This is a genomic window from Odoribacter sp. (assembly GCF_985060555.1).
In genome coordinates this window covers 1-57,671 of record NZ_CFKYFN010000003.1, presented here as the reverse complement: position 1 = coordinate 57,671, position 57,671 = coordinate 1, and the positions used below count along the sequence as shown (strand labels likewise).

The 57,671-nt window shown below is 43.3% G+C and carries 49 protein-coding genes, 2 tRNA genes and 2 pseudogenes (1 of these 53 running past the window's edge); 34 read left to right on the top strand and 19 right to left on the bottom strand.

All coding sequences use genetic code 11. From position 1 onward, the window contains the following. Positions 1-483: the 5' portion of a 4'-phosphopantetheinyl transferase family protein gene (locus AC5RDS_RS00690; RefSeq protein WP_147347633.1), read on the bottom strand. 198 nt of this gene lie to the left of the window's left edge; only the first 483 of its 681 coding nucleotides appear in the window; it begins with the start codon at positions 481-483; its stop codon lies off the left edge, out of view. Between the two features lie 207 nt (positions 484-690). Here AC5RDS_RS00690 and AC5RDS_RS00685 point away from each other — a divergent pair, with 207 nt between their 5' ends. From AC5RDS_RS00685 to AC5RDS_RS00675, 3 genes are all read left to right on the top strand, one after another. After that, complete coding sequence (locus AC5RDS_RS00685; protein ID WP_013613032.1) at positions 691-1,383, top strand: energy transducer TonB; 693 nt, start codon at positions 691-693, stop codon at positions 1,381-1,383. Between the two features lie 134 nt (positions 1,384-1,517). Next, entirely contained in the window at positions 1,518-2,747 is a 1,230-nt protein-coding gene (gene hflX, locus AC5RDS_RS00680; protein ID WP_041557471.1) for a GTPase HflX, read from the top strand. Between the two features lie 157 nt (positions 2,748-2,904). Beyond that, entirely contained in the window at positions 2,905-3,591 is a 687-nt protein-coding gene (locus tag AC5RDS_RS00675; protein WP_013613030.1) for an energy transducer TonB, read from the top strand. 192 nt (positions 3,592-3,783) lie between these two features. Here AC5RDS_RS00675 and tyrS read toward each other — a convergent pair whose 3' ends face one another. Then, positions 3,784-5,076 carry a tyrosine--tRNA ligase gene (gene tyrS / locus AC5RDS_RS00670; RefSeq protein WP_013613029.1) on the bottom strand — a complete coding sequence of 431 codons (1,293 nt, stop codon included), beginning with the start codon at positions 5,074-5,076 and terminating at the stop codon, positions 3,784-3,786. A 21-nt stretch (positions 5,077-5,097) separates the two neighbouring features. After that, positions 5,098-5,577 (bottom strand): CvpA family protein, encoded by a 480-nt coding sequence (locus tag AC5RDS_RS00665; RefSeq protein ID WP_013613028.1) that lies wholly within the window; start codon positions 5,575-5,577, stop codon positions 5,098-5,100. 160 nt (positions 5,578-5,737) lie between these two features. On the opposite strand from AC5RDS_RS00665, the gene aspS reads away from it, so the two are divergent. The 11 genes from aspS (at position 5,738) to AC5RDS_RS00610 (ending at position 17,691) form a co-directional block, all read left to right on the top strand. After that, entirely contained in the window at positions 5,738-7,483 is a 1,746-nt protein-coding gene (gene aspS / locus AC5RDS_RS00660; RefSeq protein WP_022160436.1) for an aspartate--tRNA ligase, read from the top strand. A gap of 21 nt (positions 7,484-7,504) precedes the next feature. Beyond that, the gene (locus AC5RDS_RS00655; protein WP_046403872.1) at positions 7,505-8,626 is read left to right on the top strand and encodes a DNA polymerase III subunit; all 1,122 of its coding nucleotides are present in this window, start codon (positions 7,505-7,507) and stop codon (positions 8,624-8,626) included. A 43-nt stretch (positions 8,627-8,669) separates the two neighbouring features. Further along, complete coding sequence (locus AC5RDS_RS00650; RefSeq protein ID WP_013613025.1) at positions 8,670-10,190, top strand: PSP1 domain-containing protein; 1,521 nt, start codon at positions 8,670-8,672, stop codon at positions 10,188-10,190. Continuing rightward, positions 10,187-11,008: a rhomboid family intramembrane serine protease gene (locus AC5RDS_RS00645; protein ID WP_013613024.1), complete on the top strand. Its 822-nt coding sequence runs from the start codon at positions 10,187-10,189 to the stop codon at positions 11,006-11,008. Before AC5RDS_RS00650 ends, AC5RDS_RS00645 begins: the two co-directional genes overlap by 4 nt. Before the next feature lie 6 nt (positions 11,009-11,014). Then, entirely contained in the window at positions 11,015-11,968 is a 954-nt protein-coding gene (locus tag AC5RDS_RS00640) for a rhomboid family intramembrane serine protease (RefSeq protein WP_013613023.1), read from the top strand. A gap of 62 nt (positions 11,969-12,030) precedes the next feature. Next, entirely contained in the window at positions 12,031-13,092 is a 1,062-nt protein-coding gene (locus AC5RDS_RS00635; RefSeq protein WP_118102547.1) for an endonuclease/exonuclease/phosphatase family protein, read from the top strand. A 75-nt stretch (positions 13,093-13,167) separates the two neighbouring features. Next, a tRNA-Ala gene (locus AC5RDS_RS00630) sits at positions 13,168-13,241 on the top strand. Positions 13,242-13,362: 121 nt separating this feature from the next. Further along, positions 13,363-14,490, top strand: coding sequence for a lysylphosphatidylglycerol synthase transmembrane domain-containing protein (locus AC5RDS_RS00625; RefSeq protein WP_046404353.1), 1,128 nt, complete (start codon positions 13,363-13,365; stop codon positions 14,488-14,490). Positions 14,491-14,495: 5 nt separating this feature from the next. Beyond that, on the top strand, positions 14,496-14,813 hold the full coding sequence (locus AC5RDS_RS00620) for a hypothetical protein (protein ID WP_013613021.1): 318 nt from the start codon (positions 14,496-14,498) through the stop codon (positions 14,811-14,813). Positions 14,814-14,875: 62 nt separating this feature from the next. Further along, positions 14,876-16,729, top strand: coding sequence for a DNA mismatch repair endonuclease MutL (gene mutL, locus AC5RDS_RS00615; protein WP_013613020.1), 1,854 nt, complete (start codon positions 14,876-14,878; stop codon positions 16,727-16,729). A gap of 29 nt (positions 16,730-16,758) precedes the next feature. Then, on the top strand, positions 16,759-17,691 hold the full coding sequence (locus AC5RDS_RS00610; RefSeq protein ID WP_013613019.1) for an ATP-binding cassette domain-containing protein: 933 nt from the start codon (positions 16,759-16,761) through the stop codon (positions 17,689-17,691). A gap of 363 nt (positions 17,692-18,054) precedes the next feature. On the opposite strand, the gene AC5RDS_RS00605 is transcribed toward AC5RDS_RS00610, so the two are convergent. The 8 genes from AC5RDS_RS00605 to AC5RDS_RS00570 all read right to left on the bottom strand — a co-directional run bounded on the left by AC5RDS_RS00605 (position 18,055) and on the right by AC5RDS_RS00570 (position 26,213). Continuing rightward, positions 18,055-19,398, bottom strand: a complete 1,344-nt coding sequence (locus tag AC5RDS_RS00605; protein WP_229041786.1) for a TlpA family protein disulfide reductase — start codon at positions 19,396-19,398, stop codon at positions 18,055-18,057. Between the two features lie 348 nt (positions 19,399-19,746). Then, positions 19,747-20,178, bottom strand: coding sequence for a ribose 5-phosphate isomerase B (gene rpiB, locus AC5RDS_RS00600; RefSeq protein ID WP_013613016.1), 432 nt, complete (start codon positions 20,176-20,178; stop codon positions 19,747-19,749). A gap of 147 nt (positions 20,179-20,325) precedes the next feature. Beyond that, the gene (gene rprY / locus AC5RDS_RS00595; protein ID WP_013613015.1) at positions 20,326-21,015 is read right to left on the bottom strand and encodes a response regulator transcription factor RprY; all 690 of its coding nucleotides are present in this window, start codon (positions 21,013-21,015) and stop codon (positions 20,326-20,328) included. Between the two features lie 43 nt (positions 21,016-21,058). Then, positions 21,059-22,609, bottom strand: a complete 1,551-nt coding sequence (locus AC5RDS_RS00590) for a sensor histidine kinase (RefSeq protein WP_013613014.1) — start codon at positions 22,607-22,609, stop codon at positions 21,059-21,061. A 195-nt stretch (positions 22,610-22,804) separates the two neighbouring features. After that, positions 22,805-23,833, bottom strand: coding sequence for a Holliday junction branch migration DNA helicase RuvB (gene ruvB / locus AC5RDS_RS00585; RefSeq protein WP_013613013.1), 1,029 nt, complete (start codon positions 23,831-23,833; stop codon positions 22,805-22,807). Positions 23,834-23,895: 62 nt separating this feature from the next. Beyond that, a complete protein-coding gene (locus AC5RDS_RS00580; protein ID WP_013613012.1) occupies positions 23,896-24,870 on the bottom strand; it encodes a DUF4435 domain-containing protein in 975 nt (324 codons plus the stop codon). 82 nt (positions 24,871-24,952) lie between these two features. After that, positions 24,953-25,318 carry a four helix bundle protein gene (locus AC5RDS_RS00575; RefSeq protein ID WP_013613011.1) on the bottom strand — a complete coding sequence of 122 codons (366 nt, stop codon included), beginning with the start codon at positions 25,316-25,318 and terminating at the stop codon, positions 24,953-24,955. A gap of 55 nt (positions 25,319-25,373) precedes the next feature. Beyond that, positions 25,374-26,213: an AAA family ATPase gene (locus AC5RDS_RS00570; RefSeq protein ID WP_013613010.1), complete on the bottom strand. Its 840-nt coding sequence runs from the start codon at positions 26,211-26,213 to the stop codon at positions 25,374-25,376. Between the two features lie 195 nt (positions 26,214-26,408). Here AC5RDS_RS00570 and AC5RDS_RS00565 point away from each other — a divergent pair, with 195 nt between their 5' ends. Continuing rightward, complete coding sequence (locus AC5RDS_RS00565) at positions 26,409-26,777, top strand: DMT family protein (protein WP_013613009.1); 369 nt, start codon at positions 26,409-26,411, stop codon at positions 26,775-26,777. Here AC5RDS_RS00565 and AC5RDS_RS00560 read toward each other — a convergent pair. Beyond that, entirely contained in the window at positions 26,767-26,946 is a 180-nt protein-coding gene (locus AC5RDS_RS00560) for a hypothetical protein (RefSeq protein WP_041556887.1), read from the bottom strand. The two genes, AC5RDS_RS00565 and AC5RDS_RS00560, sit on opposite strands and share 11 nt — an antisense overlap. Positions 26,947-27,285: 339 nt before the next feature. Here AC5RDS_RS00560 and AC5RDS_RS00555 point away from each other — a divergent pair, with 339 nt between their 5' ends. The 3 genes from AC5RDS_RS00555 (at position 27,286) to AC5RDS_RS00545 (ending at position 30,623) form a co-directional block, all read left to right on the top strand. After that, positions 27,286-29,094 carry a TrkH family potassium uptake protein gene (locus AC5RDS_RS00555; protein WP_013613008.1) on the top strand — a complete coding sequence of 603 codons (1,809 nt, stop codon included), beginning with the start codon at positions 27,286-27,288 and terminating at the stop codon, positions 29,092-29,094. Positions 29,095-29,394: 300 nt separating this feature from the next. Beyond that, positions 29,395-30,069, top strand: coding sequence for a potassium channel family protein (locus AC5RDS_RS00550; RefSeq protein ID WP_013613007.1), 675 nt, complete (start codon positions 29,395-29,397; stop codon positions 30,067-30,069). A gap of 134 nt (positions 30,070-30,203) precedes the next feature. Further along, positions 30,204-30,623, top strand: coding sequence for a MarR family winged helix-turn-helix transcriptional regulator (locus AC5RDS_RS00545; protein WP_041556885.1), 420 nt, complete (start codon positions 30,204-30,206; stop codon positions 30,621-30,623). Between the two features lie 187 nt (positions 30,624-30,810). Here the strand turns inward: AC5RDS_RS00545 and AC5RDS_RS00540 are convergent, their stop codons facing one another. The 4 genes from AC5RDS_RS00540 to AC5RDS_RS00525 all read right to left on the bottom strand — a co-directional run bounded on the left by AC5RDS_RS00540 (position 30,811) and on the right by AC5RDS_RS00525 (position 36,314). Then, complete coding sequence (locus AC5RDS_RS00540; protein WP_013613005.1) at positions 30,811-33,147, bottom strand: beta-glucosidase; 2,337 nt, start codon at positions 33,145-33,147, stop codon at positions 30,811-30,813. Between the two features lie 100 nt (positions 33,148-33,247). Beyond that, positions 33,248-33,829: a Crp/Fnr family transcriptional regulator gene (locus AC5RDS_RS00535; RefSeq protein ID WP_013613004.1), complete on the bottom strand. Its 582-nt coding sequence runs from the start codon at positions 33,827-33,829 to the stop codon at positions 33,248-33,250. 6 nt (positions 33,830-33,835) lie between these two features. Beyond that, positions 33,836-34,936, bottom strand: coding sequence for an alanine racemase (locus AC5RDS_RS00530; protein WP_013613003.1), 1,101 nt, complete (start codon positions 34,934-34,936; stop codon positions 33,836-33,838). A 118-nt stretch (positions 34,937-35,054) separates the two neighbouring features. Beyond that, complete coding sequence (locus tag AC5RDS_RS00525) at positions 35,055-36,314, bottom strand: phosphoglycerate kinase (protein WP_013613002.1); 1,260 nt, start codon at positions 36,312-36,314, stop codon at positions 35,055-35,057. Positions 36,315-36,556: 242 nt separating this feature from the next. On the opposite strand from AC5RDS_RS00525, the gene AC5RDS_RS00520 reads away from it, so the two are divergent. Beyond that, a complete protein-coding gene (locus tag AC5RDS_RS00520) occupies positions 36,557-36,994 on the top strand; it encodes a nucleoside deaminase (protein WP_013613001.1) in 438 nt (145 codons plus the stop codon). Here the strand turns inward: AC5RDS_RS00520 and AC5RDS_RS00515 are convergent. After that, positions 36,991-38,226 carry a 3-phosphoshikimate 1-carboxyvinyltransferase gene (locus tag AC5RDS_RS00515; protein ID WP_013613000.1) on the bottom strand — a complete coding sequence of 412 codons (1,236 nt, stop codon included), beginning with the start codon at positions 38,224-38,226 and terminating at the stop codon, positions 36,991-36,993. The genes AC5RDS_RS00520 and AC5RDS_RS00515 overlap by 4 nt on opposite strands. 11 nt (positions 38,227-38,237) lie before the next feature. Continuing rightward, entirely contained in the window at positions 38,238-39,269 is a 1,032-nt protein-coding gene (gene aroB, locus AC5RDS_RS00510; RefSeq protein ID WP_013612999.1) for a 3-dehydroquinate synthase, read from the bottom strand. Between the two features lie 193 nt (positions 39,270-39,462). Between aroB and dprA the strand changes: the two genes are divergently transcribed. From dprA to AC5RDS_RS00450, 12 genes and pseudogenes are all read left to right on the top strand, one after another. Further along, the gene (gene dprA, locus AC5RDS_RS00505) at positions 39,463-40,578 is read left to right on the top strand and encodes a DNA-processing protein DprA (protein ID WP_071823579.1); all 1,116 of its coding nucleotides are present in this window, start codon (positions 39,463-39,465) and stop codon (positions 40,576-40,578) included. Between the two features lie 208 nt (positions 40,579-40,786). Next, entirely contained in the window at positions 40,787-42,121 is a 1,335-nt protein-coding gene (gene gdhA / locus AC5RDS_RS00500) for an NADP-specific glutamate dehydrogenase (protein ID WP_013612997.1), read from the top strand. A 142-nt stretch (positions 42,122-42,263) separates the two neighbouring features. Next, the gene (locus AC5RDS_RS00495; RefSeq protein ID WP_041557462.1) at positions 42,264-43,037 is read left to right on the top strand and encodes a TatD family hydrolase; all 774 of its coding nucleotides are present in this window, start codon (positions 42,264-42,266) and stop codon (positions 43,035-43,037) included. 28 nt (positions 43,038-43,065) lie between these two features. Continuing rightward, complete coding sequence (locus tag AC5RDS_RS00490; RefSeq protein WP_118102553.1) at positions 43,066-44,106, top strand: asparaginase; 1,041 nt, start codon at positions 43,066-43,068, stop codon at positions 44,104-44,106. A gap of 127 nt (positions 44,107-44,233) precedes the next feature. Continuing rightward, positions 44,234-45,016 carry a MotA/TolQ/ExbB proton channel family protein gene (locus AC5RDS_RS00485; RefSeq protein WP_013612994.1) on the top strand — a complete coding sequence of 261 codons (783 nt, stop codon included), beginning with the start codon at positions 44,234-44,236 and terminating at the stop codon, positions 45,014-45,016. 3 nt (positions 45,017-45,019) lie between these two features. Continuing rightward, complete coding sequence (locus AC5RDS_RS00480; RefSeq protein ID WP_013612993.1) at positions 45,020-45,463, top strand: hypothetical protein; 444 nt, start codon at positions 45,020-45,022, stop codon at positions 45,461-45,463. 39 nt (positions 45,464-45,502) lie between these two features. Beyond that, positions 45,503-46,075, top strand: coding sequence for an ExbD/TolR family protein (locus AC5RDS_RS00475; RefSeq protein WP_013612992.1), 573 nt, complete (start codon positions 45,503-45,505; stop codon positions 46,073-46,075). Further along, entirely contained in the window at positions 46,075-46,542 is a 468-nt protein-coding gene (locus tag AC5RDS_RS00470; RefSeq protein ID WP_013612991.1) for an ExbD/TolR family protein, read from the top strand. The genes AC5RDS_RS00475 and AC5RDS_RS00470 overlap by 1 nt, the downstream gene beginning before the upstream one ends. Positions 46,543-46,610: 68 nt before the next feature. Beyond that, a tRNA-Arg gene (locus tag AC5RDS_RS00465) sits at positions 46,611-46,682 on the top strand. Positions 46,683-46,827: 145 nt separating this feature from the next. Beyond that, positions 46,828-49,329 (top strand): hybrid sensor histidine kinase/response regulator, encoded by a 2,502-nt coding sequence (locus tag AC5RDS_RS00460; RefSeq protein WP_118102555.1) that lies wholly within the window; start codon positions 46,828-46,830, stop codon positions 49,327-49,329. Between the two features lie 182 nt (positions 49,330-49,511). After that, positions 49,512-51,908, top strand: a pseudogene (locus AC5RDS_RS00455) (glycoside hydrolase family 2 TIM barrel-domain containing protein); the annotation flags it as partial. A gap of 90 nt (positions 51,909-51,998) precedes the next feature. Beyond that, positions 51,999-53,561: pseudogene (locus tag AC5RDS_RS00450) on the top strand (beta-galactosidase small subunit-related protein); the annotation flags it as partial. A 50-nt stretch (positions 53,562-53,611) separates the two neighbouring features. On the opposite strand, the gene AC5RDS_RS00445 reads toward AC5RDS_RS00450, so the two are convergent. Continuing rightward, positions 53,612-54,940 (bottom strand): sigma-54-dependent transcriptional regulator, encoded by a 1,329-nt coding sequence (locus AC5RDS_RS00445; protein WP_494222168.1) that lies wholly within the window; start codon positions 54,938-54,940, stop codon positions 53,612-53,614. A gap of 162 nt (positions 54,941-55,102) precedes the next feature. On the opposite strand from AC5RDS_RS00445, the gene AC5RDS_RS00440 reads away from it, so the two are divergent. From AC5RDS_RS00440 to creD, 3 genes are all read left to right on the top strand, one after another. Next, the gene (locus AC5RDS_RS00440; protein ID WP_013612987.1) at positions 55,103-55,726 is read left to right on the top strand and encodes a hypothetical protein; all 624 of its coding nucleotides are present in this window, start codon (positions 55,103-55,105) and stop codon (positions 55,724-55,726) included. Then, the gene (locus tag AC5RDS_RS00435) at positions 55,723-56,025 is read left to right on the top strand and encodes a winged helix-turn-helix domain-containing protein (protein WP_013612986.1); all 303 of its coding nucleotides are present in this window, start codon (positions 55,723-55,725) and stop codon (positions 56,023-56,025) included. The genes AC5RDS_RS00440 and AC5RDS_RS00435 overlap by 4 nt, the downstream gene beginning before the upstream one ends. A 73-nt stretch (positions 56,026-56,098) precedes the next feature. Continuing rightward, entirely contained in the window at positions 56,099-57,475 is a 1,377-nt protein-coding gene (creD, locus tag AC5RDS_RS00430; RefSeq protein WP_013612985.1) for a cell envelope integrity protein CreD, read from the top strand. The last annotated feature ends 196 nt before the right edge of the window (positions 57,476-57,671 follow it).

Below are 57,671 nucleotides of genomic sequence, written 5' to 3'. Positions count from 1 at the left end.
TAAGCCGCTACCGGTGTATTTTAAAAAACTTTCTTTCACGGACCAATAACGGAAAAACAGTTCATCCTGCGCATCTCCGGCAAGATTTTGCAGGCACTGAATTTCTGCAGGATGGAAAAAACGCCGGGCCACTTCCATGCGGGCTTTCCTTTTTTGCTCGATATCGATTCCGACTTCGAGATGCGAAAAAGCCGCCACGATATAATCACCGGAATGCGATAAATTATACCAAACCGAAAACCGGCTCTCCACCAATGGTTTACCATGTTCACCTATACGGATGAGGTAATCTTCTTTGTGCAGTCCCCACAAACGGAACAATAACCGCCGAATCATCCCCTCACCCAATAATTTTGTACGCCTGACTCCGGGATTTTTGTATCCGGTTACTTTCCGGACCGTGTCTTCACCTACTAACGGAAACAGTTCATCTTCGGAGAGATGCTGAAAATCGGAAATCCGTAAATAATAAATTTTAAGCATGTCGGTTGAAATAAAGATTACAAAAATACGATAAGCTTGGAGAAAAAAAATCGTAAAATTGTTAAAATCCTTAAGATTTGACAAAACAGTTCCTTGAAAATTTAACGTTTCATTCAAAAAAAACGTTTGAAATATTGGTATTTAATCCGATTTTCTTTACTTTTACCCCCTAGAAAAAAGACAACATAAATACATTAATTTAATATCATGGAAATTAAAAAGTCACCGAAAGCAGATCTGGAAGGGAAGAAAGGCGTTTTCTTCGAGATCGGACTTACTCTGGCTTTAGCGGTGCTGTTATTTGCTTTTGAATGGAAATCTTCCACCGAACAAGTAACTCCATTTCAGACTCCCGCTGAAGAACAGATAGAAGATGAGATTATTCCGATTACGCAACAAATGCTAAAACCTCCACCACCCCCTCCTCCAGCCCCGAAATTGACGGACTTGATCGATATTGTAGAGGATGACACCAATATCGACGATGATCTTGAAATTTTAGACGCAGAAGACCAATCGGAGAACCAGGTGATAGAAAATGTCGCCGATTTTGGAGAATATGGTGAAGAGAATACCGGAGAGTCAGAGATTTTCCAGGTAGTTGAAGATATGCCGAGTTTCCCGGGTGGTAATGTATCGAAATGGATTGCGAAGAATGTAAAATATCCGGTTCTGGCCATGGAAAACGGTATTCAGGGGAAAGTTTTCATTCAGTTCGTGATCGAGAGAGACGGTTCTATTACCGACGTAAAAGTAGCGAGAGGAGTAGATGCCTCTTTGGATAAGGAAGCTGTACGTGTTGTGCAGTCGATGCCGAAATGGAAACCAGGAAAGCAGAGAGGTAAACCTGTACGTGTAGCCTACACTCTGCCGATCAACTTCCAGTTATCGAACAATTAGCAGATTATCGATCAAATTTATAAAGGGCTGTCATCTTTTGTCAGCCCTTTCTTTTGTCATGAAAAAGGTGAATGCCGAAACAGCAGGCCTCTGTTTTACGTTATTGCAGCAGCCTTCAAATTTTATTATTTTATATGTATTATACGGATCAGGAAGCAGAGAAAGCGATATTAGTAGGAGTAGCCCTTCAATCGGAAGGGATCACCTACGAGCAGATGACCGAATATCTCGACGAATTGTCATTTCTGGCAGAGACAGCGGGAGCAGAAACGGTAAAAATTTTCACACAGAATTTAGATAAACCGGTACATGCCACTTTTATCGGCAAAGGGAAACTGGAAGAAATCAAAGCTTACACCGAAGAAAACCCGGTAGATATGGTTATTTTCGACGATGAATTGAGCCCGACACAGTTACGAAATATAGAATCTGTCTTTCCGGGAATCAAAGTGCTGGACCGGACGAACCTGATTCTGGACATTTTTGCCAGCCGGGCACGTACGGCACATGCCAAAACCCAGGTGGAACTGGCTCAATACCAGTATTTACTTCCGCGTCTGACCGGAATGTGGACACATCTGGAGAGACAAAAAGGAGGTATCGGATTAAGAGGACCGGGAGAAACGGAAATCGAGACCGACCGCCGGATCATCCGGGATAAAATCAGCCGTTTGAAAAATGAACTAACCAAGATCGACAAACAAAAGGTCATTCAACGGAAAAACCGGGGTAAACTGGTGCGTGTCGCTTTGGTAGGTTATACGAATGTCGGAAAATCGACGTTGATGAACCTGCTGAGTAAATCGGATGTATTTGCAGAAAACAAATTGTTTGCTACACTAGATACGACCGTGCGGAAAATTGCGATTAAAAATGTGCCGTTTTTGCTGGCGGACACGGTAGGTTTTATTCGTAAATTACCCCATCACCTGGTGGAATCGTTCAAATCTACGTTGGACGAAGTGCGCGAGGCAGACGTTATTCTTCATGTCGTGGATATCTCCCATCCGCAATTCGAAGATCAGATGAAGGTGGTCAATGCTACTCTGGCAGAATTGATCAAAGAACCCAAACCGACGATTATCATTTTCAATAAAATCGACGCTTTTCATTATGTACAGAAGGAGGAAGACGATTTAACCCCTGTGACCAGAGAAAACTATAGTCTGAACGACCTGAAACAAATGTGGATGTCGCGACAGGGAAGTGAAACCGTATATATATCGGCCGTTAAAAAGGAGAATATAGAAGAACTGAAAGAAAAGCTTTACGATATCGTCAAAGAGATCCATTCGGCACGATTCCCCTATAATGACTTTTTATACCAGGATTATACCGAAAACAATCCGGAAACAGAGGAGTAGGTTTCTTTACTATTTGTTAATATTAAGACAACATCTCAATGAAAACGTTTTAATATTAACAAATACTTAAAATCAATCATTTATAATTTTGTTTTTTTAACATATTCTTTTATTTTTAATGAACCGGAAAAGTCTGGAAACATTAAAATGAAAGATTATGGAAGTAAAAAAATCACCTCAGGCAGACCTTGAAAACAAAAAAAATATTTTTTTGGAAATAGGTCTTATGCTTGCCCTGGGTACTATTCTATTCGCATTCGAATGGAAAGTTTCCGGGCGTCAACCCGCTGATTTCGTCACGGTATCTGAAATCCCGACCGAAATCGAGATGGTACCGATCACCATGATGCATCAGATTACCCCACCTCCTCCCCCAGCCCCGAAGCCTTTCGATTTACTGGAAATTGTGGATGAAACAGATCCTTTGCCGGACGATCTGGATATCATCGATGCAGATGACGAAAGTAATAATAAAGAATCTTTCGACCTGAACAATTTGAATTACGATGAGGAATACGACACAGACGAAGTAATCGCTTTCGTGCCGAGCGAGGATATGCCGGTATTTCCGGAGAATATACAAAAATGGCTCTCAAAGCATGTGAAGTATCCTCAAATTGCTCTTGAGAACGGGGTACAGGGGAAAGTGTTCGTTCAGTTTGTGGTTGAAAAAGACGGCAGTGTGAGCAATATCAAAGTGGTGCGCGGAGTAGATGCTTCTTTGGATAAGGAAGCGGTGAGAGTGGTGTCGGTGATGCCGAAATGGAAACCCGGTAAACAAAGAGGCAAAGCGGTGAGGGTGGCTTATACGCTTCCGATTGCATTTCAGATAGGGAGTTACTGAGTTATTGAGTTACTGAGTTGATGAGTTACTGAGTTGATGAGTTGGGGGGAGAGTTGAAATAAAAAAGGTGTTTATATACATAATTTACCCAAAATGTAAGTTTATAAGTATAAACATGTATATAACTGCCTAAAGAATACAAGGCTACAAAAAAGAATAAACTTTTTTGTAGCCTTGTATTTTATGGAGCCGTTATTTAACGATTACGAGAAAATAATTCTTTTTGCCACTTTGGGCGAGGATATATTTTCCGTCGATGAGGTGAGATTCACCGATGATGGTTTCTTCACCCTGTACTTTTTCTTTATTGATACCGATAGCATTGGATTTCAAAGCTCTGCGGGCTTCTCCTTTGGAAGACATGATGGCTGTTTTATCGGCTAAGAAGTCGACAATGGAGATACCTGCTTTTAAATCGGCCGCCGCAATTTCGTATTGGGGAACCCCTTCGAATACGGACAGGAAAGTATTTTCATCGATTTTCCTCAAGGTCTCGGAGGTTGCATTCCCAAAGAGGATTTGGGAGGCTTCCAGGGCCAGGTTGTAAGCTTCTTCCCCATGGATCAGGCAAGTAATTTCTTTTGCCAGGGTTTTCTGTAATTTCCTGAGGTGCGGAGCTTCCCGGTGTTCAGCGATCAAAGCATCGATCCGAGCGGGAGGCAGGATGGTGAAGATTTTGACATAACGTGCGGCATCTTCATCGGTGGTATTCAACCAGAACTGATAAAATTTATAAGGGGAAGTACGTTCGGGATCTAACCAGATATTCCCCGATTCGGTTTTCCCGAATTTTTTTCCATCACTCTTGGTCATCAGCGGCCAGGTCAAGCCATAAGCGTCGAGCCCTTCTTTACGACGGATCAATTCGCCTCCGGTAGTAATATTTCCCCATTGGTCGGAACCTCCCATCTGCAACATACAACCGTAGTTTTTACGCAGATGAAGGAAATCGTATCCCTGCACCAGCTGATAGGTGAATTCTGTAAACGACATACCCTGGGCCGACTCGCTACTGAGGCGTTTTTTTACGGAATCTTTAGCCATCATATAGTTGACGGTAATATGCTTACCGATTTCACGGATGAAATCCAGAAATGAGAATTGTTTCATCCAATCGTAGTTATTCAGCATAATAGCAGCATTGGAAGCAGTGGAGTTGAAATCGATAAACCGGGATAACTGAGCTTTGATCCCGGCCATATTTTTACGGATAGTCTCTTCGTCCAATAAGTTTCTTTCCTGTGATTTGCCACTAGGATCGCCGATCATACCGGTAGCTCCACCGATAATAAAAATCGGTTTGTGCCCGGCCATCTGAAAGTGTTTCATCATCATCACAGAGACCAGATGTCCGACATGCAGAGAATCGGCAGTCGGGTCGATACCTACGTATGCCGTAGTTTGTCCTTTAGCCAATAGTTCTTCTGTTCCCGGCATGATATCATGAATCATGCCTCTCCATTTTAATTCATCAACAAAATTCATCGTATTCTATTTTATATCGTTTCAAAAGCGGATCGTGTTGTACATCTGTTGTGCAAAGTTAAGAAAAGGATCGAATAACAAACTGTTCTCCCTGGTTTCTTCGCTGATAAAATGGAATTTATCGTTCAAAGCATCGACAATCATTAAAAGTACACAAACCATAATGAAATATTTTGCGATACCGAGGAGGGTGCCAAGCAGTTTATTGACCAACCCCAACGAAATAATATCGACCAGTCTGGTCAACATCTTCCCCAGCAAATAGACTGCAATCACAACCAACAGGAAGGTAACGGCCAAAGCGATATAAGACAAGTAACGGGACGTGATATTCAGGAAGTCTTTCAATATCCCTTCGGTAAAAGGGCTGTAGCGTATGGCAATGAAAACCCCCAATATCAGCCCGGCTAAAGTGGCGACCTCGATAATCAATCCTTTCGAGAATCCACGGAAAGCGCCGTATAGTAAAAACAAGAGAATAACAATGTCAATATAGTTCATGGCAAATCCGATTTAAACGGGTTTCAAAGATACGAATTTATCGGGAGCATTTTTCCCTTTCATTTTCTATTATTTGATAAATTCTTAGTATTTTCGCCAATTGGTAAATAGGGTTCTTATACCCCCTTGTTAATATATCACTTTATAAAAACAAAATATAATGTACAGAACACACACATGCGGAGCACTTCGGATTGAAAATGTAAACGAGAATGTCTGTTTGAGTGGCTGGGTTCAGAAAATCAGAAACCTGGGAGCCATGACATTTATCGATCTCCGCGACAGATACGGAATTACCCAATTGGTGGCAGAAGAATCTGCTTCTGAAGAGATAAAAAAACAAGTGGCACAGTTAGGACGGGAATTTGTGATTCAAATTCAAGGTAAGGTGGTGGAGAGAGCCAGTAAAAACAATAAAATACCTACAGGAGAGATCGAAATTATCTTAGATACGGTAAAGATTCTGAGCCGTTCGGAGATACCTCCTTTTACTATCGAAGACAATACGGACGGGGGTGACGAGATCCGGATGAAATACCGTTATCTCGATTTACGCCGGCAAATGGTGCGCAGGAACCTGGAATTGCGTCACCGGATGGCGCATTTGGTACGTAATTTTCTGGATGGCAAGCAATTTATGGAGGTAGAGACGCCGGTATTGATCAAGAGTACTCCCGAAGGAGCCCGTGATTTTGTGGTGCCTTCGCGGATGAATCAGGGACAGTTTTATGCATTACCGCAAAGCCCGCAGACTTTCAAACAACTGTTGATGGTCGCCGGTTTCGACCGATACTATCAGATTGTGAAATGTTTCCGGGACGAGGACCTTCGGGCAGACCGTCAACCTGAATTCACTCAGATCGACTGTGAAATGTCGTTTGTAGAACGGGAAGATGTGCTCGGTATTTTCGAAGATATGATCCGCCATCTTTTTAAAGAAATCAGAGGTATCGATATCCCGGCATTTCCGCGGATGACGTGGCATGAAGCGATGGAGCAATATGGTTGTGACAAACCGGATATCCGTTTCGGTATGAAATTCGCAGACCTGACCCGTCTGGCCCGAACCAAGGACTTTGCAGTATTCAACAGTGCAGAATATATCGGAGGGATTTGTGTCCCGGGTTGTGCTTCGTATACCCGTAAGCAGCTGGACGAGCTGACCGATTTCGTGAAGCGTCCGCAGGTAGGAGCGAAAGGATTGGTGTATGTCAAATACAATGAAGACGGCAGCATAAAATCGTCGGTAGATAAATTCTATACGGCCGAAGAGCTGAAAGTATGGCTAGACACCTGCCAAGCTCAACCGGGCGATCTGCTCCTAATCTTATGCGGAGCGAAAAACAAAACTTTACCCCAGTTGTGTGAGCTTCGTCTGGAAATGGGAAACCGGCTGGGATTGAGAGATAAAAATGTATTCAAACCGTTATGGATCGTCGACTTTCCGTTGTTGGAATGGGATGAAGAGACACAACGTTTTTATGCGATGCACCATCCGTTCACCTCTCCGAATCCAGAGGATATCGATTTGATGGAAACACGGCCGGGAGATGTGAGAGCGAATGCCTACGACATGGTGATCAACGGCGTGGAAGTAGGGGGAGGTTCTATCCGGATCCATGATACAGCATTGCAGCAACGGATGTTCAAATGCCTGGGATTTACCCCGGAGCAAGCTGAAAAACAATTCGGTTTCCTGTTGAATGCTTTCAAATACGGCGCTCCTCCTCATGGTGGTATCGCCTTCGGTTTCGACCGTTTGGTTTCTATGTTTGCAGGCCTGGACAGCATTCGAGACACCATCGCTTTCCCGAAAAACAATTCGGGCCGGGATGTGATGATCGATTCTCCGTCGGAGATTTCGGCCGAGCAATTCAAGGAATTAGGCATTAAACTGAATCAATGATTTACCCCTAAATTCATACAAGTGTTTAAGGATGTAATCGGACATGAAGATATCAAGCAAAGACTGATCACCTCTCTCCGGACAGGGCGGATCAGTCATGCCCAACTATTTGCCGGAGAAACGGGATACGGTTCTCTGGCTTTGGCTTTGGCATTCGCCCAATATGTCTTTTGCACAGGTGATAAAAAAGAAGATGCCTGCGGAGAATGCCCTTCGTGTAAGAAAATACAGAAATACATCCATCCGGATCTGCACTTTGTATTTCCGGTTGTCCGGAAAACAAAAAGCCCGGTCAGTGATGAATATATCAACGAATGGCGGCGTCTGCTGACGCGGACGAATTATTTCGGTCTGGAAGAATGGTATACGGAAATGGGAGTAGAGGATAATGCACAAGCCGCGATATATACCGAAGAAAGTGCCAATATTCTCCGTAAGCTGAACCTGAAATCATTCGAATCGGATTATAAGATTCTGGTGATGTGGTTGCCGGAAAAGATGAATCCGGAATGCTCGAACAAACTGTTAAAGATCATCGAGGAGCCGTTCGACAAGACATTGTTTCTGATGGTTTCGGAGCATCCGGAACAGATCATCAATACGATACAATCGCGTTTGCAGCGTATTCACATTCCTCCCCTGCATCAGGAGCAAATACAACGACAGCTGATAGCTGAAAAAGGAATCGCTGCACAAAAAGCGGAAGAATATGCCCATGTGGCTTCGGGGAACTGGTATAAAGCCCTGCGGTTGCTGGACGAAACAGAAGAGCAAATTTACAACCAGGAAAAATTTATCAGCCTCATGCGGCTGTGCTGGGAAAGAAAAATGCTTCCGGTAAATGAATGGGTCAATGAAATATGCAGCCTTGGAAGAGAAAGGCAAAAGAATTTCTTAGCGCATGCCTCACGGATGATCCGGGAAAATTTTGTCCGGAATTTCGGTTTGGAGCAACTGAATTATATGACGGAACGGGAAAAAAATTTCTCACAACGCTTTGCCCCTTATGTACATGAAGGAAATGTCATTCCATTGAGCAACGAGTTCGAGCGTGCTTATAGCGACATCAGCCGGAACGGAAATGCAAAAATCATTTTTACGGATCTCTGCATAAAAGTCATGCAAAATATCAGACCCAATTGAAACTGTTTTCACGTACAATAATATATAATGAAAAAATCAATTTATGAACGATATACACAATAACGAAAATATAAGCCAGGAAGAAGAATTCGTTTCGCCCGGGCAAGAAAAAGTAAACGGCAAAGCGACGCCTGAGCAATCGGGGCCTTCGACCGGGGAGCCCCGTGAACAACCGGGAGAACCGACGGAGGAAGCCGTAGAGATCGAAGAGACGGAAGAGATAGAAATTATCGAAGCCGGGGAATTTACAGTCCCGAAAAAAGAAGAGGAAGAAGAGGAAATTCAGGAACTTCATACGAAGCATCCGCGGCGGGATGTACCGGTAATCGACCATCGTTTGCTAGCGGGGAAATTGACGGTATACGACTGGCTGGAAGATCTGCCTGCGACGGATTGTGCCCCGGAGATCGTAGAAGTAAGGTTTAAAAATACACGGAAAGGGTTTTACAGCAATCCGTCGAAACTAGCTTTAAAAGCAGGAGATATCGTGGCGGTCGAAGCAGCCTTGGGACACGATATCGGGGTGGTATCTTTATCGGGTGAACTGGTAAAGGAACAAATCCGGATCAAACGGGTGGATCTCGAGCGGAATCCGCTGAAGAAGGTATACCGGAAGGCCAAACCCCACGACATCGAGAAATGGCAACAAGCCATTGCTTTAGAGCACGATACGATGATCCGTTCGCGGAAAATCGCAGCCGACCTGAAACTGAATATGAAGATCGGTGATGTGGAGTATCAGGGAGATAAAACAAAAGCTATATTTTATTATATCGCAGACGACCGGGTGGATTTCCGGACGCTGATCAAGGTGTTGGCGGAGACTTTCCATATCCGTATCGAAATGAAACAGATCGGGACACGTCAGGAAGCAGGCAGAATCGGGGGTATCGGTCCCTGCGGACGCAAATTATGCTGTTCGACTTTTATCACCAATTTTATTTCGGTGTCGACCTCAGCCGCCCGCTATCAGGATATTTCGCTGAATCCTCAGAAGCTGGCCGGACAGTGCGGGAAACTGAAATGTTGTCTGAACTATGAAGTGGATGCGTACGTCGATGCGCAGAAAGACTTCCCTTCGACCAATATTACTTTAAATACGGGAGAGGGTTTGCTTTACCATCAAAAAACGGATATCTTCGGTCAGATGACGTCTTATAGTACGGATAAAGAAGGGAAGGGTATTTTTATCCAGATTCCGGTAAAACGGGTAAAGGAAATCATCGCGATGAACCGGAAAGGAATTATTCCTCCAAAAGCGGTAGAAGAAAGCGGAAATACCCCGACAGATATAAAATATACGGACGGCGTGGGAGAAGAAAGCCTGAACCGTTTCGACGAAAAGAAGCAGAAGAAGCGTCATTCCAGGCAACGAAATAATAATAATCGTGAAAATGGAAACTCTAACACTCCCCGTAACGAAAAAAATGAAAGAAACGGAGAACGGGGAGGACAACGGCCTTTCCGTAACGGCCCGAGACAGGATCAGCGCAGAGATTCGAGACCTATACAAAGGCCCAAGCCACGAACCGATCAGCATTCACAATCCAAAACTGAACAATGATGCAAAACTATCGTCCTTTTACCGGTATTACCCCTGCTGTCAAAATTTTATTGATTCTGAACATCGTGATGTACTTTCTGAGTATGTTTATCGATAGCCGGATGCATGTGGATACAGCCCATCTATTAGGACTTCATTTGCCGCAATCTGTCTTTTGGCGCCCATGGCAATATGTTACACATATGTTTATGCACGGGTCTTTCGGGCATTTGTTTTTCAATATGTTCGCTCTTTTTATGTTCGGCCGGATACTGGAATCGGTATGGGGAACGCAGCGTTTTCTGATTTTCTATTTTGTCTGCGGTATCGGAGCGGGCTTGCTGAATAGTGCGGTCGGCTGGTTGGAAATCCACCGGCTGATGGAGCAATATTATGCCTTCCAGAATGCGCCTTCTCCTGCGCTTTTAGCGCAGCTTGTGGAGCGTCAGCTAGGCCATCCGGCCCAGTGGGTGTGGGAGGTGGTGGATAATTGGACCAACAATCCGGATTCGCAACAATACATTGTAGCAGGGAAACAACTCTTCCGTCAGATCGTAGAACTGAAAGTAAATGTCCCGATGATCGGGGCTTCGGGAGCGATATTCGGTATCTTGCTGGCATTCGGAATGCTGTTTCCGAATACGGAATTGTATCTGATGTTTATACCTATTCCGATCAAAGCAAAGTATTTTGTATTGGGATACGGTCTGCTGGAGCTTTTCCTGGGCATGCAGAATAGCGCAACGGACAATGTAGCCCATTTCGCTCATCTGGGAGGGATGTTGTTCGGTTTCTTTATGGTCAAATACTGGAGTAAAAACAGGCGAAGGTTCTATTAAGAGATGATGTATTACAACAATTACGGCGGAAATTTTTCAGAAGGAATCCGGGAAGGGATCAAAAATTCTTTCCGGAAGGGTTCTTCTCTCACCCGTCTGATTTATATCAATTGCGGGATTTTTCTTGCTTTGAAGTTGATATATATCATGATGTTGTTGTTGGGGAAAGGAGAAGAATTTTATCCGACATTGCTGGAATGGATCGGCGTGCCGGCAGATCCGGAGTATTTATTGAGCCGTCCGTGGACGATCTTCACCTATATGTTTACTCAGTTCGATTTTTTACATCTGTTGTTCAATATGTTATGGCTTTATTGGTTCGGGAGTTTTTTCCTGAATTACTTTACGGAACGTAAATTAACAGGTGTCTATCTTTTGGGTGGCCTATTCGGAGGTTTGCTGTATATTGCGGCCTATAATATTTTCCCTTATTTCAGTGAGCCTCAAATCAGTCCTTTCCCCCGCCCGGCGCTACGGCTGACCTCGTGGGCTATCGGTTCGTCGGCTTCTGTGATGGCAATCGTCTTTGCGGTATGTACTTATCTGCCGCAACATAAGGTCTATATTTTCCTGCTCGGACCGGTGAAACTGGTTTATCTGGCGTTGTTTACCGCCCTGATCGATATTATGAGTATATCTTCGGGAAATGCGGGGGGACATATCGCCCATTTAGGCGGAGCCCTGTTCGGGTGGTTCTTTATCGTGGGAGTGAGAAGAAACCGGGACTTTGCTTCAGGAATCGTGAATTTTTTCGAAGGGATCGGACGGCTCTTCCAGCGGAAGAAGAAGATGAGGGTGAGGTATAAGAAGCATGTCTCGGAAATGAACGACCGGGAATACAATGCCCATAAGAAGAACGAGCAAGAACGGATCAACGAGATTCTGGATAAAATCTCGCGTTCGGGTTACGAAAGCCTGACCCGGGAAGAAAAAGCAATCCTCTTCAAGGCTAAAAACTGATTTTATGGAGGTAAGTAAACCAGATAGCAGTTCTTTATCAAACCAGAAGTGTTTTCCCTACTATGCTGAAAATATTGGATAAGATTGTATATATCGTCAGTTTGATCGCTGCGTTCGGGTTAATAGGAGCATATCTTTCCCCTATAATCAACCCCAATACCTTTGTCTTTTTTTCGTTACTGGGTTTGGCTTATCCTTATCTTCTGATCGGCAATTTTATCCTTTTACTGTACTGGATTTTCCGTTGGAAGCGGAGGACCTGGCAGATCGTAGTCGTGATTGCGATCGGGTATCCGACTTTCAGGACTTACTACGGGACAGCGAAAACCGAAACAGGGGATGCTTCGTACGATTTGTCGCTCTTGTCGTACAATATCCGTTATTTCGATGTGTATGGCTGGAGTAATCAGAAAAACACGAGGGAAAAATTATTCAATTATCTGAATAAATTCGACGGGGATGTGATCTGCTTGCAGGAATTTCTAATGAACGGGAATCCGGACCGACGGAAAACGGTAATCGAACAATTGCATACCTACCCCTATTATTATATCGAGAAGGATATGGCTATTTTTTCCAGGCTCCCGATTCTGCACAAAGGACACCTGACTTTCGCCCCTGGTTACAGCAGTTCTTGTATTTACGGAGATTTCAAGCTAGGAAAAGATACGGTGCGGTTGTACAGTGTTCACCTGGAATCCTACAAGCTGGGCAAGAAGGAGCGGCAATTTATGAAAGAAATCAGCTCAGGGCTGAAAGGTAACGATATCCCCGAAGGGGTGAAGAATCTCACGACACGCTTAATGATAGCGAACAAAAACCGGGCACATCAGGCGGAGGAAATTCAACGGCATATCGACGGAAGCCCTTATCCTGTGATATTGTGCGGCGACTTCAACGATACTCCTCTCTCCTATACTTACAGGCAATTAAGCAGGAAGTTAACGGATAGTTTTATTGAAAAAGGCCGGGGCATCGGCAATACTTACATCGGAGAGTTTCCCTCTTTCCGCATCGATTACGTCTTACATTCCCCGACACTATATACGGTGGGTTATATCCGGGAGGATATCACGCTTTCGGATCATTATCCGATCAAGGTGAAGATAAGGAAGGGAAGTTGATTTATCAGAAAATTCCGAAGATTATTTGGTGGATTTGGGGAATTATTCTATTTTTGCAGCGTTAAAGAAAATTATGGGGGGTTAGCTCAGTTGGCTAGAGCGCTTGCATGGCATGCAAGAGGTCGTCGGTTCGACCCCGATACTCTCCACTCCAGAGTTCTTAAAGTTTGTAAAGTTCATAAAGTTTATGACCGAAGGTATTCCTTATCAGGAAACTTTCCATTAACTTTATGGACTTTATTGTTTTATCGAATTCTTATTATTCGTTTTATGGAAGAATCAGATAAAAAACTAACCCGTAAGATCAGTCCCTATAAGATCATTTACCCGGTCATTATCGGTCTGGGCGTTGTGTCGTATATGCTATACCGGGAATTCGATCTCACTGCTTTCGAGCAAATTTCTTTCGGCTGGAGCTCGGTGTTCTGGCTTTCCGTAGCAGTGATGTGTATGTTTATCCGTGATCTGGGGTACGTTATCCGTATCCGGGTTCTTTCGGGGGATCGTTTGAGCTGGATCAAGTCGATCCGGATTATTTTTCTTTGGGAATTTACCTCGGCGGTAACTCCCTCAGCGATCGGCGGTACCAGTCTCGCTATTCTTTTTGTCAATAAAGAGGGGATCAAAGTAGGACGCAGCTCGGCTATTGTCATGGCTACTTCTTTTCTGGACGAGCTTTATTTTATTCTGATGTTTCCGATTATTCTGCTTTGTGTGGATTCGAGCGGGTTGTGGGAGATGTCGGGAGTGAGTTCAGGAGTAAGCAAAAGCCTGATCTGGTTTGCAGTGGGCGGCTATTCGATCAAGCTGGTGTATCTTTTAATTCTGAGCTACGGACTTTTCAAGAATCCCCGGGGGCTGAAATATCTATTGATGAAATGTTTCAAATTAAAGCTTTTACGTAAATGGCGGCACAGTGCCAACGAAGCAGGTTCGGATATCATCCGTAACTCTTACGAATTGCGTCATATGCCGTTTTCTTTCTGGCTGAAGACTTTCGGAGCCACTTTCTTTTCATGGACGGCACGGTATTGGGTAGTGAATGCGATCTTAATGGCCTTTTTTGTATTGAAGGATACGGATTGGGCGACTCAATTTCTGATTTTTGCCCGGCAACTGATTATGTGGATCATGATGCTGATCAGTCCGACTCCGGGAGGAAGCGGTTTTGCCGAATTCGTATTTAAAGAATATCTGGGTTCCTTTATTATAGGAGGAGGAGCCGGTGTAGCGATCGCTATGGCCATCGTATGGCGTCTGATCACTTATTATCCTTATCTGTTCGTAGGTGTTTTTATCGTACCGAAATGGATAGGGCAACATTTCGGCGGACGTCCGAAGCCATCGGCAGCTTCTACCCCATCGGACGATTTAAATCATAACCTTGAAAATCAGTAGTAATTATGTTTTTGATATTTAAAAAACCGGAATACAGAAGATTCAATCTGAAACCCCGCTACTGGGATCCTGCCAAAGAAGAACGGGAAGAACGGGAGCGCAGGGTAAAAGCAGAACTCGGCTTAAAGGACGACGATAAAACTTATATCCCGAATATAAAAGGACAATTCAGACAGGAGTATGAAAAACGGAAGGCGAACCGTAACGGGCTGAATAGCAATTATGCGCTGCGTTTGTTTATGATCCTGACGTTGTTGTTCATCATGGCCTTTTATGTGTTTGTAAAGAATCCGGACGGTATCCTGCGATTTCTGGGACTTTGACAAATATCCATTATCTTTGTCCTATCATATAACGGCACATTAGCTTAACTACATCAATCAATATGGATATCGTTCATCTTTTACCCGATTCAGTAGCCAATCAGATAGCAGCAGGAGAAGTCGTACAACGTCCTGCCTCTGTTGTCAAGGAATTAATGGAGAATGCGATCGATGCAGGAGCTAAGCATATTCAGGTAGTGTTGAAGAATGTCGGGAAAGCGATCATACAGGTGATCGACGATGGGAAAGGCATGTCGAACATGGATGCCCGGATGGCTTTCGAACGGCATGCAACCTCAAAAATCGCTTCGGCACAGGATTTATTCAGTATCAACACCTTAGGATTCCGGGGAGAAGCCCTTCCCTCTATCGCTTCGGTATCGGAAGTGGAATTAAAAACCCGGCAGGAAGAAGATGAATTGGGAACCTCGATTTTTATCGCGGCTTCGGAACTAAAAAATCAGGAGTCTGTCAGCTGTCCGAAAGGTACGAACATCTCGGTCAGGAACCTCTTTTATAATATTCCTGCCCGCCGGAAGTTTCTGAAATCCGATACGACGGAATTGCGCAATATTACCAATGAATTTCTGCGGGTAGCTTTGACGAATCCGGAGATCAGCTTCTGTTTGTCGAACAACGGAAATGTGATCTACAACTTATCCCCTTCGGGACTACGTCAGCGGATCGTAAATATTTTCGGCAAGTCGATCAATTCGAGACTGATCAATATCGATTGTGCCACGGGTCTGGTAGATATCAAAGGTTTCATTTGCAGTCCGGAACAAGCCCGAAAGACTTATGGCGAACAATATTTTTTCGTCAATAACCGTTTTATGAAGCATCCGTTTTTTCATAAAGCAGTGACGGAGGCCTATTCGGGACTGATCGGTGTGGATTGTATCCCCTCCTATTTCATCTATTTTACGGTGGATCCGTCTTTAATCGATATCAATATACATCCGACGAAAACGGAGATCAAATTCCAGAATGAGACGGATTTTTTCCAAATCTTGTTGGCAGGTATCAAGGAAGCCCTGGGAAAATTCAATATCACTCCTCCCCTGGACTTCGATACGGCTGGAAGTATCGAACTCATTCCTACGGAGAAGCCAGCAGCCCCCTATGTTCCGCGAATCAACTATAATCCGAACTATAATCCTTTCAATTACAGCAGCAGTAAGCTTAATCCACAGGATTCGGATTTCGAACATCCCAGTCGCACGGCAAGCAGTTTTCACCAGGAAAAAGCACCGGCCAACTGGGATATCTTATTCGACGGCTTAAAGGAAAAGGAGGAATCGATTCAGACTTCGATACCGGAAATGACCGAAAATATCAATCCGGTGGTACCGCATACGAATTGCTATTTCCAACTGAAAGGCCGGTATATCGTTACGCCGGTACAAAGCGGTTTGATGCTGATCGACCAGAAAAGAGCCCACGAACGCATCTTATTCGAAAAATATATGACGACCCTGAATACGCAAAAGGTAACGGGGCAGAAGAGTCTGTTCCCGGAAATACTGGAGTTGTCGGCAGGCGATTTTATGCTGGTAGGAGAAATTCTTGCAGACCTGGAATATTTAGGGTTCGAATTAAATGTTTTCGGTAAAAACGGTTATGCCATACATGCCACCCCACCGGACTTATCTTATACCCGGGCGAAGGAAGTGCTGATCGAACTGATCGAACATTATAAAAACACGGAGGGCAGTATCCGGGAGAAGATGAAAGAACGGGTGGTACTGGCTTTGGCAAAGGCCTCGGCAATCAGTTACAATACGGCACTCAGCTGTGAGGAAATGAATGAAATGACCGGTAATCTTTTTGCCTGTAAACATCATAATTTCACTGCAGACGGCAAAACGATCATCCACATTCTGAATTATGAGGATGTGAACAGTTGGTTTAAATAAAAACAGAGTCGCGTTTAATCGAAAAGAATATGTCGGTAATATTAGAGCATGTCAGTAAAGCATATGGCCGGCAAAAGGCGCTGGACGATATCGGTTTCAGGCTGGAAGAAGGTGAAATATGCGGTTTTCTAGGACCTAATGGAGCCGGTAAATCTACTACCATGAAAATCATTACCGGCTGTCTGAACGACTATCAGGGAGAAGTAAGGATCAAGGAGATGAATCTGCGTGAAAATCCGCTGAAAATCAAAGCGATTATCGGCTATTTACCCGAACAAAACCCACTCTACCCGGATCTGTATATCCGGGAATATCTGCTTCACGTGACCCGGCTTTATCGTGTCGGCCGGCCTGTAGCCAAGGTGAATGCGATCATAGAGCGAACCGGACTCGAGCCGGAAATTCAAAAAAAAATAGGACAATTATCGAAGGGATACAGGCAGAGAGTGGGATTAGCGCAAGCTTTGGTGCACGATCCCGAGATTCTGATCCTGGACGAACCGATGACGGGACTCGATCCGAACCAACTGGAAGAGATCAGGCATTTGATCAAAGAAACCGGGAAAAAGAAGACGGTGTTGTTATCGACCCATATTATGCAGGAGGTAGAAGCGATTTGTGACCGGGTAATAATCATTAACCAGGGAAAAATCGTTGCGGACCGACCGATCGGAGAGATCTGTACACATGCAGACGAAGGGATGGTACTTCGCGTTGAATTCAGCCCGGGAAGCGATACACACTGGCTAAGTAAAAGCGAACTGTTCACTCACACCTCACAACAGGCTCCGAACTGCTGGCGTTTAACTTCCCCTCAAGGGAAAGATCCACGGGAAGCCTTGTTTTTCGAGGCTGCCGTTCGCCGCTGTCCGATTATCGCATTGCATACAGAAGTTTATCAGCTGGAAGATATTTTCCACCGATATACACAGAATTTTCCGGCAAAGCCGGGAAAAGATTAACGTAGCCGGAGATGACCGATCAGCGCCGTGCAGATCGGCACATCTTCGATACCGGTTGACGAAACTACATTCCGGATCGAGATTACCAACCACAATCCAAGGCTTGCCAACCTAAAAGGAGATACGGATCCGGAACGAAGTGACACTAATCCATGGTAATGTAGGTTTTTAAATAATTACAGAGGTTTGAACAGTTACAAAAATGTAGAAGATAAGTCAACGGTAGTAACTTAAAAGATAAATAGAATGAGTTTATAAAATACACCAACTCATTTATTTCGACATATAAATACCCCCTAAAAGCTTGTAATAAAACTTTCAGGGGGTATTCATTCGAGGACAACCGATTTGAAAAACGGCTGATTAGATTCCTTCCAGAGCGTCGAAAGTTTTAGCTGTTTCAGGATTTGAAGGACGGGTCATCTTTGCATTGATGATTTTTCCTTCTTTATCCAAAAGGATAAAACGAGGAATTCCGGTAATCATATAAGCATCCATAAAAGTATTGTCGCCACCGTTGTGCAACTGGATACCTCCTAATTTATCTTCTTTTACCATCTTTTCCCAGGCTGCTTTGTCGCGGTCACAAGAAATACTTACGAAATAAATATTCTTTTTTCCGTATTTTTCTTCTAAAGTTTTCAAGTGAGGCAATTCACCCCGGCAAGGTCCACACCAGGTAGCCCAGGTGTCGATATAGACATATTTTCCGGCCAAATCGGCTAAACTAACCTCTTTGCCATTGATGTCGAGATATTTGAAAGACGGTGAAGGCTGTCCAACAGCAATTCTAGCCCATTTTGCACACAATTCGTCGAATTTAGCTTTTTTTGCAGGATCGGTAACTTTAGCACTATATACCGGAGCAACTTCAGCCAAATGATCGACACCGGAATCTTTCACATAAGCGGTAACGATTTGATCGACCAAATATTCAACAACTGCAGGATTTTTGAAGTTTTGTTCAACGTAATCCAATTGTTTTTTCGTGAAAGTCAGATTATCGCGATCTTCCAGATCTTTAGCAGCCATCGCCTGAACCCGACCGATCAACGCCTCCTGATACCAATTCATACCAATCAAAGCTTCATCTTCGGTAATTGCAGAAACCAATTTATTGTAGAAAGCATCGGTAGGCTTGAAATCAGGAGCCTGTGCATAGTAGGGATGATAAAGGGGATAAATAGGAAGCGGTCCATAAACCATATAAGCCAATCTTTTTTTCTCTAACTGATTGAACTGCGGGTCGAATCCCAGGGTATCCAAATTTTCATTCAATTTCTTTATTTGTTCGTCTAAAGAGGCCAAAAATTCAGCTTCTTCCAACTTATAATCGGGGTTAAACCGTAAAGCCGGACTATTCAGGTACTCATTCTTTTTAGCGCCTTCACCGGTGAATGCAGGAATCATACGACGACCTTCGAATTTTACAGAAACATCGAAACTTTTGCCCGGTTCAACATAAACCGGCACCTGCATTCTACCCAATACAACGGTAGCGTAACCCGGCTTAAGGTTTTCAGCCATCACAAAAAGGGCAGTATTCGTCGAATCCAAAGCCATCACGTAAGTAGAATCCTTGGTTATCAACTGAGGCTTGATTTCACCTTGGGGTTTGTCGAGATGAACCCGTACAGTAGTTTTAGATGCATTATTACATGACATGAGAGCCATTATAAGAATAGCAAGGAAAGAGAATTTCATCATATTACTATAATTTTAGTTTAAGATGAGCGAATTTAATAAACTGCGATTGTGATCGGATCAAAATAGGGAGCTTTAACCTTTATTTAACCACTCTCTTCCGTAATCACCAGTGCTTTACTTCCATTCACCGGAAGGATTAAAACCATTCTTTTTAGCCCTGTCACCATTTTACAAATGCCGAATATTTAAAATCAAATCCTAAAAAATCAAATAAAATCACCACCTTCAATTTTTATGATAAACAAATAAAACATGTCTATTCAAATATCAAACTCTCATATACAGAAAAAAAATTGATTCTTCCGATAGACAGCCGCTAGTTGTTTATTTCAAACAGAATATAAATCCTTATTTTAGGGGAATTTTCTCGATTCTTCTCTGGTGTCTTCCGCCTTCAAATTCGGTAGACAGAAAACGCTCGACGATATCCTGAGCATCGTCGAAGGAGATAAAACGGGCAGGGATACAACATACGTTGGCATTGTTATGGAGGCGTGCCAACCAGGCGATTTCGGTCGTCCAACAGAGTGCACCCCGGATACCCTGATGTTTATTGACAGTCATACAAATCCCATTCCCACTCCCACAGAGCGCGATTCCTCTCTCGAACTCGCCGGATTCAACAGCAGCAGCCATCGGATGGGCAGTATCGGGATAATCCATACTTTCAGCAGAATGTGTACCGAAATCTTTTACTTCATAACCTTTCTGGCGAAGGAATGCCACTAATTTTTCTTTGTATTCGTAACCGGCATGGTCACAGGCAATAGCTATTTTCATTTCTATCGATTTGTTATTAGAGTCGCAACGTGCAAACTGTTACAACGATGTGATTATTCTGAAATACAAAGTTAAAGTTTTATCCTTAAGGAAAGCAAATAAAAAACGGGTATTCTTCCGAATACCCGCAAAGAAAATATTTCTTTTTTAGAGAATAAGCTTATATCCTTTACCGTGAACGTTGATGATTTCAACAGAAGGATCCTTTTTAAGGTGTTTACGTAATTTGGTGATGTAAACATCCATACTTCTGGCATTGAAATAATTGTCGTCGGCCCAGATGTTTTTGAGTGCATAATTTCTTTCGAGCACTTTGTTGACATTCTGGCATAATAATTTCAAGAGCTCAGACTCTTTTGTCGTCAGTTTTTGTTCTTCTTCTCCATCGAACAGGGTCTGTTTTTTAGAGTTGAAGGTCAATTTACCGATTTTGAAGATTTCCTGTTCATCTTCAGGTTTGAGTCCGGTAGAACGACGCAGTACGGCTTCGATTCTGAGTAATAACTCCTCCATACTGAAAGGTTTGCTCATATAGTCGTCAGCCCCTAATTTGAAGCCTTCCAGGACATCTTCCTTCATATTTTTAGCCGTCAGGAAAATGATTGGAATTTCGCTGTTGATCTGGCGAATTTCCTTAGCCAGGGTAAAGCCATCTTTTTTAGGCATCATCACATCCAGGATACATATATCGAAAGGCTGGTTCAGAAAGGCTTCATAAGCTACCTCCCCATCTTCGCATAAAACAGTCTCGAATCCTTTTGCCCTCAGATATTCTTTCAGGAGCATACCCAGATTCGTATCATCTTCTGCTAATAAAATTTTTATTTTCTCCTCCATAACTATTTAGTTTTTAAATAAATTCTCTGAAAAATATACGCTTTTAGAAAAATAAAGTTCTCTTTACTTTTTGTTTTTTTGAGGTTAATGGTAAAATAATATCAAATCGGCTTCCTTTTCCTTCAGCGCTTTCCACTTCGATACGCCCTCCGTGTGCTTCCACGATAGTTTTTACATAGGATAATCCGAGGCCGAATCCTTTTACGTCATGTAAATTACCGGTCGAAACCCGATAAAAACGTTCGAAAATCAGCTTTTGCTCTTTCGCAGCAATTCCTATGCCATTGTCTATCACACTAATAATTATTTCCTGACCTTTATTCCGGGTGTAAACACTGATCTCCGGAACTTTAGTACAATATTTTATCGCATTATCCAATAAATTGGATACTACGTTCGTGATGTGTACCTCATCAGCATAAACTTCATCCTGGTCAGCCTCTAAATAACTATAGAGTTGTCCTCCTTTATCTTCTACACGCAGGCTAAATTTTGTCACAAGATTTTCAACAACCTCGTTGAGATTGACATTTTTTAGTTTCAGTTTCATCCGGGTTTCGGTAAACAAAGCGGTCTGGAGCACTTTTTCTACCTGGAAAGTGAGCCGTTTACTTTCATCGCGGATAATCCCGGCAATATGGTCGATGGTAGAGGGGGAATTGTTCACAGCCCCGTCTTTAAGCATTTGTGCAGCCAAAGAAATGGTCGCTATCGGGGTTTTAAATTCGTGTGTCATATTATTGATGAAGTCGTTCTTGATCGCAGATAATTTTTTCTGTTTAACGATGACTACGATACAGAATCCGAAACACAACACCAACAAAATGGTGATGATCAAACTGGGCAATAACAAGACGACAGAAGACAACAGATCATGTGACTGATCGGGAAAAATCAGAAAGAGGGTGGCCGGTTCCTGCTGTTGTCCAAAACTCATTTTCCGGTTGTAGGTGTAATCGGAATGCTGATTGAAGAAGTTTTGTGACATGAGGATAAATTCCCCTTTCTCTTTTACCGCATACTCGAAAGGAATTTTGACACCGTTATTCCTTAAACGTTCACCGATAATCTCTTTGAGATCGCTGCCATCCAATCGTTCTTCGATCGATTTTTCGGGCATTTCGGGAATCTTTTTAACCACGAGATCATATTCTTTTCCCAGACTGTTTTTGATTTCCTGGCGGGATTTCTGGATAGAATTCTGGAGATTCCGATTGCCTTTCTGTCCGAACAATTCCCATACATTCTCTATCCTTTCGTCGTAACCGATGGGGAAGCGGCTGTAATCGATGACAATATTCATATCATTCTTTACATTGAGCCCAGGACGTAAATCCAGAGCCCGGGGCATTTCATGGACGACTCCATTTTTCCCCAGATGGTGGATTTCGTTTTTCTTTTCTTCGGCCATCTGCTGCTTATCCTTCTCTTCTAAATAAGTCGTTACCTGGTCGATAGATTTATTGACGAGATAATCAAAATGTGCTTTTTTCAACTGAAAAGCCGTTTGAAAATACCTCGCCTGTGTAAAGATCAATCCCAACAATGACAGACCTAAAACCACACCTAGTATGATAATCTGTTTTTTTCTCATACCCACAAATTTAACACTTCAAATTTAACACTTTGCACACTTAACACACTTTAACCTATAACGTTACTTCATAACACTAGCCGATTTTAACACTTTACTAGAGGGAAGGTCGATTTGTTAAATTCGCTCTGTGGCAGGTCTCTAAAACAAATGTTAAAATATTAGTTTTCTCCCTTTGTTTTTTCCCTTATGCCCTTAAAAAAGCGTCATTTGTTCCCCACCGTCATTTCTACGGGTTTTCCCCAAATGTTTATAAGCCAAGTCGGTCACTTCCCTACCGCGCGGAGTACGCTTGATAAACCCTTCTTTGATCAGGAAGGGCTCATACACTTCTTCCAGGGTACCGGCATCTTCGCCGACAGCAGTAGCAATCGTCGTCAGGCCCACCGGTCCTCCCTTAAATTTTTCAATAATGGTGAGCAGGATTTTATTGTCCATTTCATCCAGCCCGTATTTATCGATATTCAATGCTTCGAGTGCATAACGGGTGATGTCACGATCGATGCTTCCATTACCTTTGACCATTGCAAAATCGCGCACTCTGCGCAGCAATGCATTGGCGATACGGGGTGTACCCCGGCTCCGGGAAGCGATTTCCATAGCAGCCTGACCGGTAATCCCCACATTCAGGATAGCGGCAGAACGGGAAATGATTCCGGAAAGGATGTCGGTATCGTAATATTCCAGATGGCAATTAATACCGAACCGAGCCCGCAAGGGAGCGGTCAGTAACCCACTACGGGTAGTAGCGCCGATCAAGGTAAACGGATTGATTTGTATCTGTACCGAACGGGCTGCAGGTCCTTTATCGATCATAATATCGATGCGGTAGTCTTCCATAGCAGAATACAGGTATTCTTCGACCACAGGACTCAAACGATGTATTTCATCGATGAAGAGCACGTCGTTCTCTTCCAGGTTGGTCAATAGTCCGGCTAAATCTCCGGGTTTATCGAGTACCGGTCCGGAAGTAATTTTGATGCCTACCCCCAATTCGTTGGCAATAATGGCGGATAAAGTCGTTTTCCCCAGTCCGGGAGGCCCGTGAAGGATGACATGGTCCAGCGATTCGCCCCTCATCTTTGCAGCCCGCACGAAGATTTCGAGATTCTCGACAATCTTTTTCTGACCTTGGAAATCGCCGAAATTCAACGGCCTTAAAGCCCTCTCGAACTCTTTTTCGGTTTCTTTTAAATCGGTGTTTCTTATATCGAATTCACTCATGGTTCGTATTTACAGATTTTCATCCAAAAATAGGAAAACTAATAGTGCTATCAAAGCACCGGTCAATTTTCTCCCAAAAACTCCCGAATATCCTGCTCTAGTTTACGGATCGGGAAATAAGCTCCGTATTTTATGTTCTGTCGCAATTCGTAGTCGAGATTGTTACGTCTGCGATACAACTCACTGACCATATCGTGGGTGACAACTTTGTTTTTCTTTGCTGTGCGCAGCATAGCCTTACAAACTTCTTTACATACGATCGAAATCAAATCGTACAGGTTGTGACCGCGAATAAAGAAATACACGTTATCGGGTTTTAATCCCAATTCGCGGTATTTTTCACGAACAATAGCCAGATCGGCATGGGGATATTTACGTCCGAGGTAATTGATTTTTCTTTCGACTCTCATCCGTAGTTCATCCAACGCCCGGGCCCCGTTGTCGTATACCAAAGGAAAAGCTTTGGAATTGGACAAGCTGATGTAAGCATCGAATTCGAACTGGCTGAAAAGCACGGGATCGGCATTCTGAAAGTAAAGATGCCATATGAAAAGATCGTACAGGATGGCTGAAAAGTCACTCAGAAACCGACGGAAATCGAATACCGTATTTTTTAAGTGGGTGACTCTGCTGCACACATCGTCGAGGCCATCGGCAAAGCAGTGGTGGTTTTCAAAAGAGTAGGTGTAAGTTTGAAGCACGAAATGTTTGACATCAATCTTTCTTTCCCTCAACAAATAACGATAGTCGCTGTCGATACAAATGAAGAAATCGGGACTCAGGAAATCAAAATATTTCAAACATTGGGTAACTCCACAAGTCTCCCGTCCATATTCGTTCCGTGAACCGGAAATGAAGTGAAACTTATCGTCCGGCCGGAAATGTTTCAGTACAGCTCCCCAGAAAGCAATATCGTCTTTGTTTTCAACATGTACAGCCGCCCTACAGCGAAACATTTTCGCATCCAGAGCAAAACGCCGTGCCGCATTAGCAAAATGCGAAGCACGAGAGGGATTCTCAGCACGAGCACCAAACATAAAATATAAAGTAAAAAGTTAAAAAATAAGCAAAAAGCTATAGGCTAAAAGCTAAAAGCAAAGAGCTATAGGCTGAGTACTATTAACTATTTTTTGACTTTAGTCTGTTATTCAAAGTTTTTACACACGAAGCTAAAAGTGCTATTAATTCTTTAACAATTTCAGCTAATTTTTCATATAAATCAATATGAATATAATCGGTATCCCGTAATAAATTCAACCAATACAACGTTTCATTCGCTTCTTTTAAGCTCACTGCCAACTTATTTAAATAATCCGAATCACTTTGAGCAAAAACGGCTTCATGAATCAATGCCCCGATAGACGTACCACTTTTCAAAATTTGTTTACTTAGCACATACTCCTTCTTTTCCTGCTGTAAGTACTGAACCAGGCGTACAATTTCAACAGCAAAAGAATAACTTTTATCTTTTAATAACGGTATCATATCTTCTCTACTTTAACTTTCCACTCTTTAGCTTATCGCTTATAGCCTCTGGCTTTTAGCTTTTTACCTTTATCAAGTCTTCCACAAATACCAGCTTATCTCCCCAACCATCGCCGAACAGGCTGGGAGAATGGGTGGAAGTGATGATCTGACAATTGGGATTCAGATGGCGGATTTCTTCGAATAATTTATATTGCCATTCAATGTGTAAAGATATTTCAGGTTCGTCCATCAAGAGGATGTAAGGCTGTTCTTCCATCAGGAATACACGCATCAGAATCAGCAACAACTGCTTTTCCCCGGATGATAGTTTGTAAAGCGGTATCACTTCTCCATCGTCGATAAAGATCAGATGATTGGTATGCGGATCGATTTGAATGGTCTTCTGTGTTTTGGCAAAAAGCCGGTCGACCGTCTCAAAAAGTGTTTTGATGCGTTGATTAATCCGGCCGGCTTCTTCAGGGAAATTAGTCGCTTTCAACCGATAATCCGAGAAAGAAGGATTGGACCCGCCGATATCGTATACAATAGTATGCAGCTCGTTATATAACTGGCTATACTCTTTACCGGCTTTCGGCCGGTCCCGGAACGGAACGTCGAAAGTACTGATTTTTTGATATTTTACGTTTCTCAATGCAGTTTTCAACTCTCCTGCAGTCATTTTCTGTTGGAAATCGACGGTATAATCGTCGATGGTAATCTTTACCCCGACACCGTAAATTCTCAATCGTTTTACATCAGCCATCATGATGGAATCGATGATATTGAATAAGGTCGTCTTACCGCTTCCATTGATTCCAATCAATATATTCACATCGGGATTGAGATTCTCCCAAAAAAAATCGTATTTCTTCCAGAGATTCCGGATTTCGATACTATGAACCGTATTCGACATAACTTTAAAGTAAAAGGTAAAAATGTAAAAGGGTGGAAAGAGCAAGCCGCAACAATCGACCCTTCAACAAAGATAGAAAACAAAAATGAAAAACAGATGAGAAAAAAGAATAAGTAAATCAGAAAAGATATAATTTTGCGGCACTTGAAACGATTTCAATTCATTATCTTTTAGTTTTAATTTTTACCTGAATCTATGAAAGGGTTATATACCGTCTTATTACTGGTTTGTTCGAACATCTTTATGACTTTTGCGTGGTACGGACATTTAAAGTTGCAAGAGATGAAAGTGATCAACAACTGGCCGCTCATCGGTGTTATCCTGATATCGTGGGGAATGGCTTTTTTCGAGTATTCGCTCCAAATCCCAGGCAACCGTATCGGTTTTCAAGGCAATGGCGGACCGTTTACACTTGTTCAGCTGAAAGTGATCCAGGAAGTGATTACCCTTATCATTTTTGCCATTTTCACGATGATCTTTTTTCAGGGAGAAACATTAAAATGGAATCACCTGGCAGCGGGAGTATGTCTGGTAATGGCCGTATATTTTGTATTTATGAAATAAGCCTATTTTCAGGAGGGTTGGACAGGTTTATACGGTAAGGTAAACCAAAATTCGACATCTTCGCCGGGTTGGGAGTCATCACCGATCCGGCCTTCATTTTCCGGACGATCATTTCACAGATGGCCAATCCCAAACCTATCCCCTGAACAAAAGGATCGAGTCTGACCAAACGGCCGAATACCGGTTTTTGACCTAAAAATAAAGTTCCCGGTTATCGGACAGGCAGTATCCCATCGAGATACTTTCCTGTTCAGTAAATTTTATGGCATTATTCAAAAAGTTGATCAGGATCTTGAAAAACGCACCCGGTAATTAAATGCAACAGAATTCAATAAAACGATCTGTTTTTCCCCCATACCGTAAGAACAAAAAAAACAGAGCTATAGATTAAAAGCAGAAAGAATGACGTAATAATATATACTCATTCAAATTTTGACAAAGAAAAACAATTCCGGAAGAAAACCTTTCTGATATAATCCCGTTCATTTTATATTAAATCCCAGTATATATGTTTTCTACCGAATTCAGATATAAACTCAACAATCTCCGACGTATCCTGAAAAAAGCGACCGTCCAGCTGATCCGTATTTTATTTATCCTCGCTTCAGTGGCAACGATCGTACTGATGGCCTACGAATACGGTTATGCGATCAGTGAGGCAGGGAAAAGATACGTTACAGAGGGATTCAATATCATCATCCGGATTTTCTTTTTCGGCAGTATCGCAACGATCTTTCTGGATCCCAAAGAGATCTGGCAAGAGAAAGGATATTGGATAGAGATTATCGTATTAGCACTTTTGTTATTCGTTATCCTGACCCAAACACCGGCTCATTTTCCCACCGACAACTGGTTACAAAAAACAGATCATATCCTGACCCATATTCTCTTGTTGTTTATAAGCATCATCCATCTCTCGAAAGTGGTAGTTACGGGATTACAACGGCATATAAGACCTGAAATGACGTTTGTCTACAGTTTCCTGGCCATCATCCTGACAGGTGCTTTCCTGCTTATGTTACCGAAAGCGCATCATGGATCGCTGAGTTTTATCGATGCCCTGTTCACTTCTACGAGTGCCGTGTGTATTACGGGCCTGACGGTTGTCGATACGGCCACCACTTTTACTACAACAGGTCAGGTGGTTCTCCTTTTGCTGATCCAAATCGGAGGGATCGGGGTCATGACTTTCACCAGTTTTATCGCTTTGTCTTTTTTCACCCAAACCTCTTTTAACGATCAAATGGCTTTAAAAAATATCCTGAGCGAGGAATCGATGAATAATATTTTCCGAACTCTTTTCTACACACTTTTCACGACGATTATCGTGGAAGCTATCGGAGCCTGGATCTTGTGGTGGGAGATCCGGGATCTCTCCCCCTCCCTTATACCGAATAAGATATTTTTTGCTATTTTCCATGCCGTATCGGCCTTTTGCAATGCCGGCTTTTCAACTTTAACGGGCAATTTGTACCATCCGGGTATCCGGGATTTATACGGCTTACAGTGCTGGATAGCCACCCTGATTATATTGGGAGGGATCGGGTTTCCCATCCTGTTCAATTACGGTAAACTGGTAAATCATAAAGTCAGAAACCTTTTTTACCGGCTTACCGGCTCTTCGAAGCGTATGCCGTCGCATGTAAGAATTGTGAATACCACTACCCGTATTGTCATTACGGCAACTTTACTGCTCCTTGTGGGAGGAACTTTACTCTTCTGGTTGTCTGAAAACAACAATTGCCTGAGAGGGCTTCCATTAAGAGGAAAGCTGGCGGTGTCTTTCTTCAGTGCAGTGACTCCCCGCACTGCGGGTTTTAATACAGTCGATCTGACTTCTCTCCTGCCGTCGACTTGGTTCCTGACTCTCCTATTGATGTGGATCGGCGCTTCGCCCTTATCTACCGGCGGGGGGATAAAAACAACAACGATTACTATTGCGTTGAAGAATATCATCAATACGCTGAGAGGCAAAGAAAAAATCGAAATTTTTAAACGTCAACTCCCATCGGAAAACGTGCGACGGGCTCATGCAATCATATTATTATCTATCCTGTGGATCGGAACCGCCACCTGCCTGGTGGCTTTTTGGGTACCGGAGGGATCGGTCACCCAAATTTTATTCGAAGTAACGTCGGCGATAAGTACCGTAGGCCTTAGCCTCGACTTTACCTCCCAGTTGAATACGGCCGGAAAAATCATCATCAGCCTGACGATGTTCGTAGGTAGAGTGGGATTGATCACTTTACTTTCAGGACTTATTCCCCGGCAAAGTTCACAAAGTTATACTTATGCGGAGGAGAATGTGATTGTTTAAAAAGGCCAAAGGCTATAAGCTAAAGGCCAAAGGCTATAGGCGAAAAGCGAAAAGAAAAAGGCAAGAAACGAGGGACAAGGAGAAGAAAAGGAGGAAACTAAAAGGGGGAAAAGAAAAGGAACTCATTTTTAAAATATACGTAGACATTATTGTTATTCATTTTTACTTTTAGCTTATAGCCTTTAGCTTATAGCCTATAGCCTTTAGCCTTTAGCTTATAGCCTATAGCCTTTAGCCTTTAGCCTTTAGCTTATAGCCTTTAGCCTATTGCTTATTGTTTTTTGTTTTTTGTTTTTTGTTATGAAATGTATTATCATCGGTTTGGGGAATTTCGGGATGGCGCTGGCTCAACGGTTGACGGCCATGGGATATGAAGTCATCGGGGTCGATAAAGATATAGATAAAGTGAATGCATATAAAGATAGTATTAAAAATACGATCTGCCTGAACCTCAACAACGAACAGGCTGCCCGCAATTTACCGTTGAAAGATGCAGACCTGAATATCGTTTCGTTAGGTAAGGATGCAGGAGCTTCTATACTGACCGTGGCTATTCTTAAACAAAACGGAGCTAAACGTATTATTGTCCGGGCTATTTCTACCTTACATAAAACGGTTCTGGAAGCAATGGGTATAACGGAAATCATTCAACTCGAAAAAGAATATGCCGATTTTTTCGCAACAAAAACCGAATTAACTACATTAATCTATTCTTATCAGGTATCACCGGATTATTATATTTATGAAATGAAGCTTCCCCCTGCTTTTGTCGGACGACGACTGGGAGATATCAAACTGGAAAAAGATTTCTCGCTCAAATTAATCGCTATAAAACATTATGACCGGGATGAAGAAAAGGGGTATTTACGCATGGAACTTCTCGAAGAAGTATCCGATGACTTTGTGGTCAACGCCAACGATGTGTTTATTCTTTTCGGTAAACGCAACCGATTCCGGGTACTTTCGCGCAATTGAGCCGGAAAATTTGGATTTTTTAAATTATTTGTGTTAAATTTTCAAACTTTATTTGGATTTATATGCATAATACATATATTTGCAGAGAGAAGATCCATGTTTGATACATATATAAAAACACCTTTATTAACGACATGATGCAAAACTATATCGATATACTCCGCCAACTGAACTATGAACTGGTCAAGGAATTGGGTTTATTCAAACATCGTGCGGGCTTATCATTCAGTCAGCGGCATATCCTCTATCATATAAAGAACAATATAAGTCTTTCTATTCAGGAATTAGCAGATTTTCTTCATGTCGAACATTCTACGATGAGTAGAAATATAAAAAAGTTAGTCCAAGCCGGCTTGGTGGATATCTATCAGGATGAAAAGGACAAACGGAGGAAAGTGATCACCCTCTCGGCAGCAGGGGAGTCCCGGCTTGCAGAAGCAACAGATTCGATTAATGAAACGATATCCAAAATACTGGAGGTATTGGATGACGAGGAAATTGAAATCGTAATACACGGAATTCATCGTTATTGTGAAGCCCTGAAAGGAAACTGATAATCAGACGGTTTATTAGAATAAACGATGAAAACCCAAGGAATAATCCGATAAAGAAACAGAATAATTTTCCGATTCGGGAATGTTATAAAATTATGTTATTCAACTAATAAAACGTTCATTATCACAGCAAAGGTAATAAAGTAAACGAAAAACCAAAAACGGCAGGCCCGTTTCTCCGTCGAACTCAATACAACTCTTCGAGTTGTCGTACGGGTAATAAAACCCGATGCACCTCTTCACCCGTCACGGCTTGCCGAAGCGTAAAAGATTGTTTTAAACGGCAATCCCGGGAAGAACTCCCCCAAATAGCCAGATAGCGACCGGATTCAACTGCCCAACAGGAAGCTTGCTCGTCGAAGGACGCCAGTTCGGACAAACCGACAACCAACCGAACGACCTCACTCTCTCCGGGAGCCAATATTTTCGTTTTGGCAAAGGCTTTCAGTTCTTTCTGTGGTTTAACCATTGTTTTTCCGGGAGCGGCGATATATAACTGTACCACTTCTTTTCCCGGTATCTTTCCGGTATTGGTCACTGTACAGGAAAATTCATATCCTTGTTCTGTACGCAAATACCGAGGTTTGCTATAAGTAAATCCGGTATACGACAAGCCGAAACCGAAGGGATAGGAAACATCTACCCGATATTTATCGAAATAACGGTAACCGACATAGATCCCCTCTTCATATCGGGTAAAGTCGATATTCGGCCGGTCGGTACCTTTAGGCCCGGTATAAAACTCCCGGTAAATATCGAGAGCTTCCTCATCGCCGATTAGGGGAAAATTTTCAGAGGAAGCGGCATCTTCATAACGGACAGGGAAAGTCATCGGTAACTTACCGGAGGGATTCACCTTGCCCGATAAAATATCGGCCACCGAGTTTCCACCTTCCTGTCCCCCCTGCCAAGCCAACAGGATTGCATCGGGCCGGTCTTTCCAGGAAGCCGTTTCGATCACTCCCCCGATATTCAGGATGACGACTACCTTTTTACCCTCCTGATGAAAGATTCGGGTTACCTTTTCCAGCATTTCCCGTTCGTCGGCACAAAGCTCGAAATCGTCTTTCACTTTCCGGTCACTGTATTCTCCGGCATTCCGGCCGATGGTAATCATAGCCATATCCGTTTCTTCGGCTTTTCGCCGGATCAACCCTTCGTCTAAAGTACATTCCACGATACGGGGAGGAGTGACGTGGTTGTATTTCTTCCAATCGATTTTAGCCTCTTCAGCCCGGATATAATCCAAATAATGCTGTTTCAAGCCCTTATCGAGGATAAAACCGGCTCCGGTCAATCCTTCTTCCAAAGAGACAGAATAAGCTTCTTCGACATCACCGCTACCGGTACCTCCGGCAATAAACTGGTAAGAAGTATTTCCAAAAACGGCAATATCACGCACATCAGCGGCCAACGGTAACGTTTTTCCATCATTTTTCAACAAAATCATTCCTTCGGCAGCAGCTTCACGGGTAACCGAAGCATGTGCTTTCAGATCAGGCTGTTCGGAATAGGGATATCCTTTAAAACGGGGCGTTTTCAGGATCAACTCCAACACCCGGCGTACATTCCGGTCGACGTCGGCCATAGATAGTTTTCCTGTCTTCAATGCCTGGCGGATACTATCTTGCTGGCGAATTTTCCCGGGCATCAGCAGGTCGTTTCCAGCCTGGACCTGCCCGACGGCATCGCGTCCACCGAACCAGTCGGTGACCACCATCCCCTGATATCCCCACTCTTTACGCAAAATCGTCGTCAGTAAATCATAACTCTCGGAGGTATAAACGCCGTTGATCTTATTATACGACGACATTACCGTCCAGGGATTCGCTTCCTTCACCACCATTTCAAAGCCTTTGAGATAAATCTCCCTCATCGCACGGGGAGAGAGAATCGCATCATTAGCAATCCGGTTCGTCTCCTGATTATTGACGGCAAAATGTTTCACAGACGTGCCTACGCCGTTTTGTTGAATACCTTTTACCATAGCTACTGCGATTTTACCTGTCAGGAAAGGATCTTCGGAATAATACTCGAAATTCCGGCCACACAGAGGATTCCGGTGGATATTAAGAGCAGGTGCCAATAAAATATCACAACCATATTCGAGCACTTCGTTACCCATGGCCTGCCCGACCTGTTGTACCAAATCCGTATTCCAGGTCGAAGCCAGCAAAGTAGCTACAGGGAAAGCAGTACAATAAAATGTTCGCGGACAACTATCACGCCGGGCAGAAATCCGAAGTCCGGCAGGACCGTCGGCCATTACCATCGCCGGAATACCCAGCCGGAGAATGGGATAGGTGGTACCGGCAGCACCGGGCACAATTTTATCGGTTTCGCCCACGGCAACCAAAATATCTTCGGCCACCTCACCCGTTCCGGTCAACAACCGGATCTTTTCGTCGACCGTCATGGCCTGAATCACTTTTTCCAAAGGAGCCTTACCCAGTTGGGGTAACTCATCCGCCCAAATCAAAAAGGGAAGAAAACAAAAAATAGAAAAAATACAGTATTTTATCATAGCACAAGATTTAAAAACAGTGCAAAATTCTGTATTTCGATCCGATTTACAACGTTTTCGATACTGAAATACTTTCCGGCAGGACATTTCTTGATCTGTATCAAGCAATCTTACCAGCCCGTATCCGGCTTAAGGTTTCAGGACTCATCCCCAAAAAAGAAGCCACATGAATCTGAGGAGCCCTCCGGACGATCTGAGGGTGTTCGAACTCCAGACGCCGATAACGTTCGAAAGCAGAATGCCGGTTGCGGGCATCCGCTTTATGTTGGGAAATGATTAACGAACTTTCGAGGATGGTACAATATACCCGCAAAATTTCGGGATCCTGTTGCATGAGTTCATGAAAAGGCCCGTAAGGTATTTCATAGATCAGAGTAGGCTCGAGTGCCTCAACATAAAATTGTCCCGGGATCTGACGAATAAAACTTTCCAGACATACGAAAAGATGGCCTTCGTATGTAAAATGCTCCGTAATCTCCAGATTTTTTTTCCGGTAAAACTGCCTCACCATCCCTTGTTCGACGACTCCCATCGAACGTGCGACATCGCCTTCTTTCAGAAATAATTCATTCTTCAATAATTTCCGTGGTTCTAAGATAGCAGCCAAACGGCAAAGGCTTTTTTCACTCAAAGGATAAGTATGAGCTGCTATTTCACCGGCAACTTTAATTTTATCCTCCATGATGCTTTAAATATGGGCGGCAGTTTTCCCGTCGTTCATGTGGTAAATTTTCATCAGATCGGCCGTCATACAGGAATGCACAGGCAATACGGTGACAACATCCCCGACATGAAGCCGATCGAGAAAATCGTCCGTACAATGCATTACGCCATGTTCCTGGGACAAGGACACCAATTCCACACCCGAAATAATATTTCCCCAATAATCGTTATGGTTTTCAGCAACCATCCCATAAAGCGGACGATTACCGGGACGATCGATCCTATCCTTAGAAAAATGTACTCCCCCCCCATAAATCACCGCCTCATTCCGGTGCCGGTTGATGTCCACCACCGGGCATTTCACTGCCAAAGCGATATTATACCAGTCGCAGGAACCGATTTTCAATTGTGTTACATCATAAAAAACAAAGTTTCCGGGGCGAATTTCATCGGCCACGCCAAAACGATCGGCCAATGAACAGGAAGGCGTATCCCCTAAAGAAATCTTGAGCTGAGGATAGCGATCAATATATCTTTCTTTGATATTTTTAAGCATGCGCAGATTGTCTTTATGAATCTGCAAAATTTCTTCTTTAGAACGGGCATTATACGTATGTCCGGCATGGGTAAGGAAACCCTCGAATTTGATATTCACATCGGGAGCAACAATATTCATGATCCGTTCGATTTTTTCATAGTTACCGGCGTCTACCCCATCCCGATGGTATCCGGTATCTACTCCCAGATATACGCCTACCGGATATTTCAGGCATTCGGACAATTGCCGGGCTCCTTCGGAATGGACCAATAACAAATTCAAACGAATCTTAGCTGCTAAAGCGTTGATTTTCTCGTGTTCCAGACAATTTACCGGAAAAGCGACCGTAATATCGTTCCATCCCCATTCGGCGAATTTCATAGCCATGTTCAATGAAGAAACGGTAATCTTATCCACTCCGCTCGCTCTGAACCACTCACCGATTTCCCGGGACTGATGAGTTTTAAAATGTGGCCGGAATACCACATTGGCTGCTTTCGCTTTGGCCGCCATCCGGGCAATATTACTTTTACACACTTCCTCATTGAGGACCATCGTCGGCTCTGTTACCTGAATCATCGTGCTCATAACAAACTAGTTTTACTCCTACAAAAGTAAAAATATATAATTGAAAAATCCGACCTTAATGACATAAAAAAAGCGTCCGCACTTCAACGGACGCTCATTTATTTTATCGAAGTCACGATTATTCTCCGCGGATAGCAGTGATTCCGGGTAATTCTTTTCCTTCGATGTATTCGAGAAGGGCACCTCCACCGGTAGATACGTAGCTGACCTTGTCGGCCAGTCCGAACTGGTTGATAGCAGCGACAGAGTCGCCACCACCGATCAGAGAGAAAGCACCTTTTTCAGTAGCTTTCACAATAGCCTCGGCAATAGCCCTGGTACCTTCGGCGAATTTGGGCATTTCGAATACCCCGACCGGACCGTTCCAAAGAATCGTTTTGGATTCTTCGATTACTTTAGCAAAACGTTCGCGAGTCTCCGGACCGATATCCAATCCTTCCCAGCCATCCGGAATATTCATGGGATCAGCCAATTTGGTATTCGCATCATTGCTGAAACCATCGGCGATGACAGCCTGATCGGACAATACCAGATTAACCCCTTTTTCTTTGGCAATACGCATGATATCGAGCGCCAGATCGAGCTTATCGGCTTCACAAATAGAACTTCCGACATGTCCCCCCAAAGCAGCCTTGAAGGTATAGGTCATCCCTCCACCCAGGATCAGGTTGTCCACCTTATCCATCAGGTTCATGATGATGTCGATTTTAGAAGAAACTTTAGATCCCCCCATGATAGCGGTAAAAGGACGTTTCGGATCTTTCATCACACTGTCGACCGCCTTCAGTTCACCTTCCATCACATAACCGAATAATTTATCGTTGGGGAAATATTTTGCGATCAAAGCGGTAGAAGCATGAGCCCGGTGGGCAGTACCGAATGCATCGTTGATCCAAACATCACCTAAAGAAGCCAGGTCGGCGACAAATTTCTTCTGAGATTCTTTGACCGCTGCCTTTGCAGCTTTTTTTTCTTCATCGGAGGCATCGTCAGCCAAACCACGGGGTTTACCTTCTTCTTCTGCATAATAACGCAGATTTTCGAGCAGTAATACTTCTCCCGGTTTCAATTCAGCAGCTTGTTTTTTGGCACTTTCACCTATGCAATCATCCGCAAATCTGACCGGTTGTCCCAGTAATTCTTCTAAATGTTTCTGAATATGTTTCAGCGAATATTTACTGTCAACCCCTTTCGGACGTCCCAGATGAGACATCAGAATAACAGCACCGCCGCCGGCAAGCACCTTCCTGATCGTAGGAATAGCCGCCCGCATACGGGTGTCGTCGGTGATCTCGAATTTATCATTTAAGGGTACATTGAAATCCACACGGATCAATGCTTTTTTCCCTTGAAAATTGTAAGTGTCAATCGTCTGCATAAAATTATTATTAATGATTAATGAACTAGCAATTCATATGCCCCGTTGTTTCGGGATGATAAAATTAGGAATAATTTATCTGCTACCCAAATATTTTGATTACAATCCACTCAATATCATACTCAAACGATTGATATAAAAGACCGGCTTTCCGGGCGGTGATCCGGGAAAAATCCTTAACTTTGCCGGGTAAAAGTTGCTGAATGGTAAATTTTTCCGACCGAACAGATCCGACGTAGCCGATGACGACACATGAATATTATATGCATAAAGCCCTGCAGGAAGCCCGACAAGCCGCAGAGGAGGGAGAAATCCCTGTAGGAGCCGTCGTCGTATGTAAAGGAAAAATTATCGCCCGGGCCCATAATGAAACCGAAAAACTGAATGACGTCACCGCTCATGCAGAAATGCTCGCCATCACGATGGCAACCTCTTATCTGGGAGGTAAATACCTGAATGAATGCACGCTGTACGTAACGATGGAACCTTGCACCATGTGTGCCGGTGCATTATCATGGGCACAACTCGGCGAATTAGTGACCGGAGCCCCCGACCCTCATCGGGGATACTCGCGTCTGACCCCTCCCGTATTGCATCCGAAAACCCGAATCACCTCAGGCATTTTAACCGGGGAATGCAGTGAAATAGTGAAACAATTTTTCAAAGCTAAAAGATCTTAAGAGTCCGAATATCCGGATTTCGTCCCAAAACATCCGGCCAGTGCTTCCCAATAACGGGGAAAAGATTTGGAAACGACTTCTTTATCCACAATAACTAATCCCGGATGTTTCAGGGCTGCAGGAGCAAATGCCATGGCCATGCGATGATCGTGATAAGTCGCAATCCGGGGACATGGCTGCCCCCCGGTCCGTTCCCCTTCCCAAATCAAGGCTCCATCTCCTTCAGCTTTCAACAGATAACCCAATTTGCCCAATTCCTCTATCAGCGCCTGGATCCGATCGGTTTCTTTAATCCGCAAGGTCTCCACTCCCCGGAACAGAAATGGAATACGCCGCATACAACAAGCCACAGCAAACGATTGGACGAGATCGGGCATTTCCACAAAATCATAATCCAACCGATCGATTTCAGGCTTTGCGGCCGATAATCTCACTAAATCTCCCTCATAGCAGGTTCGAACCCCTAATTTCCTCCACACAACAGTCTGACGGGAATCTCCCTGCATGCTTTTTTCTTTCAAGCCGGTCAGGATAATCTCTCCTTCTCCGGCGATAGCCAGCAATTCATAAAAATAAGAAGCAGCACTCCAATCCGATTCTACCCGGTAAGGAACAGACCGGTATTCTCCCGGCTTCACTCCGATCACAGTATCCTCCCGACCGACTTCGGCTCCAAACTCCCGCATGATCTGCAAAGTCATATCGATATAGGAACTCGAAACTACCTTGCCGGTAAGCCGGATTTCCAATCCTTTTTCCATATAAGGAGCGATCATCAATAAAGCAGAGATATACTGGCTACTGACAGAAGCCGGAATATCTATACTTCCACCCACCAAGCGGGAACCGTAAATCTCCAATGGCGGAAAACCTTCGTTTTCAAGATACCCGATCCGTGCTCCCAATCGGTTCAAAGCTTCTACCAACACCCGAATGGGTCTTTGTTTCATCCGCTCGGATCCCGTCAGTACCCACTTCCCGATAATCCTTGAAAGATAAGCCGTCAGAAAACGCATCGCTGTCCCGGCATGCCCCACATCAAAATAGCTATTTTCACTACACAGTATCCGCACCATACTTTGCGTATCGTCACAATCGGCGAGATTTTCTATCGGTAGTTCACTATCGGCCAAGGCATTGACGATGAGCACCCGATTGGAAATACTTTTCGAGGCAGGCAAAGTAACCGTACCTTGTACCCGTTTCGACTTGAAATCCAAAGTTATATCCATTCCCCTTCCCATTAAATTTGTTTAAGGGCTTCGAAAATTTCATCCCGGCTACAATAATTATCGATGTCAAATTCGCCGGGTTTATGTATGAGTGTAAAATTAACCCCTGCCTGTTCGTTTTTCTTATCGTGCAGCATCAGCTCATATAATTCGTCCGCTTCGGCTACAGGATGGTAGACCGGGTATTTTTCGCGGATAAACTTCCTTACCGCCTCGAAATGTTTTTCATCGAAACCAAGTTTTTGCACGGAGAGGAACAATTCGGCAATCATGCCGTACGCAACAGCATCTCCATGGAAAATATCGAGTCCACGGCGGATAGCGACACTTTCGATAGCATGCCCCACCGTATGTCCGAAATTCAATGCTTTGCGCAATCCTTTTTCCCGGGGATCACTTTGTACAATAGCCGCTTTCACCGCAACGGATTTACGTATCAGCTTCAAAAAATCTTCTTCCGCCACTCCGGCAAAATCTACCTGCATCGCTTCAGCCACATGTTCTTCATCGGCTAATAAAGCGTGTTTCAGCATTTCGGCAAATCCTGACATAATCTGCCGTTCGGGCAAAGTAGCTAAAAAATGATTATCGATAAGTACCCAATCGGGGATAGCGAAACTACCGATTTCGTTTTTCAATCCATTGAAATCAAAGCCGGTCTTTCCTCCCACCGACGCATCGATCTGAGCCAGAAGTGTCGTCGGTATATTCACACAATGTATTCCCCGTTTGAAGCAAGAAGCAGCAAACCCACCGAGATCGGTAATCACTCCTCCTCCCACATTCACCAAAACAGCATTTCGCCGGGCCCCCTGATCGGACAATACCTGCCAAATCTCAGCCACACTCTCTAAAGATTTGTGATGTTCACCTTCAGGAATTGTAATAATATGTTCTTCAGGAATACCGAAATCCTCGAAACTTCTCTGACAAAAATTACGGGAATTATTATCGACCAGTACGAAAATATCTGCAATACCGAAGTCCGCCAGCTTCAATTGTAAATCCGCCCGGATATCACGGGTAAAAATTATATTGTTCATATACCTGCAAATTTTGCCAAAAATAAAAAGGAAAAAGCAAAACTCCAATATTAATCGGAGAAAACGGCAAAAGTAAAGAAATCAGCTTCTCTGCCCATCGAAGCTACGGAATAATATCTTGTTTTTAAGAAGTATAATTCAATAATATTTCATAACTTTGTTAAATACGGATCCATTTAAATCTTCTTTAGCCATGAATCGAAATAGCTCTGTGAAAGCCCGCATTGCGATCAGTTTATTACCCAAGCTGAATAGCTGCATATACCTCCCGTTGATCGAAAGATGCGGAGGTCTGGAAGGTTTTTTTCTCGAAAGCGACCAAACGCTGAATCAGCTCTATCGGGAGTTGAATATACCCACGGACACTTTTAACCGGAAAACGGCTATACAAAATTCAGAAGCGGAGATAGAACAGTTGGACAAACACGAGATACAAATCTGCACAATCGAAGACGGGTGTTATCCGGAATTGCTCCGGCAATGTGCCGATGCTCCCCTGGTCTTTTTTTATAAAGGGAAGTTAAAGTCCTCTCCGGCAAATAAATATCTGGCCATCGTAGGGACAAGACATGCATCGTCCCGGTGTGAAGCCAGAGTGACGGCATTGGTCGAAGACCTGGTGAATCTGGGTTGTCGTCCTGTCCTGGTCAGCGGATTGGCTTATGGCATCGACGCCTCGGCCCACCGGGCTTCCCTGAAGTTCGGCTTGACGACTTTAGCCGTATTGGGACATGGATTACACATGATTTATCCGGCGACCCATAAAAGCATGGCACGTCAGATTCTGGAGACCGGCGGGGCCTGGATCAGCGAATTTCCTTGCACGGCGAATATACATCCGAGCAATTTCTTACGCCGCAACCGGATTATTGCGGGTCTCTGTCATGCAACCCTGGTAGCCGAATCGGCCATAAAGGGAGGAGCTATGGCCACAGCGCGCCTGGCCATGTCATACGACCGGGAAGTCATGGCTTTCCCTGGACGTCCGGAAGATAAATATTCGGCAGGCTGCAATTTTCTGATTAAAGAAAACATTGCCGCATTAACCGAAAATGCCACCGACGTGGCCCACCTCTTAGGTTACCCGATAAAAAAAACGACACTACAACAAACGATCTTACCGAATTTCAGCGACGACGAACAAGGGAATACACTCATTCAGCTCTTAAGTGAAAATGGAGCCCTGCATATCGATGAATTATGCCAGTTGACCCAGCGTCCAAGTAGTGAACTAGCGGCTATCCTATTGCAACTCGAACTGGAAGGGAAAATAATCGGTCTGGCAGGCAAAAAGTATTCTCTCCGGTAATTTTATCACTCCGAGAGGGCCCGCCGAAGTACTAATTTCAGTTTTAGTAACAGATTATCAGCAGGGATATATCTCCAACTATCAATCCGAAAGCAAAATCAAGGTTTGTTAATAAAAAATTAACTGCAAAAAGTTTTGATATCGTAAATAATTAGATAATTTTGACATCCGAAAACGTTTGAATTAACTCATACTAAAAATTATACACATGAGACCAGAAATTAAAGAATTCATGGAAGCCTTAAAGGCAAAAACAGTAGGTGAAGCAGAGTTCCACCAGGCTGTAGAAGAAGTTATTGAAACTGTATGGGATACCTATCAGGCAAACCCGAAATACAAGGCCAATAAGATCCTCGAAAAAATGGTAGAACCTGAAAGAGTAATCATGTTCCGTGTTCCATGGATCGACGACAAAGGTGAAGTACAAATCAACCGCGGCTACCGCGTTCAATTCAATAGTGCTATCGGACCGTACAAAGGAGGTTTACGTTTCCACCCGTCGGTAACTTTGGGCGGATTGAAATTCTTAGGTTTCGAGCAGACTTTCAAAAACTCTCTGACTACGCTGCCTATGGGTGGTGGTAAAGGAGGTTCGGACTTCAACCCGAAAGGAAAATCAGACAATGAAGTAATGCGTTTTTGCCAGAGCTTTATGACTGAACTTTGCAAATATATCGGCGCCGACACAGACGTTCCTGCCGGTGATATCGGTGTAGGAGCCCGTGAAATCGGTTATCTGTTCGGACAATATAAGAGAATCCGGAACGAATTCGTAGGTGTACTGACCGGTAAACCAAGAGAATTCGGTGGATCACGTGTACGTCCGGAAGCTACCGGTTACGGTACGGTATATTTCGCTCAGCACATGCTGAAAGAAAAAGGCCAGGACATCAAGGGTAAAACTGTCGCTATCTCGGGATTCGGTAACGTTGCCTGGGGTGCTGCACAGAAACTCGTTCAATTGGGAGCCAAATTGGTAACCATCTCCGGACCGGACGGATATATCTATGACGAAAAAGGTCTGACTCAGGAAGGTGTCGACTATATGCTGGAATTACGAGCAAGCAACAACGACGTTGTAGAACCGTATGCAGCTAAATTCGGAGCTAAATTCTTCGCTAAGAAAAAACCATGGGAAGTAAAATGTGATATCGCTTTCCCGTGTGCTATTCAGAACGAATTGAACGAAGAAGATGCAAAACAATTGGTTGCTAACGGTTGCCAGATGGTTGTAGAAACTTCCAATATGGGTTGTACAGCTGAAGCTGTTAAATATTTGAATTCTCATATCACTTTCGCTCCGGGTAAAGCAGCTAACGCAGGTGGTGTTGCCGTATCAGGTCTGGAAATGAGCCAGAACTCAATGAGATATAGCTGGACAGCTGAAGAAGTTGACCAGAAACTGTCTCAGATCATGAAAGATATCCACGATACTTGTGTTAAATTCGGTAAGGAGGGAGACAAGATCGACTACGTGAAAGGTGCTAACATCGGCGGCTTTATAAAAGTAGCTGAAGCAATGTGTGCTCAGGGACACGTATAGAAAGTTAAAGGTAAAAGTTAAAAGCTGAAAAAACGATTACCTGAAAATTAAAGCGTACACTTCAATGGTGTGCGCTTTTTTTATTATCTTCGTTTCCGCAAAATCATTCAGTTTTCAGCTAATCATTTTTAGCTTCAAATTTATGTACATCGACACTCATTCACATATCTACGAAGAGGAATTCAGAGAAGACCGGGAAGCTGTCGTACAACGTGCCAGAGAGGCGGGAGTGAATTACATCGTTCTTCCGGACATCGATAGTGAATCGCGCAACCGGATGCTCGATCTGGCAGCCCGACACCCGGAGATGTTATTTCCTTTGGCAGGGCTACATCCCACTTCTGTGTATGAGAACTATAAAACAGAACTGGCCCAGGTAGAAAAAGCTTTGGGTAACCATACCTTTTACGGCATCGGAGAATGTGGTATAGACTTATATTGGGATAAAAGTTATTACCGGGAACAAATCAAAGCATTCGAACATCAGCTTGGAATAGCAAAAGAAACCGGTTTGCCGGTAATCATTCATTCCCGTGACTCTCTGGAGGTGATTTTCGAAGTGCTGAAAAAACATCCTTATACCCGTGGTATTCTGCATTGTTTTCCGGGTAATGCAGCAGAAGCCCGGCAAGCAATCGACATGGGGTATTTATTAGGAATCGGAGGAGTCGTTACCTTCAAAAAGAGTCAGATGGCAGATACCCTACGCGAAATCGGCCCGGCAAACATCGTGCTGGAAACCGATTCTCCTTACCTGACTCCAGTCCCTTTCCGGGGAAAAAGAAATGAAAGTAGTTATATTCCGTTAATAGCTCAAAAAATTGCAGAATTAACGGGTCTCGAGACAAAAAAAATTGAAGAAATAACGACACAAAATGCTTTGAATTTGTTTAATTTGCAGTGCGAAAACGTGTGAGGGGTCATCGATAAACTTTGATATGACAATGACAAAATCGGTATTGATAATATATACAGGCGGAACCATCGGAATGGTCAACGATCCGGCGACAGGGGCATTGTGTCCTTTCGATTTCGAGCAGATAGCGAAAGCAGTTCCTGAGATCAGAGAATTCGGTTTTTCTATCAACAGTTATACTTTACCGGAGATCATCGATTCGTCCGATTTGAAACCGGCACTTTGGGCCGACCTGTGCCAAATCATTCTGGACAAATACGATCAGTACTCCGGATTCGTCATTCTGCACGGGACAGATACGATGGCTTATTCGGCCGCAGCCCTGAGCTTCATGCTGAACAACCTGACCAAACCGGTTGTTTTCACAGGTTCACAGCTTCCGATCGGCACCATACGTACCGATGGCCGGGAAAATCTGATTGCAGCCTTAGAAATTGCAGCGGCGACCATCGAAGGCAAGGCAGTTGTACCTGAAGTCTGTATTTTATTCGGAGCCAAACTCTTCCGGGGTAACCGAACCACCAAAATCAATGCAGAGAGTTTCGATGCTTTCCAATCGTTCAACTATCCGCCTTTAGCAGAAATCGGTATTCATATTCACTATAATTACGGAGCCATCGATTATACTCCCCGGACAGAGCCGATTGGTGCATTTACGGAAATGAATACCAATATCGCCATATTGCAATTATTTCCAGGCATTCGTCCGGAATTAATAGATGCCGTTATTCAAACTCCCGGTCTAAGAGGACTGATTTTGGAGACTTATGGTTCGGGGAATGCTCCGACCGACCGTTGTTTTTTAGAAAAAATTAAAGAAGCCTCCCAAAAAGGCATCATCATATACAACGTCACCCAATGCCAGGGAGGAACGGTAGAAATGGGCCGTTATGAGACCAGCAGAGAGTTATTAAACTACGGGGTTTCAAGTGGATATGACATTACGATGGAAGCTGCTGTCTGCAAAATGATGTATCTGCTGGAGAAATACCGTGACGCTAACGAAATAAAAAAATACTTAAATTCATCAATAAAAGGAGAAATAACCATGAATCATATTGGGTTTTAACATTTTTTTTGTACCTTGCCGCGTCTTTTGGTGCGTCCTGTGGGAATACAAAGGTTTGCAAGGGTACGCCTGAAGTTTGAGAGTTAAATTTTAATTATTTATAAACTAAAAATCAGTTAAAGAGATCATGAGAAAATTATTTGCACTAATAGCAGTTTTAGGAATGCTTACTATTGGAGCATCAAAACTAATGGCTCAGGAAGACGAAGCAGCACCAGCAGCTCAAACCGAGCAAACAACAGTTTCTATCGATGACGAACAAATTGAAAGCACTTCAATGCATGCAGCGATCAAACAGAAATTCATCGAAGGTGGTGCCGGATTTATGGCTTGTGTTGTATTGTGTTTGATTTTCGGTTTGGCCATCGCAATTGAAAGGGTTATTTATTTAAACCTTTCCGATACGAACACCAAAAAATTCATCGCTGGTTTTGAAGACGCGCTGAACAACGGTGGTATTGAAGCAGCAAAAGAATATTGCCGCAATACCCGCGGACCTGTAGCAAGTATTTTCTATCAGGGACTTTCCCGTTACGATCAGGGAATCGACATGGTTGAGAAATCAGTTGTTTCTTACGGATCGGTACAGATGGGTTTGATGGAAAAAGGATTGACCTGGATCGGATTGTTCATCGCATTGGCTCCTATGTTGGGGTTCTTGGGAACTGTAATCGGTATGATCGAGGCCTTCGACCAGATTCAGGCAGCAGGTGATATGAGCCCGGCACTGGTAGCAGGAGGTATTAAAGTGGCATTGATTACGACCGTAGGCGGTTTGATCGTAGCTATGATCCTGCAGGTATTCTATAACTATTGTGTATCGAAAGTAGAAGGTATCGTAAACAATATGGAAGATGCTTCTGTAAGCATGTTAGACATTTTGGTTAAATACGAGCAAAAAAACAAATAAACCATGGATAGTAAAAAAATACTCAACCTTGTAACAATCGTAATGTTCGTCATTACAGTAGTATTGTTAGGGCTGTTTATGTTCGGAGGTGAAGTACCGAATCAGCCGTACACTACTCCTGTATATACATCGACATTATTGAATTGGGCATATATCCTGTGTGGTATTGCAATCATTGCAGCTATTATCTTCCCGGTGATTCGTCTGTTTACCCGCCCGAAACAAGCGATGAAAAGCTTTATCGGATTAGCCGGAGTAGTCGTAGTCATCCTGATCGGGTATGCACTGGCTGATGGTACCCCGATAAAACTGGTCGGTTATACGGGGCCTGATAACGTACCATCCATGCTGATCTTCTCAGATACGATTTTGTATACGATGTATTTCCTTTTTGCAGCAGCTATTTTAGCTATCTTAGGAACGGAAATTTACAGAAGAATGAAATAATACTATTCCCTTCGGGGAATAGAGATAAAACTAAGGAATATGGCAAAGAAAACACCAGAAATTAATGCCACTTCGACTGCCGATATCGCATTCTTGTTGCTTGTATTCTTCCTGGCAACGACGACGATGAATGTGGATTCCGGTATATACAGAAGACTTCCGCCCTATCAGCCGGATAATACCGAAGCCCCGAAATATGCAAAACGGAATATTTTGCAGGTTTTGGTAAACCGGAACAATCAGCTGGCGATCAACGGAGAATTGGCAGATGTTTCTACCCTGAAAGACAGGACAATCGAATTTGTTCTAAATCCGAATAATAGCGAAGACTTACCCCAAAAAGAAATTAAAACGATCGATCTTTTCGGTCCCGTGGAAGTTTCGAAGGGTATTGTTTCTCTTCAGAGTGATAAAGGAACGTCATATGAAATGTACATCGCCGTACAAGATCAGTTGACATCCGCTTATAATGAATTGAGAAACAGAAAAGCCAACGAGAAATGGGGTAAAAACTTTGATGAACTGAATGAAGACCAAAAAGAAGCAGTCAGAAAAGTTGTTCCGATGCAGATTTCTGAAGCAGAACCTAAAAACATAGGAGGGAAAAAATAATGGCAAAATTTAAAAAAGACGGTAAAAGAGAGACGCCCGCAATTTCAACGGCATCTTTACCTGACATCGTGTTTATGTTGCTGTTCTTCTTCATGGTGAGTACCACGATGCGTGAAGTTTCCCTAATGGTTGCCAATGCGATGCCTCAGGCTACAGAAACCGTAAAACTGGAAAAGAAATCACTCGTAAGTAATATTTATGTAGGTAAACCAACTCCTCAATATCAAGGTGCTTACGGAACCGAACCCCGAATCCAGTTGAACGATCGTTTCGCAACTTTAGAGGAACTGGGAGCTTTTGTGGTTTCAGAACGTGAAAGTCGTAAAGAGGAAGACAGAAATAGCATTACCAATAACCTGAAAGTAGATAAAAATGTAACGATGGGTGTCGTTACCGATATCAAACAGGAATTACGTAAAGCAAATTCATTGAGAATTAATTACGGTAGTACGAAAAAACCCCATTAATTAATTCTAAAAAATAAAGGGGGACATGGTTCCCCTTTTCTTTTTTTTATTATCTTTGCAACGCATTTGGTTCCGTAGTTCAATGGATAGAATGAAGGATTCCGGTTCCTTTGATTGGGGTTCGAGTCCCCACGGGATCACAGAGCAAAACGCTAAATAAATGCTTTTCATTTATTTAGCGTTTGTTTTTTGTTGTAACTTTCAAAATTTTGTACGACATACTCTAAATTTTGATGCATTTTTTTATATTTGGTGAAAAATTGAAATGTAATAAAAAACGAGATCATGCCCTCACTTTCAAAATATACCCAATGGAAGGTTATCGGAGGATATAGTCTTCTGTTCTTATTGAGTATCCTGGCTGCTGTTTTGATTTATAAGCAAATAACGAAATTAATTGTCAACGAAGAAAATAGTGATAATCCTAACCGGAAACTATTCATTATTGGTAATACGATCACGGGGCTTTATGAATCGGAAGGGCTGGGAAATGCTTTTGTACAAACCGGTTCGAGATCCTATTTTCTAAAGTACCGGGATTTAATAGAGGAAGTTGAATCGAATATAGACTCTTTAAGAGACTTAACTACCCGTCTGGACCAGATTCTCCGTCTGGATACGATCGATGATCTACTCGATCAGAAAATACGCAATTTGCAGGATATCGTCCGGGTAAAACAATCCTTTGTCCCGGATGATTTCTATAATAAAGCGATTGCCAGTATAGAATCCGGAAGAGACAGCCTGCAAGGGACGGATATCCGGAAAAGACACATTACGACACTGGACAGTTCGTACACCAAATCAGAAAAAAAGAAAAGACGTTGGCTATTTTTTTCCAAGACCGAGCCCGATTCCGTACTCAAAGTTTCGGTTTCTCATCATACTGTTATCGATACGCTCAACAGGCAAACAGCCTTACAAAATACGGACAGTGTCGTTCATATTCTGAAAACAGCCTGGGAAGACGTACAAAAACAAACCCAGGATATTACCCGTCAAATCAACCGGAAAGAATATGCCTTAATTCAGCAGAGCACCTACATTACGGATCAGTTGAAACGAATATTAGGAGCCTATGAAAAAGAAGAAATCACGAATTCTCTAATCAAACAAGAAACCCGGGAACAAACCCTCAACACGATGATACGGATTTTTGCCTGGCTGGCAGTGATTGCCTTCCTGCTGATCTTGTTCTTTACCTTCTTCATTCTTCGCGATTTATCCCGTAGCCAACGCTATCGGAAAGAACTCGAGGCAGCCAACCGCTATGCCGACCAACTATTGAAAAGCCGGGAAAAGATGATCCTGACCGTCACACACGACATCAAATCACCGCTAAGCTCTGTAATCGGTTATATCGAACTGCTCAATAACACCCCCATCAACGAACGGCAACGTTATTTCCTGAAAAACATGCGGGGTTCTTCGGAACATATCCTGAAACTGATCGGTAACTTGCTGGACTTATCGAAACTGGAAAACAATAAAATGCCCGTCGAGCATATCGTGTTCAATCCGTATCATTTATTCCAGGAAATTACGGACAATTTTATGCCACTGGCAGCAGCCAAACATTTGGAATTAAAAGCCCGTTTCAGCGAAGATCTCGATAAAGACTACTCAGGAGATGCCCTGCGCATCCGGCAGATCCTGACCAATATCTTATCCAATGCAGTAAAATACACGACAACAGGACATATCTCCTTCTCTGCCGAAACCGTCAATCCGGAAAAGATCAGACTAAAAATCCAGGATACAGGTTCAGGGATGACTCCCGAGGAGCAAAAAATCATCTTCCAGGAATTTACACGCCTAACTTCACATGCAACCATAGAAGGTACAGGCCTGGGATTAACGATTACATTGAAATTAATCCATCTTCTGGGGGGAGAAATTCAACTGAACAGCACTCCGGGTAAAGGAAGTTGTTTTACGATCCTGCTTCCCCTCGGGCAGTGTACCACCTCATCCTCAACGGCTTCCCCCGAGCCACCCCTCCTCCCCCGACCGGGTATTCCGGTGAGCGGTTCACCTAAAATTCTGTTTATAGACGATGATCCGCTTCAACTGGAAATGGCGGTCGGTCTATTGGCTAATTATGGTATTCAGGCAGAAGCCACCACCAGCCCACAGCATCTCCTGAACAAGCTGGCCTCTACCAAATACGATCTTCTTTTTTCCGATATCCAGATGCCGGAAACGAACGGTTTCGATTTGGTTAAACAAATCCGTAATTCCTCACTACCTAATGCTGCCGATCTCTGCATCGTAGCCTTATCGGCAGATTCCGGACGGACGGAAAAAGAATACCTCGATGCCGGTTTCAGTGCTTTTCTAAGCAAACCTTTCACCTCCGGTCAACTGACAGCCTTAATCACCCAACTGACAGGTATTTCACTCTCAGAACCGGCAACCACTTCCTATTCAAATCCAGCCCAGGACATAGAACGCAGAGGATATAGCCTGAAACATATCCTTCAGTTTGTCGACAACGATCGGGAAGCCCTACAAAAAATCCTCGATTCATTTGTAATGACAACCCGGGAACATATAGAATTATTAAAAAAATATCAGGAAGAAAAACAATGGACAGCTATCGTCCAACTGGCCCACAAAATGCTCCCGATGTTCCGTCAACTGGAAATAGATGAAGAAATCCCCCTATTAGAAAAGTTAGAACAGGCGACTAAAAACGATCTCCCTGAAAATCAAATCTCATCCCTGACTCAGGAAGTAATCGACAAAACGATCCTGTTACTAAAAGAAGATTTCAAAATCTCCTGATCAGGCTCCCTTTCAGGGCTCGCTGATCAGCCTTAAAGACAGGTTACTACTTCTCGTTGTATCAGCATCGAGAAAAAATCATCAGATTCATTATAAATGATTTGGGAATCCGACAGATTTTAACGAATATTGTAGACAGAATGTGCGGATCTCAACAAATATTTATAAAACGAAATCACATCATGCGTATAATCACATTAAGTCTATTACTGTGTGGTTTAGTCATACAAAGCTTCGGTGTACGACCGCCGTTAAAAGGTTACACCTATGCTTCGGAACAGGCTCCAACAGGAAAAGAGTGGCAATCTCCGGAAAATCTGGCTCTAAACAAAGAGCAGCCACATGCTTGGTTTTTTCCTTTTCAAGATATAAAAAGTGCCCGAAAAGTTCTGCCTGAAAACAGTATATATTGGCAATCGCTGAACGGTAACTGGAAATTCAACTGGGCAGCGGATCCGGATTCACGTCCCAAAGATTTTTATAAAACCGATTTCGACGTGACGGCTTGGGACAATATTCCGGTTCCTTCCAGCTGGAATATTTATGGAGTTCAGCAAGATGGCAGTTTGAAATACGGAGTACCCATCTATGTCAATCAACCTGTCATTTTTATGCATAGCGTAAAAGCAGACGACTGGCGGGGTGGCGTAATGCGTACGCCTCCAACGAACTGGACAACTTACAAATATCGCAATGAAGTGGGTTCTTTCCGTCGGGAATTCGAGATTCCCGAACACTGGGACGGACGTGAAGTATTTATCAGTTTTGACGGAGTCGATTCATTTTTCTATCTATGGATCAACGGAATGTATGTAGGTTTTTCGAAAAACTCACGCAATACGGCTAATTTCAATATTACCAACTATTTGCGTTCCGGGAAAAACATAGTCGCAGCAGAGGTTTACCGAAATTCCGACGGTTCTTTCCTGGAAGCTCAGGATATGTTCCGTTTGCCAGGTATTTTCCGCACCGTAGCACTTTATTCCACCCCTAAAGTACAGATACGTGATCTGGTTGCAACTCCGGATTTGGATAATAACTACACCGACGGTTCTCTGACAATTCAGGCCGATATCCGTAATTTTGGAAAGAAAACGGCCAAAGGATATAAAGTATGCTATAGTTTGTATGCCAACAAATTGTATTCTGACGAGAATGAACCGGTTATTCTGGCTAGAGATACTAAGGGAGCGGCTATCCGGAACAGTGTCGTTGCCCAGGTAGAACCTATTACCACAGGAAATACCCAGGAAGCGGAAAAAGTGGTTCTGAAAGTAAAAAATCCGAATAAATGGTCGGCAGAAACTCCTTATCGTTATACCCTGATCGCGGAACTGAAAGATCATAAAAACCGGAGTATCGAGACAGTATCTACGATTGTCGGTTTCCGGAAAGTGGAAATCAAAGACACTCCGGCTGATCAGGATGAGTTCGGCCTGGCCGGCCGTTATTACTATGTCAACGGCAAGACGATAAAATTAAAAGGGGTGAACCGGCATGAAACCAACCCGGCTGTAGGTCACGCTATAACCCGTGAGATGATGGAAAAAGAGGTTATGCTGATGAAGCAAGGTAATATCAATCATGTACGTAACTCACATTATACCGACGATCCTTACTGGTATTATCTCTGTAATAAATACGGCATTTATCTGGAAGATGAAGCCAACATCGAATCACATGAATACTATTACGGGGCGGCTTCTCTTTCTCATCCCGTTGAATGGAAAAATGCACATGTCGCCCGGGTAATGGAAATGGTACACAGCAATGTAAACAATCCTTCTATCGTCATCTGGTCGCTGGGAAATGAGGCAGGCCCCGGCCAAAACTTTGTCGCTGCCTACGAAGCTTTAAAACAATTCGATTTATCCCGTCCGGTACAATACGAACGGAACAATTCGATTGTGGATATGGGTTCCAACCAATATCCTTCTATCGGTTGGGTACGGGGAGCTGTAAAAGGAAATTATGATATTAAATATCCGTTCCATATCTCGGAATATGCCCATTCCATGGGTAATGCCTGTGGAAATCTGATCGACTACTGGGAAGCTATCGAATCTACTAATTTCTTCTGTGGCGGTGCCATTTGGGATTGGGTGGATCAGTCGATGTATAATTATGACAAGAAAACCGGTAAGCGTTATCTGGCCTATGGAGGAGATTTCGGAGATATCCCCAATGACGGTCAGTTTGTAATGAATGGTATTGTATTTGGAGATCTTGAACCTAAACCACAATATTATGAAGTGAAGAAAGTCTATCAGAATATGGCTGTGAAAGCGATTGACATCGAGAAAGGTCAATTCGGGATATTCAACAAATATTATTTTAAAGACCTTTCGGATTATGATGTAAAATGGTCCTTATATGAAAATGGCAAGGAAATACAATCCGGTCCTGTGACTACAGGCATTGTTCCTGCCCGCCATACGGTACAGGTAGTTATTCCTTATCAATACAATAATCTGAAGAAAGATTCCGAATATTTCGTAAAAGTGCAGTTTTTACTGAAAAACGATATGCCTTGGGCGAGAAAAGGATTCGTGGTTGCAGAAGAACAAATTCAGGTGAAAGAAGCCCACCGGCCTCTCATCAGCACGATGATAAGACAAGGCGGAAAACTGACCTGCGACAAAAGCAGGACTGCCCGCCCTGTGATCCAAGGGAATAATTTCAAAGTCGAGTTCGATGAATCCACAGGAACGATTTACAGTCTGACTTATGATTCAACAACAATCATAGCAGCAGGTAATGGACCGAAACTGGATGTACTCCGTGCTTTTACGAACAATGACAACTGGTTCTATTCTTCGTGGTTTGACCGTGGTTTACACCATTTACAACACAAAGCCAAAGAAACAACGATTATGAATAAACCGGACGGAAGTATTGTATTGGCTTTTACAGTAGAATCCCAGGCGCCTCATGCAGCAAAAATACTGGGTGGTACCAGTTCCGGTAAGAATACGATCGAAGAATTAACCGACACCCCTTTCGGTCCGAACGATTTCAAATTCACTACCAATCAGATTTGGACGGTTTATCCGGATGGTTCCATTGAATTACAGGCCAGTGTTACTTCCAATCAGCCTGATCTGGTATTACCCCGTTTGGGTTATGCCATGAAAATCCCTCAGGAATATGCCAATTTTACCTACTACGGACGTGGTCCGATCGACAATTATGCAGACCGGAAAAGCGGACAGTTCATTGAACAGCATAAGAATACGGTTGCCGGAGAATTTGTCAACTTCCCGAAACCTCAGGACATGGGAAATCATGAAGATGTGCGTTGGTGTGCCCTAACCAATCAGGCAAATCAGGGGGCTGTATTTATAGCCACCGATCGGTTATCCGTCTCCGCTTTACCATATTCGGCCCAGGATTTGATTCTGGCTTCCCATCCTTATCAGTTGCCACAAGCCGGCGACACCTGGTTGCATCTGGATGCAGCAGTGACAGGACTGGGAGGAAACAGTTGCGGTCAGGGTGGTCCTTTGGTAGCGGACCGGGTTTTCGCCAACAATCACAATTTCGGATTTATCATTCGTCCTGCCGGTAAAGACCTGAGTAAAATAGCCAATATCGCTCCTGCCGGAGAAATTCCATTGTCTATCACACGTAGTAAGTCGGGAACTGTAGAAATAACCTCAGCCCGTAAGAATGCAACAATTTGCTACACCGTTGGAAAAAGCAAAGTAAAAGAATACACAACCCCGATATCACTTCGTGAAGGAGGTCTGGTAACTGCCTGGTTCAAAGACAGACCTGCTATCAAAACGAAGATTTCCTTTGAGAAGCAGGAAAACATCCAAACTGTTGTGATCTATGCCAGCAGCCAGGAAGCCGGAGAGGGAGATGCTTCACACCTCACAGACGGAGATCCCAATACAATCTGGCATACGATGTATTCCGTAACAGTTGCCAAATACCCGCATTGGGTGGATCTGGATGCCGGAGAAGTGAAGAATATCAAAGGTTTCATTTACTTACCCCGCCAAGACGGCAATAACGGTAAGATCAAAGATTATAGCATCCAGGTAAGCATGGACGGTAAAAACTGGGGAACTCCTGTTCAGAAAGGTACTTTCGATAATAGCAGCAAAGAGAAGCAAGTTGAGTTTGCCAAACCGGTGCAAGCCCGTTATATCCGTTTCACAGCTTTAAGCGAACAGAACGGTCAGGACTTTGCCTCCGGTGCCGAAATAACGATTCTGGCAGAATAAAAACAGGATTTATCGATAATAATTGAAAATTCAACTGCCGGGATGAAGCTTTATTCAATAGAATAAAGCTTCATTTTATTATACAAGGTTTTACGGTCTATTTTCAATAAGCGTGCAGCCTCACTTTTATTGTTGTGGCATTTCGCCAATGCTTCACGGATAAGCTGTACTTCATTCTTTTCTCGCTTCAAAGCCAGATCTTCGATTTGAGGGACAGGATCCACAGCTGCCAATTCGGCCGGAATATCTTTCAAAGAGATAAAATCACCGAGACACAATAATGTCGCCCGCTTGACCACATTCCGCATTTCGCGAAGGTTACCGGGCCAGTTATAGTTTTTAAAGACAGACATTACCTCATCCTCGAAACCGATCACATCTTTTCCTAGTTCTTCATTCGAGGCAGCCAGAAAATGATTGGCAAAAACCGGAATATCTTCCTTTCTTTCACGCAAACTTAAAGCTTTTAAAGAAAATTCATTCAGACGATGATAAAGATCCTCCCGAAAATTCCCCTCGGCCACAGCCTTTGTCAGATTCTCGTTCGTAGCGGATATAATACGTACATCAAAAGCGATCTCTTTATCACTCCCCACAGGCTTCACTTTACGTTCTTCCAAGGCCCGTAGCAACTGTACCTGCACATCGTAACTCAGATTTCCGATTTCATCGAGGAAAATCGTCCCTCCCGAAGCAGCCACAAAATAACCCGTCTTATCGTTCACAGCTCCCGTAAAAGCCCCCTTCACATGTCCAAAAAATTCACTGGCTGCCAAATCCTTGGGGATCGCCCCACAATCGACGGCAATAAAAGGCGCCTCCTTACGATTGCTCTGAGCATGAATCAAACGGGCTATGTACTCTTTACCGGAACCACTTTCTCCGGTAATCAATACAGTCATCATAGTCGGAGCTACCAATCGAATATATTCGTAAAGTTTGTCGGCTTCCAGACTCGTACCTTTGATGTATGGCACCGATTGGGGCTTTTTTGTCCGCTTTTTTTGTTCGGGAACAGCAGTCTGTTCCAAAGTGTCCTGGATCTTTTTCAAAATCTCGTCCGGAATGACGGGCTTCGCCACATAATCGAAAGCCCCTAATTTCATCGCCAATACCGCAGTTTGTATATCAGCATAACCGGTCATCAAAATCACCTGAACCTCAGGAGTCGATGCCTTGATATTTTCCAACAAATAAATTCCGTCCTCATCCGGTAAACGCAAATCTGTCAACACGACATCATATTTCGTCCCTTTCAGCTTCGCCAAAGCTTCGCGGCAAGAAAAAGCATTCTCTACTTCAAACCCTCTTTTTGTCAACCATGTTTTCAACATCAGACAAAAAGTGGTATCGTCATCTACCAATAAAATTTTAGCCATATACCAATTTATAAAACAGTCGAACCGACTGAACTGTTTTACAAAATTAGGAAACTAACTCCACGAAACGAAGCATTTATCTTTTTTTTCGCAAAAAAAAGTCAATTCAAAGGCGAATTTTTCAAAAAATATTTAACTTTGCATCACAAAGTAATTTGAAATATGAATAATCAGGAAGCTTTAAACACTTTAAACGACATCCGGAACATGATGGAAAAGTCCACCCGGTTTGTCTCATTCAGCGGATTGTCCTCTATCGTCATCGGCATATACGCTTGTATCGCCGCGATAATTGCTTATTCTATCCTGGGAAATACAACACCGGTACCCAGACTGGATGTCGACACGCCTGCGAAACTACAACTTTTGATCGTCTTCGCTTCTTTACTGATTATCGTTTGTATCGTTACGGTCATCCTGATGTGCAGGCACAAAGCCCACCAAAACAACCAATCTCTTTTATTCGATTTCAATACCAAAAGGCTACTGTGGAATTTCTTCCTGCCTTTGGTTGTAGGCGGAATACTTTGTATATCATTGATCTGGCAAAGCCATTATGGCCTTACTTCTTCGATCATGCTGATATTCTATGGCGTCGCTCTGATCAGTGCGTCGAATTATACGTTTTCCAATACCCGCTATCTGGGTTATGCGGAAATCGCTCTCGGCCTGGCCGATAGTTTTGTAGAAAATTATGCCCTGTTGTTTTGGGTCGTCGGCTTCGGCCTCTTTCATATCGTCTACGGTATCTTTTTTCATTTGAAATACGAAAAAAAGAACAAATGAAACTAAACCTGGAAGATATTAATAAGGCCTTTGAAAGTAAAGCCCGGTTAGGAATCATGTCGGTACTCCTGGTCAATGAATCCATCGATTTTGTATCCTTGAAAAATTTGCTTGAACTAACCGATGGTAATCTGGCCAGCCATACCCGGAATCTGGAGGAATTGGGGTATATCCGAAGCTACAAACAATTTATCGGCCGTAAACCCAACACTACCTTTTCTGTCACCCCCGAAGGAAAAGAAGCTTTTAAAAAACACCTGAATGCCCTGGAAAATTTTCTAAAAAATCAACTGGAATAATAATATCTATTTTTTTACACTTATACTTTGAAATACAAAGTTCTTTATTAAATAAATTTAAACTCTTCTGATTATGGAAACACAAATCTCTTTTTCCAACCAGGAAAAATACCCACGCCAAGGGTTTATGCAACGGAATGCCTTGTCTGTCAAAATTATTTTAATCGGAGTTTTAATTCTCATTCTCCTGATTCCGCTTGCAATGATCCGGGGATTAATCTCGGAACGTTCCGAAACCGCCTCGGAAGCAACAACGGAAGTACAAAACAAATGGAGCAGCTCACAATTGGTAACAGGCCCTTTCATCAGTATTCCCTGCTATGAAAACTACGAAGAGACTTATTATGAAAACGGAGCCACGAAAATCAGGGTAAAGAAAGTCAAAAACTATATCCATATTCTTCCCGAGCTTCTGGATATTACAGGAAATGTAGAAACCGAAGAACTGAGTCGTGGTTTATACGATATTGTCGTATATAAAACGCCGTTAGTATTAAAAGGCAAATTTATCATCCCGGAACATTTCGAAACCACCATTTTGCCCGAAGACATAGCGCTTCAGCATGCGACCTTGAATCTGGGGATTTCCGATCTTCGGGGAATCAGCGAACAAATAACTGTCGACTGGGGTAAAGAAACGCTTCAATTCAACCCAGGATTACCTTCGGATTTTATTTTATCTTCGGGTGTTTCCTCCGTACTACCTCAACACCAAAAACTTCAGGCCGGAGATTCGATTGAATTTTCGATCCAACTACAGCTTAAAGGCTCAGAATCGATTCAATTCAGTCCCTTCGGTAAAACGACACAAATCCACCTAACCTCCAATTGCACTACCCCGAGTTTTACGGGAGCCTTTTTACCGGAGAACCGTGAGATTACGAACAGCGGTTTCACTGCCGACTGGAAGGTATTGAACCTCAACCGAAATTACCCCCAGGTATTCACCAGTAACCAGTACCACAATGAAGAAGAACTCTCTTCTTTCGGAGTCAACCTCTTATTACCCGTACAACAATACCAGCAATCTATGCGCTCCGTGAAGTATGCCTCCCTGATTATCATTCTTACTTTTGTGATCAGTTTTTTTGTGGAAGTGATGCAAAAAAAGAATATCCATCCTTTCCAATATTTACTGATAGGACTTGGCTTATGTTTATTTTATACGTTATTGATCGCCATTTCGGAACATCTGGGGTTTAATTTAGCCTATCTTATTTCAGCGATCATGACTATTATTCTATTGACACTATATATGCGGGGAATTCTCAAAATCCGGAAAACAGCCTTTACAATAGGCGGATTGCTGGCTCTATTATATCTCTATATCTTTGTATTGATTCAGATGGAGACTTACGCTTTATTAGCCGGTAGCCTCGGATTATTCATCATCCTGGCGGTCATCATGTATTATTCACAAAAGATCAACTGGAACGGAGGAATGAAATAGTAGAATTATTCCGGTCCTTGTTCGTCTTCGGTGTTCGTGTTCGGGGACCCGGTCGCTTCTGTCGGTCATCTACCTTTTTCTTTCACTGACCGGCGGAACTCCTCGCAAGCTCGTCAGACACCACCGGTCGGGCGTTCAGAAAAAGCAAGACGACACTCGCCGGAGCTCCAATGGTCCCCGAACACGAACACCTTCG

What these genes read in the sequence shown, in the direction of transcription:
- AC5RDS_RS00685 (WP_013613032.1), top strand. Translation starts at nt 691, where the DNA reads ATGGAAATTAAAAAGTCACCGAAAGCAGATCTGGAAGGGAAGAAAGGC.
- hflX (WP_041557471.1), top strand. Translation starts at nt 1,518, where the DNA reads ATGTATTATACGGATCAGGAAGCAGAGAAAGCGATATTAGTAGGAGTA.
- AC5RDS_RS00675 (WP_013613030.1), top strand. Translation starts at nt 2,905, where the DNA reads ATGGAAGTAAAAAAATCACCTCAGGCAGACCTTGAAAACAAAAAAAAT.
- tyrS (WP_013613029.1), bottom strand. Translation starts at nt 5,076, where the DNA reads ATGAATTTTGTTGATGAATTAAAATGGAGAGGCATGATTCATGATATC.
- AC5RDS_RS00665 (WP_013613028.1), bottom strand. Translation starts at nt 5,577, where the DNA reads ATGAACTATATTGACATTGTTATTCTCTTGTTTTTACTATACGGCGCT.
- aspS (WP_022160436.1), top strand. Translation starts at nt 5,738, where the DNA reads ATGTACAGAACACACACATGCGGAGCACTTCGGATTGAAAATGTAAAC.
- AC5RDS_RS00650 (WP_013613025.1), top strand. Translation starts at nt 8,670, where the DNA reads ATGAACGATATACACAATAACGAAAATATAAGCCAGGAAGAAGAATTC.
- AC5RDS_RS00645 (WP_013613024.1), top strand. Translation starts at nt 10,187, where the DNA reads ATGATGCAAAACTATCGTCCTTTTACCGGTATTACCCCTGCTGTCAAA.
- AC5RDS_RS00640 (WP_013613023.1), top strand. Translation starts at nt 11,015, where the DNA reads ATGTATTACAACAATTACGGCGGAAATTTTTCAGAAGGAATCCGGGAA.
- AC5RDS_RS00635 (WP_118102547.1), top strand. Translation starts at nt 12,031, where the DNA reads ATGCTGAAAATATTGGATAAGATTGTATATATCGTCAGTTTGATCGCT.
- AC5RDS_RS00625 (WP_046404353.1), top strand. Translation starts at nt 13,363, where the DNA reads ATGGAAGAATCAGATAAAAAACTAACCCGTAAGATCAGTCCCTATAAG.
- AC5RDS_RS00620 (WP_013613021.1), top strand. Translation starts at nt 14,496, where the DNA reads ATGTTTTTGATATTTAAAAAACCGGAATACAGAAGATTCAATCTGAAA.
- mutL (WP_013613020.1), top strand. Translation starts at nt 14,876, where the DNA reads ATGGATATCGTTCATCTTTTACCCGATTCAGTAGCCAATCAGATAGCA.
- AC5RDS_RS00610 (WP_013613019.1), top strand. Translation starts at nt 16,759, where the DNA reads ATGTCGGTAATATTAGAGCATGTCAGTAAAGCATATGGCCGGCAAAAG.
- AC5RDS_RS00605 (WP_229041786.1), bottom strand. Translation starts at nt 19,398, where the DNA reads ATGATGAAATTCTCTTTCCTTGCTATTCTTATAATGGCTCTCATGTCA.
- rpiB (WP_013613016.1), bottom strand. Translation starts at nt 20,178, where the DNA reads ATGAAAATAGCTATTGCCTGTGACCATGCCGGTTACGAATACAAAGAA.
- rprY (WP_013613015.1), bottom strand. Translation starts at nt 21,015, where the DNA reads ATGGAGGAGAAAATAAAAATTTTATTAGCAGAAGATGATACGAATCTG.
- AC5RDS_RS00590 (WP_013613014.1), bottom strand. Translation starts at nt 22,609, where the DNA reads ATGAGAAAAAAACAGATTATCATACTAGGTGTGGTTTTAGGTCTGTCA.
- ruvB (WP_013613013.1), bottom strand. Translation starts at nt 23,833, where the DNA reads ATGAGTGAATTCGATATAAGAAACACCGATTTAAAAGAAACCGAAAAA.
- AC5RDS_RS00580 (WP_013613012.1), bottom strand. Translation starts at nt 24,870, where the DNA reads ATGTTTGGTGCTCGTGCTGAGAATCCCTCTCGTGCTTCGCATTTTGCT.
- AC5RDS_RS00575 (WP_013613011.1), bottom strand. Translation starts at nt 25,318, where the DNA reads ATGATACCGTTATTAAAAGATAAAAGTTATTCTTTTGCTGTTGAAATT.
- AC5RDS_RS00570 (WP_013613010.1), bottom strand. Translation starts at nt 26,213, where the DNA reads ATGTCGAATACGGTTCATAGTATCGAAATCCGGAATCTCTGGAAGAAA.
- AC5RDS_RS00565 (WP_013613009.1), top strand. Translation starts at nt 26,409, where the DNA reads ATGAAAGGGTTATATACCGTCTTATTACTGGTTTGTTCGAACATCTTT.
- AC5RDS_RS00555 (WP_013613008.1), top strand. Translation starts at nt 27,286, where the DNA reads ATGTTTTCTACCGAATTCAGATATAAACTCAACAATCTCCGACGTATC.
- AC5RDS_RS00550 (WP_013613007.1), top strand. Translation starts at nt 29,395, where the DNA reads ATGAAATGTATTATCATCGGTTTGGGGAATTTCGGGATGGCGCTGGCT.
- AC5RDS_RS00545 (WP_041556885.1), top strand. Translation starts at nt 30,204, where the DNA reads ATGATGCAAAACTATATCGATATACTCCGCCAACTGAACTATGAACTG.
- AC5RDS_RS00540 (WP_013613005.1), bottom strand. Translation starts at nt 33,147, where the DNA reads ATGATAAAATACTGTATTTTTTCTATTTTTTGTTTTCTTCCCTTTTTG.
- AC5RDS_RS00535 (WP_013613004.1), bottom strand. Translation starts at nt 33,829, where the DNA reads ATGGAGGATAAAATTAAAGTTGCCGGTGAAATAGCAGCTCATACTTAT.
- AC5RDS_RS00530 (WP_013613003.1), bottom strand. Translation starts at nt 34,936, where the DNA reads ATGAGCACGATGATTCAGGTAACAGAGCCGACGATGGTCCTCAATGAG.
- AC5RDS_RS00525 (WP_013613002.1), bottom strand. Translation starts at nt 36,314, where the DNA reads ATGCAGACGATTGACACTTACAATTTTCAAGGGAAAAAAGCATTGATC.
- AC5RDS_RS00520 (WP_013613001.1), top strand. Translation starts at nt 36,557, where the DNA reads ATGACGACACATGAATATTATATGCATAAAGCCCTGCAGGAAGCCCGA.
- AC5RDS_RS00515 (WP_013613000.1), bottom strand. Translation starts at nt 38,226, where the DNA reads ATGGATATAACTTTGGATTTCAAGTCGAAACGGGTACAAGGTACGGTT.
- aroB (WP_013612999.1), bottom strand. Translation starts at nt 39,269, where the DNA reads ATGAACAATATAATTTTTACCCGTGATATCCGGGCGGATTTACAATTG.
- dprA (WP_071823579.1), top strand. Translation starts at nt 39,463, where the DNA reads ATGAATCGAAATAGCTCTGTGAAAGCCCGCATTGCGATCAGTTTATTA.
- gdhA (WP_013612997.1), top strand. Translation starts at nt 40,787, where the DNA reads ATGAGACCAGAAATTAAAGAATTCATGGAAGCCTTAAAGGCAAAAACA.
- AC5RDS_RS00495 (WP_041557462.1), top strand. Translation starts at nt 42,264, where the DNA reads ATGTACATCGACACTCATTCACATATCTACGAAGAGGAATTCAGAGAA.
- AC5RDS_RS00490 (WP_118102553.1), top strand. Translation starts at nt 43,066, where the DNA reads ATGACAAAATCGGTATTGATAATATATACAGGCGGAACCATCGGAATG.
- AC5RDS_RS00485 (WP_013612994.1), top strand. Translation starts at nt 44,234, where the DNA reads ATGAGAAAATTATTTGCACTAATAGCAGTTTTAGGAATGCTTACTATT.
- AC5RDS_RS00480 (WP_013612993.1), top strand. Translation starts at nt 45,020, where the DNA reads ATGGATAGTAAAAAAATACTCAACCTTGTAACAATCGTAATGTTCGTC.
- AC5RDS_RS00475 (WP_013612992.1), top strand. Translation starts at nt 45,503, where the DNA reads ATGGCAAAGAAAACACCAGAAATTAATGCCACTTCGACTGCCGATATC.
- AC5RDS_RS00470 (WP_013612991.1), top strand. Translation starts at nt 46,075, where the DNA reads ATGGCAAAATTTAAAAAAGACGGTAAAAGAGAGACGCCCGCAATTTCA.
- AC5RDS_RS00460 (WP_118102555.1), top strand. Translation starts at nt 46,828, where the DNA reads ATGCCCTCACTTTCAAAATATACCCAATGGAAGGTTATCGGAGGATAT.
- AC5RDS_RS00445 (WP_494222168.1), bottom strand. Translation starts at nt 54,940, where the DNA reads ATGGCTAAAATTTTATTGGTAGATGACGATACCACTTTTTGTCTGATG.
- AC5RDS_RS00440 (WP_013612987.1), top strand. Translation starts at nt 55,103, where the DNA reads ATGAATAATCAGGAAGCTTTAAACACTTTAAACGACATCCGGAACATG.
- AC5RDS_RS00435 (WP_013612986.1), top strand. Translation starts at nt 55,723, where the DNA reads ATGAAACTAAACCTGGAAGATATTAATAAGGCCTTTGAAAGTAAAGCC.
- creD (WP_013612985.1), top strand. Translation starts at nt 56,099, where the DNA reads ATGGAAACACAAATCTCTTTTTCCAACCAGGAAAAATACCCACGCCAA.